We start from the raw sequence: 40,419 nt of genomic DNA, 5'->3' as shown, positions 1-40,419 counted from the left end.
AGCCGTCACGCGGCCCAGCACGTCGTATTGCTTGGTCAGCGTGCGTTGATCGGTCGTGCCGGCTGCGCGCGTCGTCGACACCAAGTGGCCCGCGCTATCGTAGGCGTACTGCGTCGTCGTGCCTTCGACGTCAGTGCTCGTCGCCAGCTGGTTCAGCGCCGTGTACGTGTTCGTCACGACGTGGTCTTCGGGCTTTGAAGCGGGGCGCAACGACGATACTGTCGCGCCCGCTTGCATCGTCACAACCGTCGCATACCGAATCGTCTTCGCCGCGTTGCCGGCAGCGTCGTAGACGCTCTCCGTCAGGTAACCCTCGGCATCGACCTGTCCGGTCACCTGGCCCTTGCCGTCATACAGCGTGTAGCTGTGGGCGTCGCTCGAGCTTGCGGCCGGGATCAGCGACAAAAGCGTCGCACCCGCTTGTGCGGCGGCCGTGCTTGAGACCGGCGTCGCATACGCGATGCGGTCCGTCTGGCGGCCCGCCGCGTCGTAGCGGTATTCGACGAGGCCGCCCTCGGCATCGACCGTGCCGATAAGTTGCCCGTCGTTGTTGTAGAAGTTTCGCGTGATGCGGTCTTGCGCGCTCGCGACCGGCGTCGCCGAGGCAATCGTCGGATTCGCGCCGAGCTTGCTCAAGTCGAGCGGCGTCGCGTAGCGGATCACCGACACGATGCGCGAAGCGCCATCGTAGATCGTGCGCGTCACGTTGCCGGCGGCATCGATGCTGATCGCCAGACGCCCCGAGGCGTCGTAGACGTTGTGCGCGGTGCGGTCGCTGGCGCTCGCGGCCGGCCGGATCGAAGCCAGGCTCACGTTGCCGGACTTACTGTTCGCATCGATCAGGCTCGCCAGGGCTGCCGCCGTCAGCGGTGTGCTGTAGGCGATCGTCTGCGCGAGGTCGCTGCCTTGCCCGTACTGGTATTCGGTCAGTGCGCCAGCGCCGTCGATGTCGGCGATCTTGCGGCCGGCGTCATCGTACAGCACGAACTGCCGCACACCGGTCGGGTCCGTCGTCATGCGCAAGCGGCCATCGGCGTCGTAGGCGTAGCTCGTCTGGCCCAGGCTCTGCCCGTTCGCATCGGCTTGCACGACGCTCAGCAGGTGGCCGGCCTTGTCGTAGATCGACGAGGTCGTCAGCCCGCTTGCGAGCTTCACCAACGTCAGGTTGTGCGCGTCGTCGTAGCGCGTGACGGTGATGTGGCCCGCCGCATCGGTGCTCGTGAGCACGCGGCCCAGGCCGTCGTAGGTCAGCTGCGTGGCGTTCGAGCGGCCGTCGACGGTCGACAGCAAGCGCCCTTGCGGGTCGTAGACGTAGTGCGTGACCGACTGCGTGCCATCGGTGATGCCGTTGCCCGAGGCGTCCACGATCGCATACGCGGTGCGGCTCGCGAGCTGCCCGCGGAAGTCGTAGGCAAAGTCGGTGCGCTCGGTTTGCGCAAGGTTGGCCTTCGCCGCCCAGGCCTGCATCTGATCAAGCGTGGGCACATCGGTCGAGGCCAGGCCCGTCAGCGCATAGCTGTTGCCGCTGTACTGGATCGTCGCCGTGCGCTCGCCGTTCGCGTTGTAGCGATACTCGGTCACGCGGCCATCGGCGCTGACGGTAAAGCGCAGCAGGTTCTGCGCATCGCGCACATAGCGCGTCGTCAGCGGCTGTGCGGCCTGCGTCGTTCCAGCGGCCGGGCTCGTGTAGATCGTCTCGGTCAGCAGACCATTGAACGTCGTGCTGTAGATACGCGTGACCGTGTTGCCGGAGCTGTCCTGCTGCTGGATCTGATTGCCGTTCGCGTCGTACTGCATCGTGACGGTGCGGCCGGCCGCATCGACGATCTGCGCAACGTGGCCACCGATGCCATACGTGAACGTGGTTGACTGCGCAACGCCGTTCACCGACGGGCCCGTAAGCTGCGTCAGGCGCCCGGCCGTGTCGTAGCTGAACGTCGACACGAGTCCCAGCGGATCGGTGACGCTCGTGCGGCGGTTCGTCGTGTCATAGGCGAAGCGCGTGATCTGGCCGTTGCCGTCGGTGGCCGTGGCGATGCGGTAGTCGCTCCCCACCTGCACATAGGTAAACGACTGCGTGCTGCCGTCGGACTGCGTGATCGAGGCAATGCGCTTGCTCGTGCCGTCGTAGCCGTAGGTCGTTACGTAACTCGTGGCGGGCGTACTGCCGCTAGCCGCGCTCACATCGACGCTGACCATCGAGAGGCGATTCTGCGCGTCGTAGCCGTAATGCACACGCGCGATCGTCGTGCCGTCCTGCAGCACAGTACGAATCTGCGTAACGTCGTTGCCGCTGTAATCGAGGTAAGTCGTCTCGCCGCTCGCGTCGACGATCTTGGACAGCAAGTTGTTGCTGCCGTAGCTATAGGTAATCGTGTTGCCGACGGTATCGGTCGTCGAGAGCAGGCGTCCGAGGCCGCCCATCTCGTAGCGTTCCTGGGCGCCCGTTGCGCCGCTCGTGAAGATGAGGCGTCCTGCCTTGCTGTCGTAGCGGATCGTATCGTTCGCGCCAGCGCCGTCGCGGTTGACGTACAGGTCGCGTGCCGCGTCGAAGGTGAAAACGGCTTGTGTACCGTCGGCGTCGGTGCGCGTGATCGTGCTGCCCGCGGTGTAGACGATGCCCGAGATTTGCAGGTGCTTGCGGCTCGTCCCGAGGTTCCAGTTGTCGCCACCGTCGCCGAAGTTGCCTTCGCTGTTGTAGGTGCGCAGCACATCGACCGGCAGGCCGTGCGCAGCGAGGTAGTCGTCACGGTCCTGAAGGATCAGATTGCCGTTCGCCGCGTTGACGTAGCCGAGCTCTCCGTTGCGGCCACCGGCGACATTGCCGGCGACACCGCGCTGCCCCAGCAGGGACAACGAAGACAAAGACAGGCCCAGACCATTGCCGCTGACGATCGCTACCATTTTTCTTATTCCTCGGGAGTGTCGTGGCGCGAGCTGCTCTCGCGCTCGCCACGGGCGCAAAGGCGCCCACCGTCCAGCCGAAAAACGGCCGGACGGACAGAAGTCAAACTGCTTGGAGTGCCGTTAAGGCGTCAGGCGGCGACGAGCTCGCCTGCTTTCCAGCTGACGCCTTCGCAATCGGCATCGGTCGCGCGGCTGCTCAGCACGAAGCCGCCGGCGATGTAGCTGCCGCCGACGTCGACGATCAGATCGAACAGCGGCGTGTCGATCGGCATCACGTGGTAGATCGGCTGCACGGCGTGCCAACCGTCGACCGTCGCGTGCAGGTTCGGGATATCGAAGCGCAGTGCGTGTGCATCGCGGGTCGTCTGCGAGGCGATGCCGATGCTCTTTTCCCAGAACCAGTGGCTGAAGTTGTAGGTGCCCCACCATTCCTGCGCTGCGCCGCCTGCTTCGTTGCGCGTCCAGAGCGCGTGCTCGTCGGAGAGGAACAGGGACTCGGCATTGGGACGGGCCAGTTCGATGATGCGGCGCGTGACGCCGAGCTTGACGCGCTCGACAGCAGTCACGGTGCCGACGCCGCTCAGCGTGCGGACTTTCTCGCCGCCGACGAACGTTTCGATGCTGCGCGTGCTGCCGTCCGCCATCAGGATCGGCGTGCCGGCCAGGACGCACGAGCCATGGCCGCCGCTACCGAGATTGATGATGGGCGATTGCGTCATGCGCCGCTGAACTGGCTCGCGGGTAATCTCCCAGCCGCTCGCGTCCATCGGCGCACGGTAGCGAATGAACGTTTCTTGTTGCGCCACACCGGACTGGGCCGAAATCTGCTGTTGCACTGCCATTTGGTACTCCTCGCGTGTAGGTTGACTTGGGCATCCGCTGTTTCGGCTTGACACCGCCCGCTGCCCGGATCAAGAGCCGCCGACTCCGCTCGCGGTCTTCAGAACAAGTTATCCGGCGATTTCTGAAAACGTTTAGCGATTTGCCAAAAAAATTTCGCGGCCTAGGCGAATGCGTCTATTCCTACGCGCCGTACCCGTGCGAGTACCCGCTCAATCGCGGGGCAATGACAACAAATCCACGCCGAAAAGGCTATCGAGCATCGGCACATAGCTGGCCGGATGCACCATGGGGTGGCTGTTCATCTCCAGCAGCCACAGCTGGTCATCCTCGTCGACGATGGCATCGACCGTAAAGATGGTGTGCTCGCGCGTCGCCGGAGGAATGCCTTGCGCAAGCGAACCGGCCATTTGGTGCAGCCGCGCCCGCATTGAAACGCTCTGCGCCGACAGCACGTCGCGGTCGCGCGTGATCGTCCGATCGAACGGCGAAGCGTACCGAAAGTCGAGCACGACGCGCTGCCCCAAGGCCGGCACACTGTCGACGTCGAGACCTTGCCACGCAAGCACGTCGTGATCGGCTTTATCGGCGGGCTGGGGCACGTCGAAGCTGCCGCGTCCGCTACTTTCGAGCAACTCGCGCAACGAGCGCACGCCATCGCCGACGACGAACGGCGCCTTCAAGCGCTCCATCGCCACCGGACATCCGTTCCAGCACCAGATCTTGGCGCACTCGCCCTGAACGAACTGCTCGAAGAACTGGCCCGGGCTGAGCACGACAGCCTGGGCTTGCGCACTGCCCGAACGAAATGGGCCACGAATCCCGCGGCCGAACGAACCTTGGCGCCCTTTGACGATGAAGTCGGTGTCCGGTTGCTGCATCCCTTGCAATGAATAGGCCGGAACCGGCAACCCGGCTTGCTCGCAATACTGCTTGAAGGCGAGCTTGTCCGAGGCGAGTGGCCAACGCTTGACGTCGTAGGGTAGCCAACCGCAGAAGAGCGTGTCGTCGTCCCCGAAGTGGTTCGTGTAGGCGAACCCGGTGTCCATCTCCATGATGAACCGGGGCACGAGCGTCACCACACGGCCGTCGCGCGTGACTGTCACACGGAACGTGACGGCGTCGAGGGAAACGCTCGCGTCGTGCCGGCGCGCCCAAACGCGAATGTTCCGAAGGTGATTGAGCGGCTGGAAGAAATGGTGCATCGGTGGTCTCGACGGCTTCGGAGAACGGGCAGGAAACCGCCCGCCCGCATGAATGGCGAGCGAATACTACCCGCGGCACCGTGCTTGGACAAGAACTAGCGGCCTGATATCACGACCTGCGAAACCGAACGAGTGCTCTGTTGTCGCGCTACCCGAAATAGCAGCCGATTGCCCCGAGCGGCCCGTAATCGACATGAAACGTATCGCCTTTGCGCGCCGCGCAGGGCCGCGTAAACGAACCGCCGAGGATCACTTGGCCAGGCTCGAGCGCCACGCCGAATCGATGCAGCTTGTTGGCGAGCCATACCACGCCATTGGCCGGATGATTGAGCACGCCTGCCGCAACGCCCGTCTCTTCGACGACCCCGTTACGCGACATGATCGCGGCCACCCAGCGCAAGTCCACGTCATGAGGCCGCACCGGCCGCCCACCGAGGATCACGCCGGCATTCGCGGCATTGTCGGCGATGGTGTCGAAGACTTTGCGCGGCCGCTTGGTCTCGGGATCGAGTGAATGACTACGCGCGTCGATGATTTCAAGCGCAGGCGTCACGTAATCGACAGCATCGTACACATCGTAGATCGTGCAATTCGGCCCTTCGAGCCGTTTGCCGAGGACGAAGGCGAGTTCGACTTCGAGGCGCGGCACGATGAAACGCTCGACGGGAACGGTGCTGCCCTCGGCGAAAAACATGTCGTCGAGCAGCGCGCCGAAATCGGGCTCGTCGATCTGTGACGTGTATTGCATCGCCTTGGACGTGAGCCCGATCTTGTGCCCCTTCAACGTGCGTCCTTCTGCGAGCTTCATGGCGACCCATTCGCGCTGAATGGCGTAGGCATCGTCGATCGTGATGTCGGGGTGGTCGAGCGATATTTGGCGGATCTGGCAGCGCTCGCGCTCAGCCTCGTGCAAGCGCTGCGCAAGCGCCTCGATCATGGACTGATTCAGCATGGCAATCGATTAGGATGGCAAATCAATCAGGGATTTAAGGAGATCAGGAAGCGCGTCGATAGCGCTCGTGAATGTTGTTGTGCTTGTACGACCCGCTCTCGCTGAACTCGACCAGTTCGAGCGACAACGCCAAATAGCGTCTCGCATACACCTCGGAAAAGTGCGCCTTGATCGCCTCGAACAGCGCATCGCACGTTTGCTGCTTGACCGCCTCACTGCGCCCCGAACCGATCTTCAGCGTGACATGAACGAACGCATCGTTCTCGGTGCCGTCGGCGACGCAATAGTCGTGCAGCTCGATCGCACGCGAGCGGATGCCCCCGGTTGGATAGACGCCGCCTTGCGCGATCAGCGTCTCGTTGATCGTCTTCAGCAGCAGCGCAACGCGCGCATCTTCGCGCAGATTGTCGGTGTATTCGACGATGATATGAGGCATCGCTAGGCTCCTTGATCCGATAAACCGCAATGACGATGACGGCTCACGGCAGCGGAAAGATCGCGTTGATCTGCCCGGTGCCGGAGCTCGCGAAGTAATCGGTGACGATCTCGACGGGCTTGTCGTAGGCATCCCATCCCAGCAGGCCCAACAGCATCGCCGTATCATGCATGCCGCCTTCGCCGTGGCAGTGCTCGTTGTACTCGGGCAGCATCTTGCAGAACGTCGCGAAATCGCCCTGCTTCCATAGCTCGACCACGCGTAGATCGACTTGCCGGAAGAACTCGCGGCTGATCGCATGCATGGATGCCTCAGGGCTGCCGTTGTCGCTGAAACGATGCGAGAGCGAGCCGCTGGCGAGAAAGGCGACATTCGAGTCGCTGGCTTCGATCGCATCGCGCAGTGCCGCGCCGAAGCGCCGGCTTTCGTCGAGCTGATGCCAGGCACACCACGCCGCGATCGAGACGACCTTGAAGTGCTCGTCGCCGTTCATATAGCGCATCGGCACCAGCGTGCCGTACTCGAGTTCGAGACTCGCGATTTCATGCGCGCGTGTGAACACGCCCTGCTCGGTCGCCGTCTTCGCGATGAGGCGGCCCAGCAGTGGGTTGCCCGGATACGCGTAGCGCATGTCCTTGATGAAATGCGGCAGCTCGTTGCTTGTGTAAGTGCCGCTGAAGTGCTCGTTGCAATTGACGTGGTAGCCCGCGTTGACGAGCCAGTGCACGTCGGCCACGACGATCGTATCGACGCCGAGCGCGCGGCAGCGCTCGCCGATGATGCGATGCCCCTCGATGGCGGCCGCGCGGCAGCCGTGGTGCTTGCCCGGCATCTCCGACAGATACAGCGACGGCACATGCGTCACTTTCGCGGCCAACGACAGCTTTCCCATTCTGCGTGCCTCCTCAAGCCGCGTAGCGGCTCAGACGCCCCACTTCGGTATCGTGTGGCTGCCCATCGAGATACAGACGTTCTTCACTTCGGCGAACACCTCGAGACTGTACTCGCCGCCCTCGCGCCCCGTGCCCGACGCCTTGACGCCGCCGAAAGGCTGGCGCAGATCGCGCACGTTCTGGCTGTTGACGAATACCATGCCGGCCTCGATGCCGCGCGCGAGCCGATGCACCTTGCCGACGTCCTGCGTCCAGATATACGACGCCAGCCCATAGTCGGTATCGTTGGCCAGACGCAGGCCGTCGTCTTCGTCATCGAACGGAATCAGGCAAGCGACGGGCCCGAAGATCTCCTCCTGCGCGACGCGCATGCGATTGTCGACATCGGCGAGCACGGTCGGCGATACGAAGTGCCCGTTCCTCAAATGCGGGGCCAGCGATGCCGGTTTATCGGGCCCACCCGCCAGGATGCGCGCCCCCTCTTGTTCCCCGAGCCGGATGTAGCCCGTGACCTTCTCCCAGTGCGCGCGCGTGATCAGTGCACCCAGTTGCGTCGCGTCGTCGGTGGGATCGCCCACGATCAGCCGCTGCGCGCGACGCGCGAACGCCTGAGCGAAAGCATCGTAGATCGTACGCTGCACGAAGATGCGCGAGCCCGCCGTGCAACGCTCGCCGTTGATCGAAAAGATCGTGAACAGCGAAGCATCGAGCGCGCGTTCGAGGTCGGCATCGTCGAAGATCAGCACCGGCGATTTGCCGCCGAGCTCCATCGAAAATTTCTTGAGCCCCGCACGCTCGACGATGCGCTTGCCCGTGGTCGTGCCACCCGTGAACGAGACGGCGCGCACGTCCGGATGCCGCACGAGCGCGTCGCCCGCACGCGCCCCGTAGCCATGCACGACGTTGAGCACGCCGGGGGGAATGCCGGCCTCGAGCGCCAGCAAGCCGAGCTGGTCGGCCGTCAGCGGCGAGAGCTCCGACATCTTCAGCACCGCCGTGTTGCCAAGCGCAAGGCACGGCGCGACTTTCCAGGTCGCAGTCATGAACGGCACGTTCCAAGGCGAAATCAGCGCACACACGCCCACCGGCTGATAGAGCGTGTAGTTGAGCATCTGATCGTCGACGGGGTACGTGCGCCCGTTCATCTGCACGCACGCTTGCGCAAAAAAGTTGAAATTCTCGGCGGCACGCGGGATCAACTGCTTACGCGTCTGCGCGATGGGCAGGCCCGTGTCCTGTGTTTCGAGCGCGGCAAGCTCGGGCACGTGCTCGTCGATGAGCTCGGCCAGGCGACGCATCAGCTTCGCGCGCGTCTTGGCCGGTGTGTCGGCCCATTTCGGAAACGCGTCTTTCGCGGCTCGCACGGCCAGCTCGACCTCCTCGGCATCGCCCGACGCGACTTCGTCGATTGCCTCTCCCGTCGCCGGGTTGTAGGTGATGAAGGTCTCGCGGCTCTCAACCAGCTTGCCGTCGATCCAATGCTTGATCGTCATCGTTCGCTCCTCGCCCAATGGCTTGCGCAAGCGGCCTCGCCATAGTAATCGGCCTCACTCACGATCGTATTCACGAGGCAGCCGATGCCTTCGATTTCGGTGACGACTTCGTCGCCCAAACGGGTATCGGCAAGCCCCTCGGGCGTACCCGTGAGGATCAAGTCGCCTGGCTCGAGCGTCATGAACGCGCTCAAATATTCGATCAGCGAGGCGATGTCGAAAATCATGTCGCGTGTGGAGCCGTGCTGCGTACGCGTGCCGTTCACGAACGTGGAGAGCGTGAGGTTCATCGGGTCGGGCACGTCGTCGCGGTCCACGAGCCACGGGCCGAGCGGCGTACAAGTATCGCGGCTTTTTACGCGCAGGTTGGGACGATAGTAGTTCTCGAGATAGTCGCGCACGGCGTAGTCGTTCGCGATCGTGTAGCCGCCAACGTAGTCGTATGCATCGGCCTTCTTGATGCCGCTTGCTCGCCGCCCGATGACGACGGCCAGCTCGCACTCGTAGTGCATGTAGTCGACGCCGCTGGGCCGCACCGTGTGCGCGCGGTGGCCGACGAACGTATTCGGTCCTTTGAGGAATACCAATGGTTCGTCGGGCGCTTTGAAGGCGAGCTCTTTGGCGTGATCGGCGTAGTTCAGGCCCAGCGCGAACGTCGTGCGCGGCACGATCGGCGGCAGCCACCTTACATCGCGTTCGTTGACGATGCGTCCGGTGTCGAGGCGGATCAGATCCGTACCGGCTGGCGTGGCCGTGTGCAACGCGCCGTTGAATACGACACGTGCGGTCTTCATGGCGCCTCCTGAGCGCGGCCCTCGGCCAGCGCGACCGAATGCGAAAGGATGCCGATCTCGCCGATTTCGATCTCGACGTGATCGCCTGCGTGCGCATGCGGTGCATCGGCCGGTACGCCGAGCAGCAGCACGTCGCCGGCGTCGAGCGTCATGAACTCGGTCACGTCGGCAATCAGTTGCTCGACGCTGCGTACGGTTTGCGACGTCTTGTCGGTCTGCTCCGTTTGACCGTTGATGCGCACGGCAATCGGCAGATGGTTGGGATCGGACACGGCGTTGCGCGACACGATGGCCGGCCCGAGCGGGCAAAAGCCGTCACGGCAGGTCGAGCGCACGGCAGGCCGGTAATACGAGTCATGCGGCACGCTGACGTCGCTTGCGATCGTGTAGCCCAGCACATAGTCCAACGCATCGGAGGGGCTGACCCGCGTGGCCCGGCGTGCGAACACGATACCGAGCGCAGCGCCGATCCGCAGCGACTCGACGCCGGCCGGCATGCAGACAGTCGCACCGTGTGACGCGTGCGTGTTGGCCGGCTTGATGTAGAGAACCGGCGCACGCGGCGGCGCGCCGTAAGGCGGCGCATGGACGGCCTCGCCGAGTGCTGTCAGCGCACCACGAAAGTTCAACAACGTGCCATAGACGGTGCCGAGCTCGAGTTCGCCGCGTAGGGTGCGCTCAATCGAGCCGGCGACATGCGCCAATCTCATCGACGGTCTCCTTCGATCTTTCCGATCCGCGATCCAAATCGTACTTAATATATTAAATACGTGCAATCTCGGTGGCTTGTCGTTATCAGGTCGCGCACACACGATGCAGCGCTGCTAAGATGACTTCTTCGTTTGCCATACGCTGCGCCGCACCATGAATCGACCGTTCGAACATCGCAATCTAGCCATGCTCCTGCTGCAAGCGCGCGAGTCGCTGATGGGCCTGTTTCGCCCGATTCTGAAGGAATTTTCGCTGACGGAGCAGCAATGGCGCATCATCCGCACGCTTGGCGATGCACCGCGTCACGAGCTCGAGGCGGGCCAGATCGCAAAGCAGTGCTGCATTTTGAGCCCGAGCCTCACCGGCGTGCTCGAACGGATGGAGCGCGACGGCTTGATCCGCCGCATGCGGCCGCTCGCCGATCAGCGCAAGCTGATCGTCAGCCTGACCGCGAAAAGCCTCGATCTCGTCGCCGTCATCCGCCCGCGCATCGATGCACAGTACAAGCAACTCGAAGCGAGTCTTGGTCCGAGTGTGCTCGGCGACCTATACAGCCGTCTCGACCGGCTCATCGATGCGGTGCCGCCCGCCGAAGATGAGGTGCCAGCGCAGCAAGACGCTCCGCCAGCGAAAACGTCTCGTCGAACGCGGGCGAAAATGTCGACGTCCACAGAGCAAGAGGGTTATTAGTTCACAGCTTAATTTTGTCGCCCCGGGAGATCTGCCATGCATTGCCTTCTGTTTTACGAAGTCGCCCCCGACTACCTCGAGCGACGCGGCCAGTTCCGCGCAGAACACCTGACCTACGCATGGCAAGCTGTCGCACGCGGCGAACTGGTCCTCGGGGGCGCGTTGGCCGATCCCGTCGACGGCTCCCTGCTGCTGTTCGACTGTGAGTCGCCCGACGTGCTCGAACAGTTCGCGAGGAACGATCCTTACGTACGCAATGGTGTCGTAACGGGCTGGAAGATCCGGCCCTGGACGACCGTCGTCGGCCCTCAAGCCGCGACGCCGATCCGGCCTCAAGACTGACGCGTCACCCTCCCTGCCCGGCGCGAGTGTCACCATCACGCGCTTGCGCCTCCCAGCCTTCTTGGTCATGATCGGAGAAACGGTACCCGAGCGCCGTTTCTCTCAAGTTAGACCAAGGACATCGGTTCGTGACGCACCTCGTATTCTTTTGCGGCCATGCAGGCACCGGCAAGACGACGATTGCCAAGCGGCTCATCGGCCCGCTCATGCGCGCGACGGGCGAGGCCTTCTGCCTGCTCGACAAGGACACGTTGTATGGCCGCTACAGCGCCGCAGCGATGGGCGCGCTGACGGGCAACCCGGACGATCGCGACAGTCCACTGTATTTGCAACATCTGCGTGATCCGGAATACAAGGGATTGCTCGATACGACCCGCGAAAACCTCGAGCTCGGCGTCAGTGTGGTCGTGGTCGGTCCGCTTTCGCGCGAGATACGCGACAGGCGCCTGTTCGATCGCCAATGGCTCGGCATCGGCGACGATGTGATGGTCCAGATCGTATGGGTCTATACCTCCGAGGAAACGGCGCACGCGCGCATCGTTGCGCGTCGCAATCCAAACGACGCCTACAAGCTCACACACTGGGATGCGTATCGGCAACGACGTTTCGTGCCGAGTGGTGCGGCGCGCGAAGGTCTGCTGATGTTCGACAACACGGCGCCTACGGCGGCCGATCTCGACGCGCTGCTGCGCGCGATCGTCGAAGGACGGTCCGCGTAACGAGCGCATTCGACAGCACAGCGCTCAATCAGCGGAAGCGGAAACGAAGGCGGGAGGTTCACCACGCATGCGTCGCCGCATGCGTGGCTATCCTCTTCTATTGCGGCTCTCTCGAGTGCCCTACGGGGTGCCGCTATGCTTTCCAAGGCCAGAGATGGCCTTGGGGGTTCTCTCAGGTTGCCCTCGTACCCAACTTACTTAGGCCGTCGTCGTCGTCGCCATCGCGTCGAGCGTCGAGCCTTCGTACAGCTGGCCGAAACGATTGGCGAGGAAGTCGCGCAGCGACACTTGCTCTTGGCGCACGAAGCCGCTTTGCGGCAGCTTGCCTTCACGGAACAGGTCGAGGACCGCGCACATCGCGCCGGCCGTCGTGATCTGGATGGCGCTCATCGGCATGCCGCAGACCGTCTTCGCGAAGATCTTGCGCGTGAACACGTCCTGCACGAGCTGGCCGTTGCGCATGCCCGTCACCGTGACGAAAATCAGCACGACGTCTTGCGCGGTCGAGGGCACGGCGCGGCGCATGATCGTCTTGAGCGTGTCGCGATCGGTCGAGAGGCGCAGGTCCTGCAGCAGGAACTGGATCAGATCGCGGTGGCCCGGATAACGCACCGACTTGTAGTCGAGCGTCTCGACGCGGCCCGACAGCGTCTCGCACAACGTGCCGAGACCGCCCGACGTGTTGAACGCTTCGTATTCGATGCCGTCGAGCGAGAAATGCTCGAGACCTTCGAGCGGCTGCACCCATTGCGTGTGCGATTCGCGAATCGCTTCGCACGGCTGGCAGTATTCGTTGATGAGGCCGTCGACGCTCCAGGTCAGGTTGTACTTGAGCGCGTTGGTCGGAAACTCGGGCAGCGCGCCCACACGCATCTTCACTTCGCGCACTTCGGAGAAGCGGTTCGCGAGCTCATGCGCGGCGATGCCGATGAAGCCCGGCGCCAGGCCGCATTGCGGCATGAACGCTTGTGCCGCGCCGTCGCCGAGGTTGCGGATCGCCTGCGTCGCACGCACGTCTTCGGTCAGATCGAAATAATGCACGCCCGCAGCCTTGGCCGCGCCCGCCACGTTGACGGCGAGATAGTACGGCAGTGCGTTGACGAGCGCATCGAAGCCTTGCACCGCAGCCTTGATCGCATTCGAATCGGCGGAATCGACGCGTTGCGTCGCGATGCCTTCTGCAGCCAGCTTGTCCAACGCGGCCTGATCGCGGTCGAATGCGACCACTTCGTAGTCGCCGGTTTCACGCAGCATGTGGGCGATGGTGTGACCGATCAACCCTGCACCGACGATAGCTACCTTCATGCGCTTCTCCTGTTCCGTGTCTTGTGTGTATGTTCGAGCCTGGCCGCACCGCACCGCGATGAGACGCTTTGGACAGGGAACAGTGTAGAGACGCGCAAAAACAGAAAACAGGCGCAAAGTGCCGTTTAGTAGCGCCCATTTCGACGAAATGACGATGCAAACTTACATTTCGTCGAAAATGGGGTAAAAAGACTCAGCCCATCGTGCCGCGGTCGATCTTGCGAGCCAGGATGATCGACGTCGTCGTGCGTTCGACGCCTTCGAGCGCTCCGATTTGATCGAGCAGATCGTTGAGCCGGTCCGGCGAGTCGGCACGCAACCACGCCACGTAATCGAACTCGCCGCTGACCGCGCAGAGCAGTTGCACCTCGGGCATCTTCTCCAGGCGCTTGAGCACGTTTGCGCCGTACTTCGGTGCGAGGATGATGCCCACATAGGCGTGAATGCTCGCATCGAGCACATCCTGGCCGAGCCGCACACCGTAGCCCGCGATCACTTGCATGCGCTCGAGCCGCTCGATGCGCGCGAGCACCGTCGTGCGCGCGACGCCGAGCTGGCGCGCGAGATTGGCTACGCTCTCACGCGCATTCGCTTGCAGCAGCGCGACGAGGTTGCGGTCGAGGTCGTCGAGTTGGTCAAGGCGCGGAGGTCTCATCGATGAATCACGGCTCGTGGAGAAAGAGGCGCCGCATTATCGCGCATGCCGCGCCTCGTAGGCTTTGACGTGCGTATAGGCGAGGCTCAGCACGCTCGGCGCCGCGGCTTGAGTCATGCTCGCCGGCCGGCGCGCGAGCAGATCGCCGAGCACGTGGTCGCCCTCGGTGCGCAAGCCGTTTTCGATGTCGCGCAGCATCGAGGCGGTCATCGGGGAGCGCGTCGCGAACAGCATCGCACGCGAGCGCGCCGCGAACGGCTCGCGCATCGCGTGGCCGTTTGCAGCTGCGATGCCCGAGCATTCGTCGAACAGCGCCTGCATGGCAGCCTGCCCGCCCGGCGCCGCGAGGATATGGCCGACACTGGCGCGCAGCAGGCAAGTGCTGCCGGCGAGCGTCGCGAGGAACACCCACTTCTCCCACATCTGCTGCACGATGGCGTCGTTCGCGTCGACGTCGAAGCCGCCCGTGCGCAATGCCTCGGCAATGGCGCCCACGCGCGCGCTGAGGGCACCGTCGAGCTCGCCGAAGACGATCGCATGCAGGTCGTTCAAATGCACGATGGCGCGCGTCTCGTCGAGCGTGGCGGCGATCAGGCACACGCCGCCCAGCACACGATCATGGCCGAAGCGCTGCGCGAGCACATCGAGGTGCCGCATGCCGTTCAGCATCGGCAGGATCGCCGTGTTCGGGCCGACCGCCGGCGCGAATGAGGCAATCGCATCGTCGAGGTCATAAGCCTTGCAACTGAGCAGGACGAGGTCGTACGGCGCCTCGATCTGCGACGTCAGGACCGTGCGTACGTCGTTCAACGTCGCATCGCCCTTCGGACTCTTGATCACGAGCCCGGTTTGCTTCAACTGCTGCGCGCGTGCCTCGCGCACGAGAAACGTCACGTCTTGTCCGGCCAGCGCCATCCGCCCGCCGAAATATCCGCCGACCGCGCCGGCGCCCACCACGAGGATCCGCATTGTCGCTCCTGAAAAGTCGTCATGACCGTACCGCATGAGGAGGCCCACTGTAATACAGACAGCGCGCATGCGTACGTGTGCCCCGAAGGAAGTCGGTCGCCCCGCGGGAAGTCGGCCTGGGGATGGGAGAGGAGGGATTCCGGGACATCATCGAGCTGTCGCGCACATCGTAAGGATTACGCAAGATTCGTTGCGTTCGCGCTGTCGACGAACGTTCGCACAGTGAATGCGGTCCAACGCATTGACCTGCAACGCCGCAGGTTTCGAGCAGGCTTTCCCGACAGAAGGAGCTCCAATGAAAAAGACACTGGTCGTTCTCGCGTGTGCGCTCGCAGCAAGCGCCGCGTTCGCACAAGCATCGGCACCGGTCGCCGCCCCCGCGCAAGCATCGGCGGCCAGCATGCCGGCCGCCGACCGTGATACCGCGCGTGTCGAAGCGCGCATCACGCAGCTGCATTCGCAGCTGAAGATCACCGCGGCGCAGGAAGCGCAATGGAAGACGTTCGCCGACGTGATGCGCGAGAACGGCGCGACGATGGACAAGCTTTATCACGACCGCATCGAGGCTGCGAAGACGCAATCGGCACTCGACAACATGAAGCAGTACGCCGACATCGCGCAGGCGCACGCCGATGGCATGAAAAAGCTCGTCGGCGCCTTCGAGCCGCTTTACAGCAGCCTTTCGCCGCAGCAGAAGCAATTGGCCGATACGACGTTCCGCGCAAGAATGAGCGCGCCGGGCGGACATCGACGGGGGCACACGGGCAAGGCCAGTGCAGCCGAGAAGCCGGCTGAGCAGTGATCTACAGTCGCAACCGCCGCTTACGGCAAGACCTGCCGTGAGCGGCCGCCGCACAGCGAAAGACGTGCGCGCGCAAGCGTTTCCCGTTACGCTCTCGCCTTCCTGACATTTGGCTTGGCATCATGATCGAACTGAAAGACGTCGACCTGCGCACGGACCCGGCTGCGCATCGCTACGTGAAAGACGAAACCGTGCTCGTGACGTTCGCCGAGGAGCCCGGCGAACTGATGAGCCTCGAGGGGCCGAACCGCTACGCGCCGGGTGACGCGCTCGTGACGGGTACCGGCGGTGCGCGCTGGGTCGTGGCGCGCGAGCGTTTCGATCCGAAGTATGTGCCGGCCTCGTCGGCGCTCGTGCACGGCCAAGCGGGCGCTTATCGCAACCGGCCGGCGCCGGTGCTGGCCAAGCAGATGGGCGAGGCGTTCTCGATCGCACGCTCGGCCGCCGGCGACGTCCTGCGCGGCGTGGCCGGCGATTGGGTCATGCAGTATGCACCGGGCGATTACGGCGTCGTGCAGGCGCAGCGCTTCGCGGCCGTCTACCGGCGCGCCGACTGAAGTCGGTCTTTTCGCTAGGGGCATTCAAGCGAATTCGTCGCCGAGTTCGATCGTCATCTCGCGGGGCACGGCGGCCCCGCTCGCGTACTGCTCTTCGAGCGAACCGAGTGCCGCTTCGACGAACGCGCGCAGCACGGCATAACTGCGGCCGCGCGCACGGACCGGCAGCGCCCGATAGCGGGCAAGCGCCGGCACGGTCACCTGCATGGTCAGCGTCATGCGCTTGGGCGTGCTGCCGAAGCGCATCGCCAACCAATGCGCGACCAGCGCGGCGGGGCCGTCGTCGGCACGTTGTTCGGTAAAGAGCGTCTGCTCGGGAAACAGATCACTGATCACGCGCGCGAGTTCTTCGAACTCGGCGCTCGCACATTCGTATCGGTAGGGTTCCATCGTCACGGATTACATCGTTTGCTTGGTGGGGCTCGTCTGCGCTTGTTCGCGCCGATGTGCCAGCCAGTTGCGCCGCCAGCGTATCGCAAGCATGCAGGCCACCGCGATCGCCGCGAGCCCATAGCCGCCGTCGACGAGCCACAGCGGTATCCGGCCCACCTGAAACAGCAGCGCCGGCACATCGAGCAGCGCATGCGCGACGATCGCGATCGGCACGATCACGAGGCGCCCGGCCCGCACGCCTCGCCACATCAACGCCGACAGCCCGACCTGGAACACCAGCGCCGCCGTGCGCTCGAGCGCGAACAGCGCGGCCATCGGCAGCGACAGGCTCGCCAACAGCAAATGAATGCGCGCGACCGCATCGATCGGCAGGTTCACCAAATGACGGTCGAGTTCGCCGCGGTTCGCGAGAATCGCGTAGGCGATCCACTGGATCTGCGTGAGCACGCCGACGAGCCAGGCCTCGGCACCGCCGTGCCCGAGGCCGTAGCCCAGTGCAACACCGTCACGCCGATCGCTGGCGCCGGTAGCCAGGCGCCCCGCGATGAACCGCATGCCGACGTAGCGCCCGCCTTCTTCGAACACACCGGCAGCCAGGGTGCCGTACAGCACGAACGCGACGGGGTGCGACAGCCAGGCGGACGTGGTCGCGTTGATGCCGAGCAGATACGCGTTGACGGCGCGCTCGACGATCATCGCGAAGAACGCGAACACGGCGATGCCGACGATCGTGTCGCGGCGCTCGAGCGCCATCGGCTTGCGCAAGCGCGCATACAGCGCGATCGGCAGCAGCGCGACGAACAGCGTCGCGACGATCAAGCCCCAGAGCGCGAGCGGAGAAACCATGAGCATCTTGTCGGAGTAGGGAGTAACAGGAATGCGCCGGGCAGCCTATGGCCACCCGGCAAACGTCAGTCCGAGCGCACGGTCGAGTGGCGCGCGATGAGCTCGCCTTCGAGCATGGCCTCGCGGATCGGTTCGTCGGTGCCTTCGATGCGCTCGTTCAGGAATTCGACGGCACGATAGCCGATCTGGTAGGTCGGCTGCCGGATCGTCGTCACGCCGACGAGCTCGGCCCATTCGGAATCGTCGATCGACATCAGCGCGACATACTGCTGCCAGTTCGCGCCGTAGCGCGCATGCAGATGCAGGGCGAGCGACAGCGCGACAGGCCCGTTCGCGGCGAACCACGCCACGCGTTTCTTGCCGGCCGCGAGCGTGGCATCGAGGTGCCGATCGAGTTCGGCATACGTGCGCGCAAGCGCATCGTCGTCGCCAAGATCGAGCTTCACCGTGCACCCCTCGAGCGCCCTGCCTTGCGCGCGCGCCAGCTCGAGCGCTTCGCGAAACGCGCCCTCGCGCTGGCGCCGCGAGCTCACGCGCTCGTAGGGCTGCACGACGAAGGTGATGTCGTCGAGACCGCGCTCGATCAGGTGCTGCAAGCCGAGCTGCACGGCGCCGCCGTTGTTCAGTCCCACCACGTCGGCGGCCAGCCCTTCGACCGTGCGATCGACGAGCACCGCCGGCGTACCGCCTTCGCCGAACGGCCGCAGCGTCTCTTCGTTGACGCCTAGCGCGTTGACGATGACGCCTTCGACGCGATACGTCGTCATCAGCTGCAAGTAGCGCCGCTCCATATCGAGTTCGTTCGCGGCATTGCACACGAGCGGCATGAGCCCGAGCGCATGGCAGGCCGCTTCGACGCCGCGCAGCACTTCGACGGTGTACGGATTGGTCAGATCGGCCACGAGCAGGCCGATCAGGCGATTGCGTCCGCGCTTGAGGCCGCGCGCCATCTGGTTCGGCCGATAGTCGAGACGCTTGATGGCCGCCTCGATGCGCCCGCGCAGATCGGAGGACAGCACGTTCGTTTCGCCGTTCAGGTAACGCGACACACTCGTCTTGCCGGTACCTGCTTCGCGGGCGACGTCGCTGATCGTCGCGCGGCGCGGTATGCCTGCGGCGGGACGCCCGTTCATCGTTGTGCACTGCGCATAGCGCGCAGATTCGTCTGGGCATGAGTCAACGGTTATCTCCTCGTGGGAAAGCAATGGCGGCGGGCCGCTCAAGCCGCATAGAAAAAGCGCGCCGTGGCGCGCTTTTCCGACTCGTCGAGTGGCGCATCATAGCGCAGCGCAGCACGCTGCACCACTCGCAGTGACCCTCGTCGCCCTCACCTGCTCCGCAGGCCGCTCCGCAGCGTCCTGCCCGTCAGCACCTCGGGGTTGGCCACGTTGCGCTCGAGCGCGCCCGCCAATGCCGCCAGCAGATTCTCGGCCGCACAGCGCGCCATCGCATGGCGCGTCTCGTGCGTGGCCGACCCGATATGCGGCAGCGCCACGACGTTGGGCAGGCTCAGCAGCGGCGAATCGGCCGACAGCGGCTCGCGTTCGAACACGTCGAGTCCCGCGCCAGCGATCGTGCCGCTCGCGAGCGCATCGATGAGCGCCGCTTCGTCGACGATCGCCCCACGCGACGCGTTGATGAGGATCGCACTGCGCTTCATCGCCTTGAGCTCGGCGGCGCCAATCAGGCCGCGCGTCTCCGGTGTCAACGGCACCTGCAGGCAGACGAAGTCGGCTTCGGCCAGCAGCTGGGCGAGCGCCACGCGGCGGGCGCCGAACGCGCGCTCGGCCACTTCGTTCGCGTGACGGTTCGTGTACAGCACGCGCATGCCGAAGCCGAGCGCCGCGCGACGAGCGAGCGCACTGCCGATGCGGCCGAGCCCCACGATGCCGAGCGTCTTGCCGTGCACGTCGACGCCGTACTGTGCCGGCCCGATGCTGCCGTGCCAGCGACCCGCCTTGACCCACTCGGCGAGTTCGACGACGCGGCGCGCCGTGGCGAGGATGAGCGCGAACACGGTATCGGCCGTCGATTCGGTCAGCACGTCGGGGGTATGCGTCAACACGATGCCGCGCCGCGTGAGATCGTCCACGTCGAAGTTGTCGATCCCGACCGAGATCGTCGACAGCACCTTGAGCCGCGGCGCCGCATCGAGCATGGCCGGCGTGATTTTCACGCTCGCGCCGATGGCGCCGTCGGCCCCGCTCAGCGCCAGATGCAGTGCCCAAAACAGCGCCTCATGCGAGGCGCCGAGCTCGGGATCGAGCACGATCGTTTCGACGTGCTCGTTCAGATAGGCCAGCACATCGGCGGGCAGCGTCTTATAGACGACGATCATCGGTTTCATGGCATCAATCAATCACATGGTGTCGGTTCGATCGGCTCACTTGCCGGATAGATGAGCCCGCCCGACGAATATCGACGGCTGCTCGGGTTCGGCCCTCACGGCCAGCGTCAGCACGACGGCCGCCAGCAACGCGACGCTCATGAACGCATACGACGCGGCCGGGGAGCCCGTTACGCCGTTCAGGTAGCCGACGACGTACGAGCCGACGAACGAGCCCAACGCACCCATGCCGTTGATGAGCGCCATGGCCCCGCCGGCCACGTTCCTGGGCAGCAACTCCGGCACGATCGCAAAGAACGGCCCGTACGGTGCGTACATCGCCGCGCCGGCGATCACGAGCAGCGCATACGAAAGCCAGACATGCGCGGCACCGAGCGCATACGATGCCGCGAACGCGCAAGCGCCCACGAGCAGGAACGGCCAGACGAATGCCTTGCGCGCGCGGCGCTTGTCCGACGCCCACGACGCGGCGAGCATCGCGAGCGTGGCCAGCAAATACGGCAGCGCCGACAGCCAGCCCGTCGCCACCATGCCGAGCGCAGCGCTGTTCTTGAGGATCGAGGGCAGCCACAGGACGAAGCCGTACACGCCGATGCTCCAGCAGAAGTATTGCGCGCACAGCTTGACGACGGCGGGCGAACGAAAGGCTTCGCCATAGTTGCGCACGGGCTTGATGGTGGCCTGCTCGGAGGCCAGCACGGCATCGAGCGCACGCTTGTCCGCGCGGGTAAGCCAGGTCGCCTCGCTGGGCTGGTCCTTGACGGCGCACCACCAGCAGAACGCCCAGATGACGGCCGGCAGCCCTTCCGCGACGAACATCTGCCGCCACCCGAACGCATGCACGAGGTAGCCCGAGAGCACCGACATCCACAGCACCGTCACGGGATTGCCGAGGATGAGGAATGTGTTGGCACGCGAGCGTTCGGCCTTCGTGAACCAGTTGCTGATGAAGATCAGCATGGCGGGCATGACGGCCGCCTCGACGACGCCGAGCAAAAAGCGCAGCGCCATCAACGACACCGGGTTGCTGACGATACCCGTCAGCGCCGCGCACCCGCCCCACAGCACCAGGCTGACGAACACGAGCTTGCGCACGCTGCGACGTTCGGCATAGATCGCGCCGGGAATCTGAAAGAAAAAATAGCCGAGAAAAAACAGCGCGCCGATCAGCGATGAGAGCCCCGGCCCGATACCGAGATCCCGGTTGATGCCGGCAGCCGCGGCAAAGCCGAAGTTCGCGCGATCCAGATAAGCGAGGCTGTATGTGATGAAGACGATCGGCATGATCGTCCACCAGCGGCGCGGCGCGAGCGTGACAGGCATGAGTATCTCCTGAGCATTGACGCCGGCGCGCACGCGCGCGGCGTCTGTTTCGGTCAGTGTCTCGTGCAATGTAGGCAAGCGTGCCTCACCGCCTTCGTGTTGTCGCTACCAGAACCGGTCTGTCGTTGCGCAGCCAGTCTGATACTGATGGATGAATTACAGCAACTCCAGCGCCCCCAGGCGTTCGAGCCGGGCGAGCTCCGCACGCGTCGGCAACCCTTCGGAGTCGCCGATAGCCTGAATCGCGAGCGCGCCGATGCGGTTGCCGCGCACGACGGCGTCAAGCGGCGCCCGGCCTTCGAGCAGCGCGCTGATCACGCCGACCGCAAAGCCGTCGCCCGCGCCGACCGTATCGACGACCATCTCGACCGGCTGCGCGGCCACATAGCCCGAATCGTCGGCCGTGCGGAAGTACGCACCGCGTGCACCGAGCTTGACGACGACGCCGCCCGCGCCGGCGTCGAGGTAGAACGCGGCGATGTCCTCTGGCGTATCGAAGCCCGTCAGGACGAGCCCCTCGCTGAGGCCGGGCAGCACCCAGTCGGCTCTTGCCGCCAGCCGGTTCAGTGCGATGACCATCACCTCACGCGACGGCCACAGCGTCGGGCGCAGGTTCGGATCGAACGAAATCGTCTTGCCGGCCGCGCGCATTTCGTGCGCCAGATGCAGCGCGAGTTCGTGCGAGCTGGCCGAGATCGCGGGTGCGACGCCCGTCAGATGCAAATGGCGGGCGGCGAGCGCGTACTCGGCCACGTAATCGTCGCGCGACAGGTAGCTCGCGGCCGAACCCTTGCGGAAGTACTCGACTGCGGGATCGCGTCCGTCCGTCTGCCTCGACTTGAGTTGAAAACCCGTCGCGTGGCGCGCGTCGACGATGACGCGACGCGCGTCGATGTGCTCGCGGGCCAGCGTCTCGAGCACATGGGCGCCGAACGAATCACGCCCGACACGGCTCATCCAGCCGACCTTGAAGCCAAGCCGCGCGAGACCGATCGCCACGTTCAGCTCGGCGCCCGAGACCCGTTTCGTGAAGTGCGTAACATCGGCGAGCTCGCCCGGTTCGTCGGCCACGAACAGCGCCATCGCTTCACCATAGGTCAGCACATCCAGAGGGAAAGACATCGACAAACTCCTCGTTTCTAGCGGCAGCTAGTCAAGCGACGCAGCGCTTCGCATCGTCGACGCGCGCACTCGCGTCATGCGGCAATTCGGTGCCATATGGCGGTAAATTCTCAAATGGAACCGGTTCCATTTGTCTAAGAAAAAAAAGGGCGATCCCGCTCGCCTCAAAACGATGATGACCGCGCCGCAAAGGCCGCGCCATAGTGGAAAGTCCCGAGGACGCTGGGCTTATTCGTCCGACGACAACAAGCAGAGTTCGAGAAACGATGCGGCGACGTGTGATGGTGCCCCTTCATGCGGCACGAGAATCGAAAAGTGCCGCGTCAGCGGCTGCGGGGCAATCGACAGGCGCTTGAGCGCGTCGTCTTCGTGCCGCATCGCCATCGCCGAAACGAAGCCGACCCCCATGCCCGCGCGCACGGCTTCCTTGACACCCTCGACGCCGGTGACCTCGAGCGCCACGCGGATCGACACACCGGCTTGAGCGAAAGCCTGCTCGACCAACTGGCGTACCCCCGAGCCCTCTTCGCGCGCCACCTGCGGATAGGCGCCGAGCGCCGCGAACGTGACACCGGGCGCGCCTCGCCCAGCCAGCGGATGGTCGCGCGGCACGATCGCGACGATCTCGTCTTCGCGCCAGACATGCACGCCGGTGCCCTCGGGCAGGTCCGCCCCGACGGGGCCTTCGATCATGGCGATGTCGAGCGACGCCAGCGCCCCGACGATCTCGGCCGTGTTGCCGCCGGCCGTCTGGATCGTGACCGCGGGGAAGCGCCGTTGAAACTCGGCGATCAGATAAGGCAGCAGATAGCTTGCGAGCGTCGTGCTCGCTCCGATGCGCAGCGTGCCGTGTGCGACGCCGCGCAGCGCATCGCGGTACGCATGGGCCTGACGGTACGTCTCGCGCAGCCGCAGCGCGTACTCGGCGAGCTGCGCGCCGCTTGGCGTGAGCCGCACACCGCGGCCGTCGCGGCGGTACAGCGGTTCGCCGAATTCATCCTGCAACTGGCGCAGCTGGCCCGACACCGCCGGTTGCGACAGGTGCAAAGCAACGGCCGCCCGGCTGATGTTCAAGTGCTCGGCGACGGCGGCGAAAGTTATCAGCTGGTCAGGGGTCATTTCGATCAACTATCGGCTCAGCTGATATTGTACGTCGCAAATGACGATTTTTCATAACGATATACGCCGATTAGTATTAGCACATCGAACAACAACATCGGTTCGTCTGATCCTTATGTCTCAATCGCACACTCTCTCGCCCGCGCCGGGCACCGCTGCCACCGGCGCATCGCACGGCCAGCTCAACGGCATCTTGTTCGTCGGGCTGTTTGCCGCCGCCGTCACACGCCTCGCCTCGCTGCCGGCGATCGCCGGGCTCGGTGTGAGTCCGCTCATCGTCGGCATTGTGGCCGGCGCCCTCTACGGCAACACACTGCGCGCCGGCATGCCCGCGCACTGGGCTGCCGGCGTCAACTTCTCGGCACGCAAGCTGCTACGCATCGCCGTCGCGTTTTTCGGCTTGCGTGTCAGTCTGCAGGAAATCGCGCAGGTCGGCCTGCCGGGCCTCGCGGTGTCGGTGCTCGTCGTGGTAAGCACGCTCGCAGTCGGCGTGTGGGTCGGGATGAAGCTGTTCAAGCTCGACCGCGATACGGCCATCCTGACGGCGGCCGGCAGCGCGATCTGTGGCGCCGCAGCCGTGCTCGCGTTCGAGTCGACGCTGCAATCGAAGCCGGAAAAGAGCGCCGTGGCTGTGGGCAGCGTCGTGCTGTTCGGCACGCTGGCGATGTTCGTCTACCCGATCGCCTATCACGCCGGCTGGCTGCCGCTCGATACACTCGGCGTCGGGCTCTTTTTCGGGGGCACCATCCATGAAGTCGCGCAAGTCGTCGGCGCGGCCAGCAATGTGAGCCTCGAGGCCACGCACGTTGCGACGATCGTGAAGATGACGCGCGTGATGCTGCTCGTGCCGGTGCTGCTCGCACTCGGCCTGTGGTTCGCCCGGCGCGGGTCGCATGCGGCAGCCGGCAGCCACGGCCATGCGCCGCGCAAGGTGGCCGTGCCCTGGTTCGCACTCGGCTTTCTCGGCTGCGTGATCGTCAATTCGCTGCATGTCCTGCCGGCGGTGGCCACGCAGACGATGAACGCGGTCGATACGTTCGCGCTGACGATGGCCATGACGGCGCTCGGCATCGAGACGCAGATCGCCCAAGTGCGCAAGGCGGGCCCGCGGGCGCTCGCGACGGGCCTGATCCTGTTCGTGTGGCTCTGCACCGGCGGCCTGGCGATCACGTGGGCGGTCGAGCGGCTGGCTGGCTAACCCATCCGGCTCCCCTTGCCTGTACCCGCTCAGGGCGGTCCAACAAGCAAAAGCGCGCGGCACCTCGAATCGCTCGAGGTTGCCGCGCGCTTCGTTGGCGAGCGATCATAGCGGCGCGGCATGACGCCGTACTCGGGAGGACGCATCGATGGCCTATGAGCTTCACTACTGGGATGGTTTGCAAGGCCGTGGCGAATTCGTGCGGCTCACGCTCGAACAGGCGCGCTCGCCCTACGTCGATGTCGCGCGCGGGCGCGCCGAGGACGGTCTCGGCACCGGTGCCATGCTCGCGCTCATCGAGAGCAAGACCGAACCGTACATTCCGTTCGCCCCGCCGTTCCTCAAGGATGGCGACCTCATCGTGCCGCACACGGCGAATATCCTGCACTACCTTGGGCCGAAGCTCGGTCTGGCGCCGCAAGACGACCGGCGCTACGTCGTGCACGGCCTGCAGCTGACGATCGCCGACTTCGTGACCGAAGTGCACGACACGCACCACCCGATCGCGAGCCGCCAATACTACGAAGAACAGAAGGAAGCCTCGAAGGCGCGCGCCACCGAGTTTCTCGACCATCGGCTGCCGAAGTTCATGCGCTACTTCGAGCGCGTGCTCACGCAGAATCCGCGTGGCGACGCTCATCTGTTCGGCGATGCCCTCACCTACGTCGATTTGTCGATGTTCCAGGTGATCGAGGGCCTACGCTATGCCTTTCCTCGCGCGATGAAGCGGTTCGACGCGCACTACCCGCGCCTCACCGCGTTACACACGCGCGTAGCCGCGCTGCCGAACATCGAGGCCTATCTGGCTTCGCCGCGGCGCATCCCGTTCAACGAAACCGGCATCTTTCGCCACTACCCCGAACTCGATAAGGCGCTGCGCTGAGACACCGGGCGCGCGGCCCGCGCGAGCAGGGCCTTGGCGCGAGACGCTCGCGCGCGCAGCCGGTGCTATCCTTGCGCTCGGCCGAAAACCGTCTACCTTGCCGTGCTCTCATTTCTGCTTCGTCTGCGCACCCGCGCTCAGGCCCTCTTCCGACTGTCCGATGCTCATACGATGCTCGTGTGGGCCGTCGTCACCGGCGTGCTCGGGGCATTCGCGACCATCGCGTTCCGTCACGCGATCGATTTCTTCCAATGGCTGTTCACGGGCCACTCCGGCAGCTTCGTCGCGATGGCGCGCGCGCTGCCCTGGACCGTGCGCATCTGGCTACCCGCCGCTGGCGGCCTCGTCGCCGGCGTCTTCCTGCTGATCGCGCGCCGCCACGCCGACAAGCAGGCCAACTCCGATTACATGGAGGCGATCGCGATCGGCGACGGTGTCGTACCGGTCTGGACCAGCGTGTGGCGCAGCGTCTCGTCGCTGTTCACGATCGGCTGCGGCGGCTCGATCGGCCGTGAGGGACCGATGGTGCAGCTCGCGGCGCTGGCCGGCTCGATCGTGGGCCGCTGGGTGCATTTCGATCCGCCGCGCCTGCGCCTGCTCGTCGCCTGCGGGGCCGCGGCCGGCATTACGTCGGCATACAGCGCGCCGATCGCGGGCGCGTTCTTCGTCACCGAAATCGTGCTGGGCTCCATTGCGATGGAGAACTTCGGGCCCGTCGTCGTCGCGTCGGTCGTCGCCAACATCACGATGCGCGAGTTCGCCGGCTACCGGCCGCCGTACGAAATGCCCGAATTTCCGGCCATTGCCGGCGTCGAAGTGCTGCTGTTCGTCGCCCTCGGCTTTCTGTGCGGCGCGGTGGCGCCGCAGTTTCTGCACCTGCTCGACGCCTCACGCGCCCAGTTCAAGCGCCTGCCGTTGCCGCTGCCAGTACGGCTCGCGCTGGGCGGGCTGGTGGTCGGCATCGTGTCGGTGTGGGTCCCCGAGGTCTGGGGCAACGGCTACAGCGTCGTCAATGCGATCCTGCATTCGCCCTGGACGTGGACCGCGCTGCTCGTCGTGCTCGGCTGCAAGCTCATCGCGACGGCGGCCACCGTAGGCTCGGGCGCCGTCGGCGGCGTGTTCACGCCGACGCTGTTCGTCGGCGCGACGCTGGGCTCGCTGTTCGGCCTCGTCGCCCATGCGATCTGGCCGCACGGCACCTCGGGGGCGTTCGCCTATGCAATGGTCGGCATGGGCGCCTTCCTCGCGGGCGCGACGCAGGCACCGCTGATGGCGATTCTGATGATCTTCGAGATGACGCTCAGCTATCAGGTGGTGTTGCCGCTGATGCTCTCGTGCGTCGTCGCCTATTTCGTCTCGCGCGCGATCGGCAAGACATCGATGTACGAAATCACGCTGCGCCGCCATGCCGACGAGCAGGAGCGCATCCGGCTGCGCGAGACGCAGATGCACGAGCTCATCAAGCCGGCCGAGACGATCGTGCCGCTCGACGCGAGCGTGCACGACATGACACGCGTGTTTCTCGAATACCCGGTGAAGTACCTGTACGTCACCGACGAAGCGGCGTGCTTTCGCGGTGTCGTCGCGCTCAAGGACATCACGTCCGACCTGCTCGAGAAGCGCGATACGTCGTCGCGCACGGCGGCCGATTACTTGCAGCCCCAATTCGCGGTGCTGACCCCCGACATGCCGATCGGCGAGGCATTGCAGCACTTTCTCGCCTTCCAGGGGGAGCGGCTGCCCGTCGTCGCGAGCCTGGAAGCGCCCAAGCTGCTCGGGGCCGTGTACAAGACGTCGCTGCTCGACGCCTACCGTCGGATGAATCCGGCTACCTGAATCACGAGAGGACAGACGCGTCGGTGCTTGCGCGACGCGCGTCCTCGCGCAGCACCCGATGGCAAAGCGTGGCATATTTTCTACAATGAAAACCACGCCGCAGGGCGTGGCGCGCCTTGCACGAGGCGCGTCGAATCGACGCCCCTGCGCCGGCCATTCGATCCGGAGCGAAGATGAGCGAACCATCCCTCGATGCTGTGCGCCGCGACCATGCTGGTTGGATTTTCGTCCACATCGAAGGTGAACCGTACGACCGTGGCGAGCAGCATGGGCAGTTGCTTGCGACCGAAATCCAGAACGCCATTCGCACAGCCAAGTACCTGGCGCGGTGGGATACCGGTGAAGACTTCGAGACGTTCACGAAGGCTGCGCTTGCGCAGTTTTCCTCCCGGCTCGACAGCGAATTCACCGACGAAATCCAGGGCATCGCCGACGGCGCCAAGCTGCGCTTCGAAGAGGTACTGGCCTGGAACGGCTACATGGACCTGCTGCAGAGCTGGTGGCCGAGCCAGGCCGCCGCGCGCGATCCGCAACTCGGCATGAAGCCGTGGCGCGGCCGGCGCGGACACCACTGCAGCGCCTTCATCGCCACAGGCAGCGCCACACGCGACGGCCGTATCGTCATGGCGCACAACTCGTGGGACCGCTATGCGGCCGGCGACGCATTCAATGTCGTCTTCGACATCGTGCCGGACTCGGGCAACCGCATCCTCATGCAAGGCCTGCCCGGCTGCATCTCGAGCCTGACCGATTTCTGGCTGACCTCGGCCGGCCTGATGGTCACGGAGACGACGATCTCGAATTTCGTCGGCTACCACGCAGCCGGCGCGCCCGAGTTCTACCGCTCACGCCGGGCGACACAGTACGCGAACAGTATCCGCGACTGGTGCGAGATGTTCTCGATCTCGAACAACGGCGGCTATGTGAACAGCTGGCTGCTCGGCGATACCAAGACCGGCGAGATCGCGCGCTACGAACTGGGACTGCACTCCTCGGCCTTCGAGAGCACGAAGGATGGTTTCTATAGCGGCTACAACACGGCGACGGATTTGAAGATCCGCAATCAGGAATGCCTCGGCGAAGGCGAGGACTACACCGACGTACGCAAGAACGGCGCACGACGCCTGCGTTTCATGCAACTTGCCGAAATGCATCATGGCCGTATCGACATCGACGTGGCCAAGGAGATGATGGCCGATCATCACGACGTCTATCTCGATCGCAGTGACAACCCCTGCTCGCGCACGATATGCGGGCATCTGGAGCTCGACGACGCGCGCTTCGGCGGCTCCGATCAGGGACCCTTCAACCCGTGGGGGGCGAACGACGGGAAAGTGGTCGACAGTGAAATGGCGCGCGATCTGGCTTTCTGGGCACGGTGGGGCCATCCCTGCGGGCGGCCGTTCGATGCTCAGGCGTTCATGAAGCGGCATCCGCAGTGGAATTGGCTCAACGGCTATATGCGCGACCGGCCCTCGTGGCCGTGGACGCGCTTTGAGGTGCTGCGTTAGGCACGCGGCGTGCTGATCGGTTGACTTTGGACCGATTCATCGGCGGCACGTCGCAACGAGAAGGAGGTCGAGCGATGAAAGTCTCGACGATCACCACCATGGCATTGCTTTCGGCTTCGTGCTTCGCCGCGCCGATTCACACGACTGCGTTCGACAGCCTCACCGCGCGTGCCGCTCTGGCCGCGGCGCGCGCCAATGCGGCGCCCGTCGCTCCGCCCGCCCCCGACGTGGCCGCGCAGCTGCGCACGGGGCGCGAGCACTGGACGCGCCTTGCCCTGCCCAAGCAGCACGGGCTCGCCAGTCGCTTCGCCGCGCACGAACGGCAGGCTCAGACCTGATCCATCATGAGGACATCCACGCCATGACGACGCCGGGAGATCCAAGCGAGCCGATCGATCTGCAAATCGCCGATATCCTGCGTGCCGTGCCCTATCCCGCCAACAAGGACCGCATCGTGGAGATCGCACGCGATGCGGGCGCCAGCAATGAACTGCTGGCGATCCTCGACGGCCTGCCCGAACAGGACTATGCGGACGTCGACGCGGTCACGCGCCTGATCGGCAGCAACTACGGGCCCGGCCTCGGGCTTTGAATGCGCGCTCGCGTCAGCTTCGGCTTCGGCTTGCGCCCCGGCTTCAGCTGAACATCACGCGCGAGAAAAAGCCCGCCAGCACCGATTCGATGAGGTCTTCGTTGATCTCTTGTGGATCGGTCATACGGAAAAACTGCACGCCGTCGCACAAGCTCATGAGCCCTAGCGCGAGCGTCTCCGCCGGCAACTGGAGCGGCGTGCCCGCACGCTCCGAAAAGAGCCGGATGTAATTGGCGAGGTAGTCGCGCTTCTCTTTCGTGAACGCGCTGAAGCGCGTGCGGAACTTGGCGTCGCGGATCGCGAGCAGCTTGGCTTCCACCCACAGCAGAAAGCAAGCGTCCTCGTCGCGAAAGAACTGGCTGTACAGTGCGATAGCACGCGCCTGCATCTGCTCGCGCGTCGCCCCTTCGTCGAAAATCGCCTGCAGATCGCGATCCATGCGCTCGTGGTCGCGCTGCAGCAATTCCATCAGCAGCTCGGGCTTGCTGCGAAAGTTCGAATAGAACGCGCCGCGCGTATAGCCGGCCGCCGCAGCGATGTCCTCCACGCTCGCGGCAACATAGCCCTTCTTCATGAAGATCTTCTGCGCAGCATCGATCAGACGCTCGCGCGTCTGGTCCTTGCTCTGTTCTCTGGTCAAGCGTTGTCGTTGTTTCATGCCGTGAAGTTTAGCACTACGGCACAACCAAATTCATCTTTGCATTCAGATACAACACTGTATTAGAATGCATCGGCAAATGCAAAATGAATGGTCCGCGCGTGTTCGATTTTTGGCGCGGGAGCCTTGTCTGGTAAGGCTTTAAGCTTGCCACCACCGTTTCACCCCACCTCTCCGAGGTCATCGTGATGTGTTCCGATCCTGACGTGCCGCGTGCGGCTCGTGTGTCCAGCAACCTGGCCATTGACCGCTTGCCGCGCGCCCTGCGCCTCGCAAGCGCCTGCCTTGCAGCGTCGACGGCATTCGCGCTCGCCGGCTGCCATCAACGCCCGCAAGCTGCGCCGCCAGCCAAACCCGTCGTCGCGGTCGCCGTGCATCCGGATGGCCGCATAGCCGAAGCCTCGCTGCCCGGCGAGATCCAGGCGCGCTACGTGACGCCGCTGTCGTTCCGCGTCGGCGGCAAGATCGTCGATCGCTACGTGCGGCTCGGCGATGCGGTGAAGACAGGCCAGATCGTCGCGCGGCTCGATCAGGCCGATGCACAGAAGAACCTCGCGAACGCCCAAGCGCAGTTCGACGCCGCCCAGCACCGTCTCGTCTACGCCAAGCAGCAGCTCGACCGCGATACTGCGCAGGCGCACGAGAATCTGATCGCACCCGCACAGCTCGAGCAGACCCAGGACGCCTATGCGGCGGCCAGTGCACAGCGCGATTCGGCGCAGTCGCAGCTCGCGCTCGCGAAGGACCAGCTCGGCTACACCACGCTCACGGCCGACCATGCCGGCTCGATCACGGCCGAAGACGCCGACACGGGACAGAACGTCACGGCCGGCCAGGCCGTCTATAACTTCGCGTGGAGCGGCGACATCGACGTCGTCTGTGACGCGCCCGAGCGCGAGCTGCCGCAACTGGCGGTCGGCCGCACGGCCACCGTCACGCTGCCCGCATTGCCGGGCAAACAGTTGAGCGCACACGTGCGTGAGGTCGCGCCGGCTGCCGATCCGCAAAGCCGCACTTATCGCGTCAAGCTCACGCTGGCGGCGCCCGATGCCTCGATCCGCCTCGGCATGACGGCCAATGTCGCGTTCGCGGCCGCCGACGAGACGGCCGGCGCGCATCCGTACACGCTGCCGGCCACTGCGCTGTTTCACCAGGGCGATGCGCCAGCCGTGTGGGTGGTGCGCGCCGGCACCGACACGCTCGAATTGCGCCCCGTGCGCGTTGCGCGCTACGACGAGCGCACCGTCTCCGTCACGAGCGGCTTGAACGACGGCGAACGCGTCGTGCTGCAAGGCGTGCACACCGTGAGCGCCGGCCAGCATGTGCGCGCGGTCCCCCCGCTGCATCCGGAGGACTTCGCGTCATGAGTACCCATGATCACGACGGCGTGCGTACGCCGTCGAGCGTCGCCGCCGACACGGCTGCGTCCCCCGAAGAAGGCCGCTTCAATCTGTCCGCCTGGGCACTTCGCCATCAGGCACTCGTCGTCTTTTTGATCACGCTGGCCACGCTGGCCGGCATCCTCGCCTATTCGCGGCTGTCGCAATCGGAAGACCCGCCGTTCACGTTCCGCGTGATGGTGATTCGTACGCTGTGGCCCGGCGCGACCGCGCGCCAGGTGCAGGAGCAGATCACCGACCGCATCGGCCGCAAACTGCAGGAGACGCCCGCCATCGACTTTCAGCGCAGCTATTCGCGGCCGGGCGAGTCGATGATCTTCTTCACGATGAAGGACTCGGCGCCCGCCAAGGATGTGCCGGAGACCTGGTACCAGGTGCGCAAGAAAGTCGGCGACATCGCCGCGACGCTGCCGCCCGGCGTCGTCGGGCCTTTTTTCAACGACGAGTTCGGCGACGTTTACACGAACGTCTACACACTCGACGGCGACGGCTTTTCGCCGGCGCAGCTGCACGACTACGCCGACGAGCTACGCACGGTGCTGTTGCGCGTGCCTGGCGTCGCGAAGGTCGACTACTTCGGTGATCCCGATCAGCACGTCTACATCGAGATCTCGAACGCACAGCTCACGCGCCTGAACGTGTCGCCGCAGCAGCTCGCGGAGGCGATCAACGCACAGAACGCCGTCGTGTCGGCCGGCACCGTCACGACGGCCGACGACCGTGTATTCGTGCGGCCCAATGGTCAGTTCAACGACGTGCGCGCGCTCGCCGACATGCTGATCAGCATCAACCACCGCACGTTCCGCCTCGGCGACATCGCCACGATCAAGCGCGGCTACGACGATCCGCTCTCGACGCAAATGCGCGCGAACGGCCACGCGGTGCTCGGCATCGGCGTGACGATGCAGCCCGGCGGCGACGTCGTGCGCCTCGGGCACGCGCTCGATGCCCAATCCGTCGAACTGCGCGCGCACTTGCCGGCCGGCTTGAAGCTCACCGAGGTCGCGAGCATGCCGCATGCGGTGTCGCATTCGGTCGACGATTTTCTCGAGGCGGTCGGCGAGGCTGTCGCGATCGTGCTGATCGTCAGCCTCGTGTCACTGGGCGTGCGGACGGGCATGGTCGTCGTGATCTCGATTCCGATCGTGTTGGCCGTCACCGCGCTGTGCATGTATCTGTTCGACATCGGCCTGCACAAAGTCTCGCTGGGCACGCTCGTGCTCGCGCTGGGCCTGCTCGTCGACGATGCGATCATCGCCGTCGAGATGATGGCCGTGAAGCTCGAGCAAGGCGCCAAGCGCGCCAAAGCCGCCGCATTCGCCTACACGAGCACGGCGTTTCCGATGCTCACGGGCACGCTCGTGACGGTGTCGGGCTTTTTGCCGATCGCGCTCGCCAAATCGAGCACCGGCGAATACACGCGCTCGATCTTCGAGGTGTCGGCCATTGCCCTGATCGCGTCTTGGTTCGCGGCCGTCGTGCTGATCCCGCTGCTCGGCTATCACATGCTGCCCGAACGCAAGCGCGCCCACGGCGAGGCGCACGATCACGAGCACGACATCTACGACACGCGTTTCTACAGGCGCCTGTCGGTGTGGATCACCTGGTGCGTCGAGCGCCGCTTCGTCGTGCTCGGCATCACGGCGGCGCTGTTCGTTTGCGCGCTGGCCGCGTTCTCACTCGTGCCGCAGCAGTTCTTCCCGAGCTCGGATCGGCCCGAGTTGCTGATCGACGTGCGGTTGCCCGAAGGCGCCTCGTTCGATGCGACGCTGCGCGAGTCCAAGCGCCTCGAGAAGACGCTCGACGGCCGGCCCGAGATCGATCACTTCGTCGACTTCGTCGGCACGGGCGCGCCGCGCTTCTATCTGCCGCTCGATCAGCAGCTGCCGCAGCCGAACTTCGCGCAGTTCGTCGTGACGGCCAAGTCCGTCGAGGACCGCGAGAAGCTCGCACGCTGGCTGGATACGACGCTCGAGAACGACTTCCCGGCCGTGCGCACGCGCCTGTCGCGCCTCGAGAACGGCCCGCCCGTGGGCTATCCCGTGCAGTTTCGCGTGAGCGGCGACGACATCGCCACCGTCCGCGGAATCGCCGAGAAGGTCGCCGCCACGATGCGCGCCGATGCGCGCACGCGCAACGTGCAGTTCGACTGGGACGAGCCCGGCGAACGCTCGGTCTCGTTCGAGATCGACCAGCAGAAAGCGCGCGCGCTCGGCGTCACGTCACAAGACGTGTCGAGCTTCCTCGCGATGACGTTGTCGGGCTATACCGTCACGCAATACCGCGAACGCGACAAGCTGATCAGCGTCGATCTGCGCGCGCCCAAAGCAGCGCGCGTCGATCCGGCCAAGCTCGCGAGTCTCGCGATGCCGACGCCCAATGGCCCCGTGCCGCTCGGTTCGCTCGGACACGTGCGCAACGCGCTCGAATACGGCGTCGTCTGGGAACGTGACCGCCAGCCGACCATCACCGTCCAGTCGGACGTGCGCGGCGACGCGCAAGGCATCGACGTGACGCATGACATCGACCGTGCGCTCACGCAGCAGCGCGCCACGTTGCCGCTCGGCTATCGCATCGAAATCGGCGGCTCGGTCGAGGAAAGCGCGAAGGGACAAACCTCGATCAACGCGCAGATGCCGCTGATGGCGATCGCCGTGCTCACGCTGCTGATGATTCAGCTGCAAAGCTTCGCTCGCGTGCTGATGGTCGTGCTGACGGCCCCGCTCGGCCTCATCGGCGTCGTCGCGACGCTGCTGCTGTTCGGCAAGCCATTCGGCTTCGTGGCGATGCTCGGCGTGATCGCGATGTTCGGCATCATCATGCGCAACTCGGTGATTCTCGTCGATCAGATCGAGCAGGACATCGCGGCCGGCCATCGACGCTTCGACGCGATCGTCGGCGCGACGGTGCGCCGCTTCCGGCCGATCACGCTGACGGCCGCCGCCGCCGTGCTCGCCCTGATCCCGCTGCTGCGCTCGAACTTCTTCGGGCCGATGGCCACCGCGCTGATGGGCGGCATCACGAGCGCGACGGTGTTGACGTTGTTCTACTTGCCGGCGCTTTACGCGGCGTCGTTCAGGGTGAAGCTCGATGAGCGCGATGTGCCGCCGTCGGCTGACGCCCACACTGGGAATTGATATGAGCCACCTCGATATTCAGCGTCGCGTACCCGGGTGGTGTGCGCTCGCGGCCGCCAGCCTGCTTGCCGCAGGCTGCGCGCTCGGCCCTGACGGGAAACCGCCCGCGATGCCCTCGCCTGCCCACTACGGCGCCGACGCCGCGCCGGCTCAGACGGTCGCGGCGGGTGGCGTCACCCAGCGCTTCGACGTCGGCGCCGAACCGATGCCGCAATGGTGGCGGCTGTACCGATCGGACGCGCTCGATGCCCTAGTCGACGAGGGCCTGCGCAACAGCCCGACGCTGGCCGCGGCAAAGCAGTCTCTGGCCTCGGCACGCGAGCAGCTGCGCGCACAAATCGGCTCGTCGCTGCTGCCCTCGATCGATGCGAGCGGGCAAGCCACGCGCCAGCGCAACCTCGGCATCCCCGAGGCCGGCCCCAACACCGTGCTTTACAACGTGTTCGTCGGGCAATTGCAGTTGCACTACACGTTCGACCTGTTCGGCGCGGCGCGCTATGCCAATGCCGCGCTCGGCGAGCGTGTCGACGTGCAGGCGTTCGAGCTCGATGCCACGCGCCGTGCACTGGCTGCGAACATCGTCGCAGGCGCGATCAACGTCGCTATGCTCAAGCAGCAGATCGATGTCACGGAGCGTCTCGTTACGCTCGCAAGCGAAACGGCTGCGGAGGATGAAAAGCGTTACACGTTGGGCGCCGTTGCGCATGCGCAGTCGCTTGCCTCGCGGCAAAGCGCAGCGGCGCTGGCGGCCAACCTGCCCGCGCTACGTCAGCAATATGCGGCCTCGCGCCATGCGCTCGCGGTGCTGCTGGGACGTACGCCCGATGCCGCACCTGAACCGCTCGATCTGGCCAGCCTGTCGTTGCCGTCATCGGTCCCGGTCGTGGTGCCGTCGACGTTGCTGCGCGCCCGCCCCGACATTCGCGCAGCCGATGCGGCCGTGAAGGTTGCGGCAGCGGAAGTCGGCGTAGCGACGGCACAGCTGTTTCCGAGCTTGTCTTTGACGGCGTCGATGGGTCAAGGCGGCTTCAGTTGGGCGAATGCGCTCTCGGGCGCGGGTGCGCTATGGAGCATCGGAGGTTCGCTCACGCAACCGCTCTTTCACGGCGGCGCGCTGCTCGCGCAGCGGCGTGCGGCCGTCGATGCCTACCAAGCCGCGCTCGAGCAGTACAAGGCGGCCGTGTTGTCGGCATTCCAGAACGTGGCCGATTCGCTGGCGGCATTGGAACACGATGCGCAAACGCTCGATGCAACCGACACGCAAGCGCGCGCCGCGCAGCAGGCCTTCACCGAAACCGATGCACGCCATCGCCTCGGCGCGGTGCCCGCGACGGCGGCACGCCAAAGCGAGCAGCAGTATCTGAGCGTGCAGCTCGACGCGATTCGCGCTCAAGCGCAGCGGCTCAGCGATACGGCCATGCTGTTTCAAGCGATGGGGGAATTGCCGGCGGTACAAGGCGGGTAGCCGGCGCGGCCGAAGCAACCCGTGAGTGAGGTATGCGGTGGTTCGGGCACGCGGGAAACGCGTGCCCCTTCGTGGCGAATCGTCGGCCTGCGGCCAGGACGTTTCTGGCGCAAGCTGCAACCTGTCCGAGAACTGGGGCCGCGATAGCTCAACTAGACTAGCGCTCACGCCGCTAGAAGATATCTGGGTGGCTTCAGAACGACGCCGAGATATTTGCCCATGCCCAAGCTCATTCCAATCGTATAAGCGTAGCCCCGAGGGCGCGCCCAAGCTCACCGAAGTCCCGCGCCTAACGTGCAACTGGGCGGCTTCCTTGCAAGCAACGGCGACGATGAGCCCGGCACCAAGACCATATGGGAAGGCTTGCAGAAAGTCATGACGGCGCCGAAACCCTACGCGCTCTTCGGCGCCATGCCCCTTGAGCCGAGATGTGTATTAGGAATCGTACCTTTTCACCAGGACCACTTAACAGGAGAAAAATGAATGCATGATGCCTTTATGAATCTCATGCGCTTGAGAATGTTTCCGAGCGAGACCGCAGGCAGAAATGTATTCTTTGTAAAAAATGCGAGCATACCTGGAGTTCCAACCGGCGGCCGAGTTAACATAGCAACGACCTTGATCAATGGAATTAATGAATTAACGATTAATCGAAGCGAAAGCGGTCGTGATTTTTATTTTCCATATGTTCACGGAGTGGGCAATGTCACTGTTGGGCCGGTTAATGGTATTGCAGAAGGCACGATCGTTGTAACCGGTGGAATGAATGGATGTGCACTGGAGGTGACGGTACAGAACAATCAATTTGTCTTTCATCATGATAGCAACGGAAGATGCATGGGGAGAGTACGCAATGCCGGGGCTACAGTATGTCGGATTGAGGCCAATGCATATTGGCGAGGCGACGGCGCAGAGCGTTACAAGTATCCGCTTGTTCAGTTTATCTGCGTTTATCGTCACAATTGGTGGCATGTTCTGAGCTTTGGCATTTACACAGATGGAGGCTCAACCGTGAAGGGTGGGTTTGATCCTATCGGCGGAAGATATCGCGGCTACTTCAATGAGAACATCAGGTTGATGCAGAGATAAGGCGCGACAGTGCGCCGATTTCGGCCGGTCACGCTGACCGTCTCGGCCGCCGTGCTCGCCCCGATTCCGCTGCTGCGCACGATTCCGGCAAAAGCTGCAAACTGTCCGAGAACTGGGGATGCGATCGCTGAACTAGACTAGCGCTCACGCCGCTAGAAGATATCTGTGCGGCTTCAGAACGATGCCGAGATATCTGCCATGCCCAAGCTCATTCCAATCGTCGCGAATAAGTTCCTTCGCGCCGGTCAGCTTTAGAAGAAAGTTCTATACCCGATCAGAAAGCGAAAGCGCGCACGTACTTTGCCTACGAATACCACGGGTGGCATTTTAAGCAGGAGCGGAAATATACGTGAGGAATGTCCCGGCTGGCCGCGACCATCGCCGCGACGCTTATGCAACAACGCCCCGCAACAACGGAGGCGCCACCAAAGGAGAGGGCAATGCGATTACGTGGTCCGCTTAAATATTTTTTTGACTTCAGCAGTGACGCTCAATTTGATCCATCATTGGACAAGTCATATAAAAGCGATTATTCGACACTAATTTACCACAAAGTCAGATACATCCATCAGCAACACATCAATCTATGCGGAGATGCCTGCATAAACATGCTTATGGCATTCCACAATAGGCCATACCGGATGTCATTGAATAACCCGCGAGGCGTATTGGATGGAACAAGTTCAGGTATACTCATAAGCCAACTTCAATCGGCCGGCCTTACACCTTCATTGCCCAGAGATAGGATTGGCCAAACCGCCTTGACGATGAATGACCTGGCAAAGTACCTGATTGTCAATGGCCCGGTGATTTGCGCATCAAAGGTGCGCTATGGTGTAGTTAGTCATTGGATTCTTTTGATTGGAATTAGCGAGAGCGAAATAATATACCATGATCCTTGGCGCGGGCCAAATTTGAGGATGTCTATCTCGGCATTTAATAATTGGCTTGATTGGGAAGAAGTATTTTCGATGATCGCCGTAGCGCGTCGACATGGGATCTCAACGACTACTTCCCCCCCTACTACCGCCAATCACTTTCGCCCGTCCGGAACGTGATTTCCGAGTTGTCTTTGGTCAGGCTTGGTGCGAGCTCTCGTGCAGTCAGCGTTACAAACGAGGCACCGTAGAGGCTGGAAAAGGATTTGAGCGAGGAGAAGAACGATGAAGAATCCTGTTTTGAGTGTAGGAAGGCTTCTGATAGGCAGGGGCCCGACAGCGATCGAGGCGCTGTCTCGTTGGGCGCAGCGCACGCCGCATGCGAAGGCCGATGGCGTGGACCTGCCGTTGGCCATCGTGGGCAGACCCGGCGCGCAGCCGTTTGACTGGCAACACGTGCTGGCTGGGTTGCGGTTGGGGCAAAGTTCGGCAGCGCTCAATCTGGTGGGAACGCAGAGCGGCCCTCCATCGGGCGGGTTTGCGAAAGTCGAGGAACTCCAGAAAAGCATGCGATGGCAGAAACAGACCGCACTCGAACTCGGCAAGGGGCTGGAGATCAACGGAACGGTAACGAAAATCGAGAAGTACGATCACCATGAGATCGTCGCGACTGTTTCATCGCCTGGCTGTCCCCCGCTGGAAATCATCGCGAGCGAAGTGATTGCAGCGTTAGGTGCCGGGCCCGAGAGGTCGGTGAATGTGCCTACCCAAAAAAGGCATCTGGGCATCGAGCGCCCGTTTGGGGAGTACCTCACAGGGTCGCAGGGGGTCTCAACCGGTTTGGTGGTCAAAAGCGGCAGCATCGTACTGATCGTCGGTGACGGACCGACTGCGATGTGGAACGCGGAGGTCTGCACTGCCTATGGCGCGATACCTTATGTCGTGGGGCCCAACAATGGACGTGCCTTCCTCAGCGCAAACCCGGGAGGTCGCAACAGCCAGACACTGAGATTTCTACGCGAACACGGCCTTCTTTTCACCGGCGACATCGCGGGATTCGAGGAACGTAACCAGCTCAACGATTTCGGCGACATGCGCGAGCCTGGGATACTGGTGTACTTCAAAAATCTCACCAACCTTTCAAACGGGTCATTCAAATCGTCGAGCGTACTGCCGGTATCGAGGGTCGTCAGCGCGATCGGTTCCTCGGCCCCGGCGATGTCGTATTTCGCCCCGTATATCGTCAGCGATATGGCGCCGCTCGTGGTCCACGGTCAGGAGGGGCGAGCCGCAGTAGGAATTGCAACGACACACCGGGACATTGTTGTGGTGGGAGCCCAGTCCCATTCGCTTGGGGTCAGCCAGGGTCTCGACGCTCTTTTCAACGCCCCAGGCACCCAAATCAGTCAGCCGCCGCCGGGCATTCTTGCCAATCGCGCGAATATTCGCTCCGTGATGCGCGAGTATGCGCGGATCAAGTTAGGAGCGCGAGTCGAAGAGATGCCCCTGATCCGTGCCCTGTTCATGGATGGCGAACTGGATGCGATGACGTCGAGTCACGTCGAGTTGAGCCAATACCTGCAGAACAGGGCTGGCGTACCGAGGCTGGCGGCCGCCGAGATGGCGGTAAAAATCCTCGAAAAGCGCGGCGACTACCACAAGAAAAACCGCGATTTCACAAACCGCGAACTGGCCGCCCTGCTGAAGGAGATGAACGTCAAGGTGGGCGTTGTTGCATAAATCGAATTTGAAGTCGGAGTTCGCTCTGTGATGTGCCTCGTCGGCCGGCGGCTAAAGGAACCTCCGCCCCCCACGCATTGCGAATCGTCTGAGAACACTCACGACGATCGCTCGACTGATGCCCTGTGCGTCACGCTAACCAATCCGTCACACACCCACTGGAGCCAAATATGACCGATCCGAAACAGATCAAAGCGTACATCCCAGATGCATCAGGGCAGTTGGTACGCCTCACGGCGGACTCCCTCGTTCTGGAATTCCCTTCCGGCGACTCCTTGGAGATCTCCTGGGAAGCGCCGCATCCCGATGATCCTCGCCCAGTCAGCGCTCAAGTATGGGGCGGACGTCGCGTTTCGACGGCACCGTCAGAGGAAGAAATCAATGCCATAACCCGCACGACCTCGGTTGCACTGTTACCCTCAGCCTCAAACCTCGTTCTTATCCATCCCGACTCGTATCCGGTCCGTAAGCGCGATTAGAATTTCGCTCCATATGATCGGGAACGGGTTATCCGCATCGTTGATCGGCGCGCCGGACCTCGGCCTTTTGACCATGAGCGAAATGGTCGAGCGTGGGCGCGCATTCGCTGATGCCGTCGACGTGAAGTTGCTG

At 64.0% G+C, this 40,419-nt stretch carries 38 protein-coding genes and 1 pseudogene (1 of these 39 running past the window's edge); 19 read left to right on the top strand and 20 right to left on the bottom strand.

Annotated features, from left to right (window positions below):
* The 9 genes from D7S89_RS03225 to D7S89_RS03185 form a co-directional block, all read right to left on the bottom strand.
* The coding region (locus tag D7S89_RS03225) for an RHS repeat domain-containing protein (protein WP_220702115.1) at positions 1-2,904 on the bottom strand (2,904 nt) is incomplete at its 3' end.
* A 131-nt stretch (positions 2,905-3,035) separates the two neighbouring features.
* On the bottom strand, positions 3,036-3,749 hold the full coding sequence (locus tag D7S89_RS03220; RefSeq protein ID WP_121275515.1) for a Hint domain-containing protein: 714 nt from the start codon (positions 3,747-3,749) through the stop codon (positions 3,036-3,038).
* Between the two features lie 210 nt (positions 3,750-3,959).
* Complete coding sequence (locus D7S89_RS03215) at positions 3,960-4,952, bottom strand: hypothetical protein (protein WP_121275513.1); 993 nt, start codon at positions 4,950-4,952, stop codon at positions 3,960-3,962.
* Between the two features lie 148 nt (positions 4,953-5,100).
* Complete coding sequence (gene hpaH / locus D7S89_RS03210) at positions 5,101-5,904, bottom strand: 2-oxo-hept-4-ene-1,7-dioate hydratase (protein WP_121275511.1); 804 nt, start codon at positions 5,902-5,904, stop codon at positions 5,101-5,103.
* Positions 5,905-5,947: 43 nt separating this feature from the next.
* Positions 5,948-6,340 carry a 5-carboxymethyl-2-hydroxymuconate Delta-isomerase gene (locus D7S89_RS03205; protein ID WP_121275509.1) on the bottom strand — a complete coding sequence of 131 codons (393 nt, stop codon included), beginning with the start codon at positions 6,338-6,340 and terminating at the stop codon, positions 5,948-5,950.
* A 43-nt stretch (positions 6,341-6,383) separates the two neighbouring features.
* Positions 6,384-7,232 carry a 3,4-dihydroxyphenylacetate 2,3-dioxygenase gene (gene hpaD, locus D7S89_RS03200; RefSeq protein WP_121275507.1) on the bottom strand — a complete coding sequence of 283 codons (849 nt, stop codon included), beginning with the start codon at positions 7,230-7,232 and terminating at the stop codon, positions 6,384-6,386.
* 30 nt (positions 7,233-7,262) lie between these two features.
* Positions 7,263-8,726: a 5-carboxymethyl-2-hydroxymuconate semialdehyde dehydrogenase gene (gene hpaE, locus D7S89_RS03195; protein WP_121275505.1), complete on the bottom strand. Its 1,464-nt coding sequence runs from the start codon at positions 8,724-8,726 to the stop codon at positions 7,263-7,265.
* The gene (locus D7S89_RS03190) at positions 8,723-9,520 is read right to left on the bottom strand and encodes a fumarylacetoacetate hydrolase family protein (protein ID WP_121275503.1); all 798 of its coding nucleotides are present in this window, start codon (positions 9,518-9,520) and stop codon (positions 8,723-8,725) included. The genes hpaE and D7S89_RS03190 overlap by 4 nt, the downstream gene beginning before the upstream one ends.
* A complete protein-coding gene (locus D7S89_RS03185) occupies positions 9,517-10,230 on the bottom strand; it encodes a fumarylacetoacetate hydrolase family protein (protein ID WP_121275501.1) in 714 nt (237 codons plus the stop codon). The genes D7S89_RS03190 and D7S89_RS03185 overlap by 4 nt, the downstream gene beginning before the upstream one ends.
* A 154-nt stretch (positions 10,231-10,384) precedes the next feature.
* Here D7S89_RS03185 and hpaR point away from each other — a divergent pair.
* The 3 genes and pseudogenes from hpaR to D7S89_RS03170 all read left to right on the top strand — a co-directional run.
* A pseudogene (gene hpaR / locus D7S89_RS03180) lies at positions 10,385-10,807 on the top strand (homoprotocatechuate degradation operon regulator HpaR); the annotation flags it as partial.
* 150 nt (positions 10,808-10,957) lie between these two features.
* Positions 10,958-11,263, top strand: coding sequence for a YciI-like protein (locus tag D7S89_RS03175; RefSeq protein ID WP_121275497.1), 306 nt, complete (start codon positions 10,958-10,960; stop codon positions 11,261-11,263).
* A gap of 128 nt (positions 11,264-11,391) precedes the next feature.
* Complete coding sequence (locus tag D7S89_RS03170) at positions 11,392-11,982, top strand: P-loop nucleotide/nucleoside kinase family protein (RefSeq protein WP_121275496.1); 591 nt, start codon at positions 11,392-11,394, stop codon at positions 11,980-11,982.
* Positions 11,983-12,180: 198 nt separating this feature from the next.
* On the opposite strand, the gene D7S89_RS03165 is transcribed toward D7S89_RS03170, so the two are convergent.
* The 3 genes from D7S89_RS03165 to panE all read right to left on the bottom strand — a co-directional run bounded on the left by D7S89_RS03165 (position 12,181) and on the right by panE (position 14,911).
* Positions 12,181-13,287: a saccharopine dehydrogenase family protein gene (locus D7S89_RS03165; protein ID WP_121275494.1), complete on the bottom strand. Its 1,107-nt coding sequence runs from the start codon at positions 13,285-13,287 to the stop codon at positions 12,181-12,183.
* 193 nt (positions 13,288-13,480) lie between these two features.
* Entirely contained in the window at positions 13,481-13,942 is a 462-nt protein-coding gene (locus tag D7S89_RS03160; RefSeq protein ID WP_121275492.1) for an Lrp/AsnC family transcriptional regulator, read from the bottom strand.
* Between the two features lie 36 nt (positions 13,943-13,978).
* Positions 13,979-14,911 (bottom strand): 2-dehydropantoate 2-reductase, encoded by a 933-nt coding sequence (gene panE / locus D7S89_RS03155; protein WP_121275490.1) that lies wholly within the window; start codon positions 14,909-14,911, stop codon positions 13,979-13,981.
* 295 nt (positions 14,912-15,206) lie between these two features.
* On the opposite strand from panE, the gene D7S89_RS03150 reads away from it, so the two are divergent.
* Positions 15,207-15,713, top strand: coding sequence for a Spy/CpxP family protein refolding chaperone (locus D7S89_RS03150; RefSeq protein WP_121275488.1), 507 nt, complete (start codon positions 15,207-15,209; stop codon positions 15,711-15,713).
* Between the two features lie 122 nt (positions 15,714-15,835).
* Positions 15,836-16,270, top strand: a complete 435-nt coding sequence (locus D7S89_RS03145; protein ID WP_121275486.1) for a PGDYG domain-containing protein — start codon at positions 15,836-15,838, stop codon at positions 16,268-16,270.
* 24 nt (positions 16,271-16,294) lie between these two features.
* On the opposite strand, the gene D7S89_RS03140 is transcribed toward D7S89_RS03145, so the two are convergent.
* From D7S89_RS03140 to D7S89_RS03110, 7 genes are all read right to left on the bottom strand, one after another.
* Positions 16,295-16,660, bottom strand: coding sequence for a DUF3022 domain-containing protein (locus tag D7S89_RS03140; RefSeq protein WP_121275484.1), 366 nt, complete (start codon positions 16,658-16,660; stop codon positions 16,295-16,297).
* A gap of 9 nt (positions 16,661-16,669) precedes the next feature.
* Positions 16,670-17,515, bottom strand: a complete 846-nt coding sequence (locus D7S89_RS03135) for a YhfC family intramembrane metalloprotease (RefSeq protein WP_121275482.1) — start codon at positions 17,513-17,515, stop codon at positions 16,670-16,672.
* A 59-nt stretch (positions 17,516-17,574) separates the two neighbouring features.
* Positions 17,575-18,642, bottom strand: coding sequence for a LacI family DNA-binding transcriptional regulator (locus D7S89_RS03130; protein ID WP_121275480.1), 1,068 nt, complete (start codon positions 18,640-18,642; stop codon positions 17,575-17,577).
* Positions 18,643-18,836: 194 nt separating this feature from the next.
* Positions 18,837-19,856: a 2-hydroxyacid dehydrogenase gene (locus D7S89_RS03125; RefSeq protein ID WP_121275478.1), complete on the bottom strand. Its 1,020-nt coding sequence runs from the start codon at positions 19,854-19,856 to the stop codon at positions 18,837-18,839.
* A gap of 36 nt (positions 19,857-19,892) precedes the next feature.
* Positions 19,893-21,179 (bottom strand): MFS transporter, encoded by a 1,287-nt coding sequence (locus tag D7S89_RS03120; protein ID WP_121276053.1) that lies wholly within the window; start codon positions 21,177-21,179, stop codon positions 19,893-19,895.
* Positions 21,180-21,335: 156 nt separating this feature from the next.
* Entirely contained in the window at positions 21,336-22,301 is a 966-nt protein-coding gene (locus D7S89_RS03115) for a sugar kinase (RefSeq protein ID WP_121275476.1), read from the bottom strand.
* Between the two features lie 228 nt (positions 22,302-22,529).
* Positions 22,530-23,420, bottom strand: a complete 891-nt coding sequence (locus tag D7S89_RS03110) for a LysR substrate-binding domain-containing protein (RefSeq protein WP_121276052.1) — start codon at positions 23,418-23,420, stop codon at positions 22,530-22,532.
* A 115-nt stretch (positions 23,421-23,535) separates the two neighbouring features.
* Between D7S89_RS03110 and D7S89_RS03105 the strand changes: the two genes are divergently transcribed.
* The 6 genes from D7S89_RS03105 (at position 23,536) to D7S89_RS03080 (ending at position 29,440) form a co-directional block, all read left to right on the top strand.
* Positions 23,536-24,618 (top strand): YeiH family protein, encoded by a 1,083-nt coding sequence (locus D7S89_RS03105; protein ID WP_121275474.1) that lies wholly within the window; start codon positions 23,536-23,538, stop codon positions 24,616-24,618.
* Between the two features lie 148 nt (positions 24,619-24,766).
* Positions 24,767-25,501 carry a glutathione S-transferase gene (locus D7S89_RS03100; protein WP_121275472.1) on the top strand — a complete coding sequence of 245 codons (735 nt, stop codon included), beginning with the start codon at positions 24,767-24,769 and terminating at the stop codon, positions 25,499-25,501.
* 102 nt (positions 25,502-25,603) lie between these two features.
* Positions 25,604-27,337, top strand: coding sequence for a ClcB-like voltage-gated chloride channel protein (locus D7S89_RS03095; RefSeq protein WP_121275469.1), 1,734 nt, complete (start codon positions 25,604-25,606; stop codon positions 27,335-27,337).
* A 173-nt stretch (positions 27,338-27,510) separates the two neighbouring features.
* Positions 27,511-28,848, top strand: coding sequence for a C45 family autoproteolytic acyltransferase/hydrolase (locus D7S89_RS03090; RefSeq protein ID WP_121275468.1), 1,338 nt, complete (start codon positions 27,511-27,513; stop codon positions 28,846-28,848).
* A 74-nt stretch (positions 28,849-28,922) separates the two neighbouring features.
* Entirely contained in the window at positions 28,923-29,186 is a 264-nt protein-coding gene (locus tag D7S89_RS03085) for a hypothetical protein (protein WP_121275466.1), read from the top strand.
* Positions 29,187-29,209: 23 nt separating this feature from the next.
* Positions 29,210-29,440, top strand: coding sequence for a DUF2795 domain-containing protein (locus tag D7S89_RS03080; protein WP_121275464.1), 231 nt, complete (start codon positions 29,210-29,212; stop codon positions 29,438-29,440).
* A gap of 43 nt (positions 29,441-29,483) precedes the next feature.
* Here the strand turns inward: D7S89_RS03080 and D7S89_RS03075 are convergent, their stop codons facing one another.
* On the bottom strand, positions 29,484-30,098 hold the full coding sequence (locus D7S89_RS03075; RefSeq protein ID WP_121275462.1) for a TetR/AcrR family transcriptional regulator: 615 nt from the start codon (positions 30,096-30,098) through the stop codon (positions 29,484-29,486).
* Positions 30,099-30,286: 188 nt separating this feature from the next.
* Here D7S89_RS03075 and D7S89_RS03070 point away from each other — a divergent pair, with 188 nt between their 5' ends.
* From D7S89_RS03070 to D7S89_RS03040, 8 genes are all read left to right on the top strand, one after another.
* Entirely contained in the window at positions 30,287-31,465 is a 1,179-nt protein-coding gene (locus tag D7S89_RS03070) for an efflux RND transporter periplasmic adaptor subunit (RefSeq protein WP_121275460.1), read from the top strand.
* Positions 31,462-34,635: an efflux RND transporter permease subunit gene (locus D7S89_RS03065; protein ID WP_245982637.1), complete on the top strand. Its 3,174-nt coding sequence runs from the start codon at positions 31,462-31,464 to the stop codon at positions 34,633-34,635. The genes D7S89_RS03070 and D7S89_RS03065 overlap by 4 nt, the downstream gene beginning before the upstream one ends.
* A gap of 1 nt (position 34,636) precedes the next feature.
* Entirely contained in the window at positions 34,637-36,100 is a 1,464-nt protein-coding gene (locus tag D7S89_RS03060) for an efflux transporter outer membrane subunit (RefSeq protein ID WP_121275458.1), read from the top strand.
* A 483-nt stretch (positions 36,101-36,583) separates the two neighbouring features.
* The gene (locus D7S89_RS27090) at positions 36,584-37,189 is read left to right on the top strand and encodes a hypothetical protein (RefSeq protein ID WP_147426585.1); all 606 of its coding nucleotides are present in this window, start codon (positions 36,584-36,586) and stop codon (positions 37,187-37,189) included.
* A 356-nt stretch (positions 37,190-37,545) separates the two neighbouring features.
* Positions 37,546-38,247, top strand: a complete 702-nt coding sequence (locus tag D7S89_RS03050; protein ID WP_121275456.1) for a papain-like cysteine protease family protein — start codon at positions 37,546-37,548, stop codon at positions 38,245-38,247.
* 105 nt (positions 38,248-38,352) lie between these two features.
* Positions 38,353-39,807, top strand: a complete 1,455-nt coding sequence (locus D7S89_RS03045; protein ID WP_121275454.1) for a hypothetical protein — start codon at positions 38,353-38,355, stop codon at positions 39,805-39,807.
* 170 nt (positions 39,808-39,977) lie between these two features.
* Positions 39,978-40,286 (top strand): hypothetical protein, encoded by a 309-nt coding sequence (locus D7S89_RS27085; protein ID WP_147426584.1) that lies wholly within the window; start codon positions 39,978-39,980, stop codon positions 40,284-40,286.
* 13 nt (positions 40,287-40,299) lie between these two features.
* Positions 40,300-40,419: the 5' portion of a hypothetical protein gene (locus D7S89_RS03040; RefSeq protein ID WP_121275452.1), read on the top strand. It continues 153 nt past the right edge of the window; only the first 120 of its 273 coding nucleotides appear in the window; the start codon lies at positions 40,300-40,302; the stop codon falls past the right edge of the window.

Origin of the sequence: Trinickia fusca, from assembly GCF_003628145.1 — a bacterium.
Lineage (GTDB): Bacteria > Pseudomonadota > Gammaproteobacteria > Burkholderiales > Burkholderiaceae > Trinickia > Trinickia fusca.
The sequence above is the reverse complement of the archived record's forward strand: the minus strand, read 5'-3'. Positions and strand labels throughout refer to the sequence as shown.

Bases quoted from the DNA above. Each gene is read 5' to 3' on its own strand.
- D7S89_RS03220 (WP_121275515.1), bottom strand. From the start codon at position 3,749: ATGGCAGTGCAACAGCAGATTTCGGCCCAGTCCGGTGTGGCGCAACAA.
- D7S89_RS03215 (WP_121275513.1), bottom strand. From the start codon at position 4,952: ATGCACCATTTCTTCCAGCCGCTCAATCACCTTCGGAACATTCGCGTT.
- hpaH (WP_121275511.1), bottom strand. From the start codon at position 5,904: ATGCTGAATCAGTCCATGATCGAGGCGCTTGCGCAGCGCTTGCACGAG.
- D7S89_RS03205 (WP_121275509.1), bottom strand. From the start codon at position 6,340: ATGCCTCATATCATCGTCGAATACACCGACAATCTGCGCGAAGATGCG.
- hpaD (WP_121275507.1), bottom strand. From the start codon at position 7,232: ATGGGAAAGCTGTCGTTGGCCGCGAAAGTGACGCATGTGCCGTCGCTG.
- hpaE (WP_121275505.1), bottom strand. From the start codon at position 8,726: ATGACGATCAAGCATTGGATCGACGGCAAGCTGGTTGAGAGCCGCGAG.
- D7S89_RS03190 (WP_121275503.1), bottom strand. From the start codon at position 9,520: ATGAAGACCGCACGTGTCGTATTCAACGGCGCGTTGCACACGGCCACG.
- D7S89_RS03185 (WP_121275501.1), bottom strand. From the start codon at position 10,230: ATGAGATTGGCGCATGTCGCCGGCTCGATTGAGCGCACCCTACGCGGC.
- D7S89_RS03175 (WP_121275497.1), top strand. From the start codon at position 10,958: ATGCATTGCCTTCTGTTTTACGAAGTCGCCCCCGACTACCTCGAGCGA.
- D7S89_RS03165 (WP_121275494.1), bottom strand. From the start codon at position 13,287: ATGAAGGTAGCTATCGTCGGTGCAGGGTTGATCGGTCACACCATCGCC.
- D7S89_RS03160 (WP_121275492.1), bottom strand. From the start codon at position 13,942: ATGAGACCTCCGCGCCTTGACCAACTCGACGACCTCGACCGCAACCTC.
- panE (WP_121275490.1), bottom strand. From the start codon at position 14,911: ATGCGGATCCTCGTGGTGGGCGCCGGCGCGGTCGGCGGATATTTCGGC.
- D7S89_RS03150 (WP_121275488.1), top strand. From the start codon at position 15,207: ATGAAAAAGACACTGGTCGTTCTCGCGTGTGCGCTCGCAGCAAGCGCC.
- D7S89_RS03145 (WP_121275486.1), top strand. From the start codon at position 15,836: ATGATCGAACTGAAAGACGTCGACCTGCGCACGGACCCGGCTGCGCAT.
- D7S89_RS03140 (WP_121275484.1), bottom strand. From the start codon at position 16,660: ATGGAACCCTACCGATACGAATGTGCGAGCGCCGAGTTCGAAGAACTC.
- D7S89_RS03135 (WP_121275482.1), bottom strand. From the start codon at position 17,515: ATGCTCATGGTTTCTCCGCTCGCGCTCTGGGGCTTGATCGTCGCGACG.
- D7S89_RS03130 (WP_121275480.1), bottom strand. From the start codon at position 18,642: ATGAACGGGCGTCCCGCCGCAGGCATACCGCGCCGCGCGACGATCAGC.
- D7S89_RS03125 (WP_121275478.1), bottom strand. From the start codon at position 19,856: ATGAAACCGATGATCGTCGTCTATAAGACGCTGCCCGCCGATGTGCTG.
- D7S89_RS03120 (WP_121276053.1), bottom strand. From the start codon at position 21,179: ATGCCTGTCACGCTCGCGCCGCGCCGCTGGTGGACGATCATGCCGATC.
- D7S89_RS03115 (WP_121275476.1), bottom strand. From the start codon at position 22,301: ATGTCTTTCCCTCTGGATGTGCTGACCTATGGTGAAGCGATGGCGCTG.
- D7S89_RS03110 (WP_121276052.1), bottom strand. From the start codon at position 23,420: ATGACCCCTGACCAGCTGATAACTTTCGCCGCCGTCGCCGAGCACTTG.
- D7S89_RS03105 (WP_121275474.1), top strand. From the start codon at position 23,536: ATGTCTCAATCGCACACTCTCTCGCCCGCGCCGGGCACCGCTGCCACC.
- D7S89_RS03100 (WP_121275472.1), top strand. From the start codon at position 24,767: ATGGCCTATGAGCTTCACTACTGGGATGGTTTGCAAGGCCGTGGCGAA.
- D7S89_RS03090 (WP_121275468.1), top strand. From the start codon at position 27,511: ATGAGCGAACCATCCCTCGATGCTGTGCGCCGCGACCATGCTGGTTGG.
- D7S89_RS03085 (WP_121275466.1), top strand. From the start codon at position 28,923: ATGAAAGTCTCGACGATCACCACCATGGCATTGCTTTCGGCTTCGTGC.
- D7S89_RS03080 (WP_121275464.1), top strand. From the start codon at position 29,210: ATGACGACGCCGGGAGATCCAAGCGAGCCGATCGATCTGCAAATCGCC.
- D7S89_RS03075 (WP_121275462.1), bottom strand. From the start codon at position 30,098: ATGAAACAACGACAACGCTTGACCAGAGAACAGAGCAAGGACCAGACG.
- D7S89_RS03070 (WP_121275460.1), top strand. From the start codon at position 30,287: ATGTGTTCCGATCCTGACGTGCCGCGTGCGGCTCGTGTGTCCAGCAAC.
- D7S89_RS03065 (WP_245982637.1), top strand. From the start codon at position 31,462: ATGAGTACCCATGATCACGACGGCGTGCGTACGCCGTCGAGCGTCGCC.
- D7S89_RS03060 (WP_121275458.1), top strand. From the start codon at position 34,637: ATGAGCCACCTCGATATTCAGCGTCGCGTACCCGGGTGGTGTGCGCTC.
- D7S89_RS27090 (WP_147426585.1), top strand. From the start codon at position 36,584: ATGCATGATGCCTTTATGAATCTCATGCGCTTGAGAATGTTTCCGAGC.
- D7S89_RS03050 (WP_121275456.1), top strand. From the start codon at position 37,546: ATGTCCCGGCTGGCCGCGACCATCGCCGCGACGCTTATGCAACAACGC.
- D7S89_RS03045 (WP_121275454.1), top strand. From the start codon at position 38,353: ATGAAGAATCCTGTTTTGAGTGTAGGAAGGCTTCTGATAGGCAGGGGC.
- D7S89_RS27085 (WP_147426584.1), top strand. From the start codon at position 39,978: ATGACCGATCCGAAACAGATCAAAGCGTACATCCCAGATGCATCAGGG.